This window comes from Serratia sp. DD3, assembly GCF_000496755.2.
The window spans coordinates 1-42,703 of the sequence record NZ_AYKS02000026.1; the positions used below are offsets into that span (position 1 = coordinate 1).

Annotated in this window: 34 protein-coding genes and 1 pseudogene; 20 read left to right on the forward strand and 15 right to left on the reverse strand. The window is 49.5% G+C overall.

Annotation, left to right across the window (positions count from 1 at the left end):
* Both IO95_RS03635 and IO95_RS03640 read right to left on the reverse strand, forming a co-directional pair.
* The coding region (locus tag IO95_RS03635) for a hypothetical protein (protein ID WP_037383910.1) at window positions 1-298 on the reverse strand (298 nt) is incomplete at its 3' end.
* 140 nt (window positions 299-438) lie between these two features.
* Window positions 439-951 carry a fimbrial protein gene (locus IO95_RS03640; RefSeq protein WP_023489300.1) on the reverse strand — a complete coding sequence of 171 codons (513 nt, stop codon included), beginning with the start codon at window positions 949-951 and terminating at the stop codon, window positions 439-441.
* Between the two features lie 401 nt (window positions 952-1,352).
* On the opposite strand from IO95_RS03640, the pseudogene IO95_RS03645 reads away from it, so the two are divergent.
* Window positions 1,353-1,986 (forward strand): annotated as a pseudogene (locus tag IO95_RS03645) (IS630 family transposase); the annotation flags it as partial.
* A gap of 157 nt (window positions 1,987-2,143) precedes the next feature.
* Here the strand turns inward: IO95_RS03645 and IO95_RS03650 are convergent.
* Window positions 2,144-4,159, reverse strand: coding sequence for a tRNA(Met) cytidine acetyltransferase TmcA (locus IO95_RS03650; protein ID WP_023489298.1), 2,016 nt, complete (start codon window positions 4,157-4,159; stop codon window positions 2,144-2,146).
* A 111-nt stretch (window positions 4,160-4,270) separates the two neighbouring features.
* Window positions 4,271-5,218 carry an NAD(P)H-binding protein gene (locus IO95_RS03655; RefSeq protein ID WP_023489297.1) on the reverse strand — a complete coding sequence of 316 codons (948 nt, stop codon included), beginning with the start codon at window positions 5,216-5,218 and terminating at the stop codon, window positions 4,271-4,273.
* A gap of 87 nt (window positions 5,219-5,305) precedes the next feature.
* Here IO95_RS03655 and IO95_RS03660 point away from each other — a divergent pair, with 87 nt between their 5' ends.
* Entirely contained in the window at window positions 5,306-6,214 is a 909-nt protein-coding gene (locus IO95_RS03660; protein ID WP_023489296.1) for a LysR family transcriptional regulator, read from the forward strand.
* 184 nt (window positions 6,215-6,398) lie between these two features.
* Here the strand turns inward: IO95_RS03660 and purC are convergent, their stop codons facing one another.
* From purC to dapA, 3 genes are all read right to left on the reverse strand, one after another.
* A complete protein-coding gene (gene purC / locus IO95_RS03665; protein ID WP_023489295.1) occupies window positions 6,399-7,112 on the reverse strand; it encodes a phosphoribosylaminoimidazolesuccinocarboxamide synthase in 714 nt (237 codons plus the stop codon).
* Window positions 7,113-7,329: 217 nt separating this feature from the next.
* Complete coding sequence (gene bamC / locus IO95_RS03670) at window positions 7,330-8,022, reverse strand: outer membrane protein assembly factor BamC (protein ID WP_023489294.1); 693 nt, start codon at window positions 8,020-8,022, stop codon at window positions 7,330-7,332.
* 17 nt (window positions 8,023-8,039) lie between these two features.
* Window positions 8,040-8,921, reverse strand: coding sequence for a 4-hydroxy-tetrahydrodipicolinate synthase (gene dapA / locus IO95_RS03675; RefSeq protein ID WP_023489293.1), 882 nt, complete (start codon window positions 8,919-8,921; stop codon window positions 8,040-8,042).
* Between the two features lie 109 nt (window positions 8,922-9,030).
* Between dapA and IO95_RS03680 the strand changes: the two genes are divergently transcribed.
* Together IO95_RS03680 and bcp are read left to right on the forward strand one after the other, a co-directional pair.
* Window positions 9,031-9,636 carry a glycine cleavage system transcriptional repressor gene (locus IO95_RS03680; protein WP_200874148.1) on the forward strand — a complete coding sequence of 202 codons (606 nt, stop codon included), beginning with the start codon at window positions 9,031-9,033 and terminating at the stop codon, window positions 9,634-9,636.
* A gap of 2 nt (window positions 9,637-9,638) precedes the next feature.
* Complete coding sequence (bcp, locus tag IO95_RS03685) at window positions 9,639-10,103, forward strand: thioredoxin-dependent thiol peroxidase (RefSeq protein ID WP_023489291.1); 465 nt, start codon at window positions 9,639-9,641, stop codon at window positions 10,101-10,103.
* A gap of 48 nt (window positions 10,104-10,151) precedes the next feature.
* On the opposite strand, the gene IO95_RS03690 is transcribed toward bcp, so the two are convergent.
* Window positions 10,152-11,228, reverse strand: a complete 1,077-nt coding sequence (locus IO95_RS03690) for an AI-2E family transporter (RefSeq protein ID WP_023489290.1) — start codon at window positions 11,226-11,228, stop codon at window positions 10,152-10,154.
* A 438-nt stretch (window positions 11,229-11,666) separates the two neighbouring features.
* Here IO95_RS03690 and IO95_RS03695 point away from each other — a divergent pair, with 438 nt between their 5' ends.
* Both IO95_RS03695 and arsC read left to right on the forward strand, forming a co-directional pair.
* A complete protein-coding gene (locus IO95_RS03695; protein WP_023489289.1) occupies window positions 11,667-13,136 on the forward strand; it encodes a M48 family metallopeptidase in 1,470 nt (489 codons plus the stop codon).
* A gap of 17 nt (window positions 13,137-13,153) precedes the next feature.
* The gene (gene arsC, locus IO95_RS03700) at window positions 13,154-13,507 is read left to right on the forward strand and encodes an arsenate reductase (glutaredoxin) (RefSeq protein ID WP_023489288.1); all 354 of its coding nucleotides are present in this window, start codon (window positions 13,154-13,156) and stop codon (window positions 13,505-13,507) included.
* Between the two features lie 51 nt (window positions 13,508-13,558).
* Here the strand turns inward: arsC and hda are convergent, their stop codons facing one another.
* Window positions 13,559-14,260 (reverse strand): DnaA inactivator Hda, encoded by a 702-nt coding sequence (hda, locus tag IO95_RS03705; RefSeq protein ID WP_037383915.1) that lies wholly within the window; start codon window positions 14,258-14,260, stop codon window positions 13,559-13,561.
* 482 nt (window positions 14,261-14,742) lie between these two features.
* On the opposite strand from hda, the gene IO95_RS03710 reads away from it, so the two are divergent.
* The 5 genes from IO95_RS03710 to IO95_RS03730 all read left to right on the forward strand — a co-directional run bounded on the left by IO95_RS03710 (window position 14,743) and on the right by IO95_RS03730 (window position 20,830).
* Window positions 14,743-15,264 carry a fimbrial protein gene (locus IO95_RS03710; protein ID WP_037383924.1) on the forward strand — a complete coding sequence of 174 codons (522 nt, stop codon included), beginning with the start codon at window positions 14,743-14,745 and terminating at the stop codon, window positions 15,262-15,264.
* A 9-nt stretch (window positions 15,265-15,273) separates the two neighbouring features.
* Window positions 15,274-16,062, forward strand: coding sequence for a molecular chaperone (locus IO95_RS03715; protein ID WP_235186731.1), 789 nt, complete (start codon window positions 15,274-15,276; stop codon window positions 16,060-16,062).
* Between the two features lie 114 nt (window positions 16,063-16,176).
* Window positions 16,177-18,732: a fimbria/pilus outer membrane usher protein gene (locus tag IO95_RS03720; protein ID WP_051791089.1), complete on the forward strand. Its 2,556-nt coding sequence runs from the start codon at window positions 16,177-16,179 to the stop codon at window positions 18,730-18,732.
* Window positions 18,717-20,102 (forward strand): fimbrial protein, encoded by a 1,386-nt coding sequence (locus IO95_RS03725; RefSeq protein ID WP_023489283.1) that lies wholly within the window; start codon window positions 18,717-18,719, stop codon window positions 20,100-20,102. The genes IO95_RS03720 and IO95_RS03725 overlap by 16 nt, the downstream gene beginning before the upstream one ends.
* Window positions 20,102-20,830 (forward strand): molecular chaperone, encoded by a 729-nt coding sequence (locus tag IO95_RS03730; RefSeq protein WP_023489282.1) that lies wholly within the window; start codon window positions 20,102-20,104, stop codon window positions 20,828-20,830. Before IO95_RS03725 ends, IO95_RS03730 begins: the two co-directional genes overlap by 1 nt.
* Before the next feature lie 119 nt (window positions 20,831-20,949).
* Here the strand turns inward: IO95_RS03730 and uraA are convergent, their stop codons facing one another.
* Window positions 20,950-22,239, reverse strand: a complete 1,290-nt coding sequence (gene uraA / locus IO95_RS03735) for a uracil permease (protein ID WP_023489281.1) — start codon at window positions 22,237-22,239, stop codon at window positions 20,950-20,952.
* A 154-nt stretch (window positions 22,240-22,393) separates the two neighbouring features.
* The gene (gene upp, locus IO95_RS03740) at window positions 22,394-23,020 is read right to left on the reverse strand and encodes a uracil phosphoribosyltransferase (protein WP_023489280.1); all 627 of its coding nucleotides are present in this window, start codon (window positions 23,018-23,020) and stop codon (window positions 22,394-22,396) included.
* Between the two features lie 304 nt (window positions 23,021-23,324).
* Here upp and purM point away from each other — a divergent pair, with 304 nt between their 5' ends.
* The 6 genes from purM (at window position 23,325) to ppx (ending at window position 30,454) form a co-directional block, all read left to right on the forward strand.
* Entirely contained in the window at window positions 23,325-24,362 is a 1,038-nt protein-coding gene (gene purM, locus IO95_RS03745; protein WP_023489279.1) for a phosphoribosylformylglycinamidine cyclo-ligase, read from the forward strand.
* Entirely contained in the window at window positions 24,362-25,000 is a 639-nt protein-coding gene (gene purN, locus IO95_RS03750) for a phosphoribosylglycinamide formyltransferase (protein WP_023489278.1), read from the forward strand. The genes purM and purN overlap by 1 nt, the downstream gene beginning before the upstream one ends.
* 124 nt (window positions 25,001-25,124) lie before the next feature.
* The gene (gene speG / locus IO95_RS03755; RefSeq protein WP_023489277.1) at window positions 25,125-25,661 is read left to right on the forward strand and encodes a spermidine N1-acetyltransferase; all 537 of its coding nucleotides are present in this window, start codon (window positions 25,125-25,127) and stop codon (window positions 25,659-25,661) included.
* 431 nt (window positions 25,662-26,092) lie between these two features.
* Window positions 26,093-26,656 carry a polymer-forming cytoskeletal protein gene (locus IO95_RS23415; RefSeq protein WP_023489276.1) on the forward strand — a complete coding sequence of 188 codons (564 nt, stop codon included), beginning with the start codon at window positions 26,093-26,095 and terminating at the stop codon, window positions 26,654-26,656.
* A 172-nt stretch (window positions 26,657-26,828) separates the two neighbouring features.
* Entirely contained in the window at window positions 26,829-28,910 is a 2,082-nt protein-coding gene (gene ppk1, locus IO95_RS03765; RefSeq protein WP_023489275.1) for a polyphosphate kinase 1, read from the forward strand.
* Window positions 28,901-30,454 (forward strand): exopolyphosphatase, encoded by a 1,554-nt coding sequence (gene ppx, locus IO95_RS03770; protein ID WP_023489274.1) that lies wholly within the window; start codon window positions 28,901-28,903, stop codon window positions 30,452-30,454. Before ppk1 ends, ppx begins: the two co-directional genes overlap by 10 nt.
* A gap of 101 nt (window positions 30,455-30,555) precedes the next feature.
* Here ppx and IO95_RS03775 read toward each other — a convergent pair whose 3' ends face one another.
* Entirely contained in the window at window positions 30,556-32,793 is a 2,238-nt protein-coding gene (locus IO95_RS03775) for an EAL domain-containing protein (RefSeq protein WP_023489273.1), read from the reverse strand.
* A gap of 302 nt (window positions 32,794-33,095) precedes the next feature.
* Here IO95_RS03775 and mgtE point away from each other — a divergent pair, with 302 nt between their 5' ends.
* Both mgtE and IO95_RS03785 read left to right on the forward strand, forming a co-directional pair.
* Window positions 33,096-34,529 (forward strand): magnesium transporter, encoded by a 1,434-nt coding sequence (mgtE, locus tag IO95_RS03780; protein WP_023489272.1) that lies wholly within the window; start codon window positions 33,096-33,098, stop codon window positions 34,527-34,529.
* A 338-nt stretch (window positions 34,530-34,867) separates the two neighbouring features.
* The gene (locus IO95_RS03785) at window positions 34,868-37,429 is read left to right on the forward strand and encodes a diguanylate cyclase domain-containing protein (RefSeq protein WP_023489271.1); all 2,562 of its coding nucleotides are present in this window, start codon (window positions 34,868-34,870) and stop codon (window positions 37,427-37,429) included.
* A gap of 2 nt (window positions 37,430-37,431) precedes the next feature.
* Here IO95_RS03785 and alkA read toward each other — a convergent pair whose 3' ends face one another.
* Entirely contained in the window at window positions 37,432-38,883 is a 1,452-nt protein-coding gene (gene alkA / locus IO95_RS03790) for a DNA-3-methyladenine glycosylase 2 (RefSeq protein ID WP_023489270.1), read from the reverse strand.
* A 215-nt stretch (window positions 38,884-39,098) separates the two neighbouring features.
* Here alkA and yegD point away from each other — a divergent pair, with 215 nt between their 5' ends.
* The gene (gene yegD, locus IO95_RS03795) at window positions 39,099-40,451 is read left to right on the forward strand and encodes a molecular chaperone (RefSeq protein ID WP_023489269.1); all 1,353 of its coding nucleotides are present in this window, start codon (window positions 39,099-39,101) and stop codon (window positions 40,449-40,451) included.
* Between the two features lie 324 nt (window positions 40,452-40,775).
* On the opposite strand, the gene IO95_RS03800 is transcribed toward yegD, so the two are convergent.
* On the reverse strand, window positions 40,776-42,047 hold the full coding sequence (locus IO95_RS03800) for a hypothetical protein (RefSeq protein ID WP_023489268.1): 1,272 nt from the start codon (window positions 42,045-42,047) through the stop codon (window positions 40,776-40,778).
* Window positions 42,044-42,703, reverse strand: a 660-nt coding sequence (locus IO95_RS03805) for a VasL domain-containing protein (RefSeq protein ID WP_037383921.1), incomplete at its 5' end; no start/stop codon positions are given. The genes IO95_RS03800 and IO95_RS03805, both read right to left, overlap by 4 nt.

Genomic DNA, 42,703 nt, shown 5'->3' on the forward strand with positions numbered 1-42,703 from the left:
CCACAGTACCCCCCCCAACCCCAATATCAGAAATAGCCAGCGAAACAGTATTTAAAGCTGGTTTATTAAGACATAAATAAAAGCCACCAGCCGTCCCTCTGGGTATTTCACGTCCTAGGACCTCCCTAGCAAGGGCGAAATCAAATTCAGCATTGACCAAGTAAATACCGACTTTTATTTGCTTATCCTCCTCGGTAACATCGGGATTAACTTCAAAACTGAGCAGAGGATAAATGGTCCTGTCATCTTTACTCCAAGAATGCATTCGTGGATTAGTGATAAACTCATTTGCGTTCATATTATTACTCCTATTGGTTGAAACTTTTATTTTAATGGGTAACGGTAGATATCTTTTATGCTTCAAGTTACTTGGGTATTGGCTCTCCCTGCCTGCACCTTTCACCTAAATACCTGCCTGAAACGGAAAATAGAACGGCATTAGGTGTTGCGATTTAACGCGGCTGTAGCAGGTTTCTTCGTCACGGTACCTTCGGTGCAATATCTCACCGCGAAGTCATGGCTTGCTGTTGTTGCGTCAGCAACCAGGATCGGACCTGCCGCGCCCTTTTGCCCTGTCAGACCGAGTGGAACGGCAGCGTTTACCGGAACAACCAACTCTAAAGAGACATTCTGTACGCTACCGGTATTAGTCAGTCGCTTAGCCGCATTCAGGTTGTTACCCACAAATACGGTATCGATGGTCTGTTCCGTGCCAGAGGCAGTACACCCCGTTAAACCAATGGTGAATGCTGTCTGTCCCGCCGTGCTGCCCACAGAACCGAGTGATGCAGATGATACGGTTGGCAACAGGATCAACGGTGCCGATGCATTGCCATTAATACTGACTGCACAGCTCTGGCCTGCAACCTCCCCTTGAAAGTTAATGGTGTTATTTGCCTGCGCTGCTGCGGATAAAAGCAGGCTGCTAGCAATCATGGTGAGTTTGTTCATTTTCAGCTTCGATAGTCCCTTTGAGTTAACTCATTGACGCACGGCTATTCACGTTGTAGCTCTCAGCAGTACAACACGATGTTTCCTATTGATTAATCTCTCCTTAGAGTACTTCCTGAGCATATTTAATCAACATAAAAACCTTAATAAAACTATAGTTTAAGAGTAATCCTATTAATTTAAGTTTATACACAGAATTTATATCTAAATTCTTCTGATTTAATGAAATGGTTGATTTATAAATCAATGACGGAGGCGAGATAATGTCTAAAACACCAACAGGAAGGGCGGTTCTAGCAGTAGGAACAAGGGGGGTTATCTACCCATCCCCCTTCAGGCAGCAGAGTAACATACGGGGAATTTGAGAATGCTGATACAGACCCAGCAACGGGCCTGTATGCCTGCATCAGACAACCGTTGACCACGATATCAGCGAGTTCCTGAATAAAGGAAAGCTTAAAACCTGAAAATGGTGGCTCAAACAACAAACTCAGTGCTGAACAAACAGCTCTGTTAATCGCTCAGTTATCCGATAATTTGTTTCACCATCTCCATGATATTATTGCGTTTATTGTCCGCGCGTGGAATGTGACTTTCAGCGTTCCAGCAATGAATAACTGGCTGCACCGTAACAGTTTCACTTACAAAAAGCTGTCAGGTATTCCTCATAAATTCAGCGAAGAGAAACAAAGACAATTCATTGAAGATTATGAAGAACTGAAAGAAAAATTAGGCAGTGAGCCAATTATTTTTATTGATGCAGTCCATCCGACTCAGGCCACTAAAATCAGTTATGGCTGGATACGCATGGGCCACAGGAAAGCGGTAAAAACGACGGCTAGCAGTACACGGCTGAACATCATGGGCACGCTGAATCTGCAGTCTCTGGCGACACCACTAATCTGCGAATATAAAACGATAAATGAATATAATTTATATCTTTTTTTCAATGAGATATGAAAAACTCATCCTAATTACGAGCAAAAATCCCATGTTATTCTAGATGGTGCGGGTTATCACCGTTCGCAGCCAGTCCTGTTATTAGGGAAAACGTGCTGAAGGGGTCGTAGCGGCGTGAACCGCCGGAGTGCCCCTCAGTGCGATTGTCCCGAGTATCTCGGACTTAACAAGGATTTCAAGCAACTTGAAGTATCACGGGTATAGTAATGTAAACGCGACAGAGCATGGGCCATCATCCCCTGGTTGATTGTGACCACTGTTGCCAGTCACGGCAGCGCTGTTTGTCCAGCTGTTCCAGAGCCTGCGCAGTCTCTTGCCGAAAACAGCGTAGTAGCGCTTTTTGTCCAGTCAGCCGCTGTTCGGCGATGCATTGCTCGGTGGTGTGCTGTTGTTGTAAGTGGCTGCGTAATGCAAAACAAGGGTGTTCTGAGGTCAACAATAAACGCTGCAATGCCGCCAAGCTGGCTTCCAATGGCCGATGCGCAAAAGCAAACCCCGCCAGTTCTCGCCAATCTGCCTCATTTAATAATGGTTCGCTATCATCATCGGCAATATCAAGTGGCAGCGGGTTGCGCTGCCGTAACCAGCGCCAATCCCGGGTGAGTTGCCTATGTGCCGCATCGCACAGGGCTTTCCCTTGCTCACTGATGGATAACAGCGCCATAGCGGTATGGCAGCCACTGCTGGCCTCCGCTTTATTGCCAATACGGACCAGAATAAAACCGCACGAGTGCCAAAAACGCCATAACGATTCGGTATAACCAAAACTGACAGAAAGAAAATCCAGCCCCTGTGTGCATTGCTGCTGTTGCTCAATCAACCAGGTGCCAATCCCTTGCTGACGTAGTTCAGGTAATATCGCAATACGGCTGATACGGCGTGAACGTAACATCGGTGCCCACCATTGCCCACTGTGTGCCGCCAAGGATTGCGCCACCAGGTTGCCCCGTGGCCTTCTCCGCCCCGCCCAAACATCATGGGCCAGTTCACTCTCCAGCCCCCCTTCATCCACCAGCCACAACCCGCCAACCACTTCATCTTGCAGAGTGGCAGCACTGAAATGCATCCCCGGTGCATCCATCAGACGTCGTAAATCCAACGGTGAGGTGCGGTAATGTGCGCTGCACAGTAATGCATAGAATCGCCGTAACCGAGCTGGTTCGGCACAGAGTTCTGTCTGTTCAATCGGTTCAATCACCGGCAGTTGCGGGGTTGCTTGCCAGAACGGCTCTTCATTAAACAGTAAGGCATGGTCGATGATTCGCTCTAGCCCATCCCCCATTGCCCAACGCATTGGTTGCTGCAAGCTTAATGGCTGCCATTGCGGTAATGCAGCACAGAACTTCAACAGGAACCCTCGGCCGGTCCCTTCATAGCCCTGTACCGTGGTGGTCAGTAATACACGAGGAAAATAACTGATCAATTGCTGCAACAACGGGCCCGGGATCGCCGCCGCTTCATCCACCAGCAGCCAACCGGCATCAATGGCTGGATTTTGACGGCAATGTTGCAGTAAAGCATCCGGGGACCAAAATTGAGCCCGCCCCTGAGCCCATTGACTGGCAACTTCGGTGGCGCCACGGCTTGGCCCGGTGACCCAGCAACTTAACGGACTCTGGGAGACTAGCATCCCTGCCAACGTGGACTTGCCCCGTCCACGGGCGGCAGTTAATACCCAGATACCGGACTCTGCCGCCAACAAGCGAGTGAGAATCGCCTGCTGTTCGGCGCTAGGGTGCCCTGGTGGTGGTTGCCAATCTTGGCGCGGTGGTAAAGGGGCCAAATGTAATGGCTCATCTTGACGCCAAATCGACACTTCACTGTCAGCCAATAGCTGTTGCTGTAAGTGATGGATAAAATTTGGGGTGGCTATAGGCTGTAAACAATCTGCCCAACGCAGGCTGTCACTATCTTGCTGTTGCGCCCAATGCTGCCAAGATGGCACCAATAATAGTAACCAACTACCGGCACATAAGGCTCCGCAAAGTTGCGCCAATGCTTCTACGTCCAGCCCTGCTGTTGCATCAAAAACGGCATGCCGTCGCTCTTGCCCCAACAAGGTTTTAACGGTGTTGCCAGTCAGTGCTTCAACACCCAACGGAGCATCATCACTCACCCACAGCACATCTCCCAGAAGCGATGTGGCAAGTTGTTGAGCCTGCTCCCGACACCAGAGTGGCTCGCCACTAATCACCAAGAGCCGCCGGATCCCTTGCCGCTGCATGCATTGTTGCATTGCCTGTAACATTCAAATTCAACCTGAAAATAGCGCTATCGTCGGAAGAGTGACGAATATTATATACCCAAGTGAAATTATGATGCAGTTAGGTAGCAAAAGAAGTAAGTATTCAAGTCTGCCCTACGATTCAGGAACCGGGAGACCAAGTGCAGTAAGTGCATCAGCCAAAGCCTGCAGCAACGGAGTTTGTGGCACTGACCCTAGGTATTCAAGTAATGCGTCGTCACATAACCTATGCGGTTTCTGCCACAGATAGCGCATCCGCACTGTGGCGCGTATCATCGGTGAAAACGGCGCTGCCAGATACAACAAATACCATGGGAAAGCCCGCTGGCGTAAAGGCCGCCCATAGACAATCTGCAGCGCCTGATACAACTCATCCCCCGTCACTGTGTTACCAGGAAAGTGGAAAACCTGTACCCCCAGCGAACGCTGCCTTTTTTCCGCCAGCTTAACAAAACAGGCTGCCAGATCGGGCAAATAGGCCCATGCATGGGGAATATCGTATCTACCTGGATAAACAAACTTTCCCTGCGGCAGATATTGGCTGATAGCCAGATCAAACCATGCCCCCCCTATCGGGCCACCGAAGAAATCACCAGCACGGACAATGATGCTATCGATACCATCCTCCGTGGCGGCGTGTAGCTGTTGTTCCATTGCTATGCGTATGCGCGCCTTGCTATGACTGCCGATCTGAGGTGTTTTCACATATAACTCAGAGGGCAAGTCATCGCCAAAGTTGTAGACATTACCCGGCATCATCAACAAAGCACCACTGGTTTTTGCCACCGTTAACGCACTGGTTGCCAGTGGTAATGCCAATTGCTGCCATTGTGTATATTGCGGGCTCAGAGCATTTACCACCACGTCAACGCCTTTTGCCGCTCGACAGAGAGCTGGCGTGTCCAGAGCATCAATAATAAGTGCCTTCGCAGTAGCAGGCAGGTATTTCGGCGGACGACGGCATTGTGCCAGCACGTGCCAACCAGCAGCAGAAAAAGCCTGACAAACTGCATGACCAAAACGCCCATTAGCCCCAAGAATAAGCACCGAAGAAGAATCCATGAACACCTCAAACTGATAACCGTGTTTTATTGTTGAACATTGTTATAAAGTGAACAATACGCATAATTAAATACGAACTATTCAAAAATGAATGACTCAACATCGACGATCGGAACGACATTGCCAGACTGGAATCTACTACGCGTATTCCTAGCCGTGGTTGATGCGGGTTCCCTCACTGGTGCCAGTCGTCTGCTTCACAGTAGCCAGCCAACACTGAGTCGGCAGATTGCCGAACTAGAATCGCTGCTCGGTATTACATTATTTGAAAGGGCTGCACGTGGCTTGCGCCTGACAGTGAGTGGTTTGTCGCTGGTTGCTCTAGCACGCAAAATGGAATCGGCTGCACAGGCTATTTCACTCAGTGCGTTGGGACAAAACCAGCAATTGGATGGCTGTGTTCGTCTAACTGCCAGCGAAATGACCTCCGCCTATATTCTGCCGCCAATTCTGCAACGCTTTCGGCAGAACTATCCGCAGATTCAGATTGAGCTATTAGCTTCAGATAATGTGGAAAACCTACTTGAGCGTCAGGCAGATATTGCCATCCGTCATGTCCGTCCACAGCAAGGGGGACTGGTGGCAAAAAAACTTGGTGACGTTAATGTCGGGGCATTCGCTCATTCAAGCTATCTTGAGCGCGTTGGGGGTATTGTTGATTGGCAGTACCCCGAGCGTTACGACTGGATTGGTCTGGATACTTCCGATAGATTATTGCGCGCATTTAATCAGTCCGGAGTCCCTGTCACCCGCGAGTTCTTTGCTTTTCGCTGTGATAATCACATTGTTTGTTGGCAGGCTGCACTGGCCGGGCTCGGCATCAGCTTTGCACCTTACTGTATTGCCTCACGCTGGCCGGAAATGCTCTCGGTCATGCCTGTAGACAAAAAATATACCATGCCATTGTGGCTAACAACACATCGTGAATTACGCCACAATACGCGTATTCGGCTGGTCTTTGATGCACTACAGGCTGGGCTGCAGATCATGCTCTGAATCCGTTATGCGCAGTTATAGACAGGATAAGTCAGGCAACCCACCAGCGGGTTGAGGCGCTTAATAGCTGATAAACACGATGTCGCTATGGCTTTTTAACTGCAACTTGATTGAGCACATACGGTATAACCATCGCCATTCAAGCTGCAGCGTTGTTACCTGGTGCTTGAATGGCGACAAGCCGTTAGTCTAATTTCACCCCAATACGCCGGGCAACATCTTCATAGGCTTCGATCAGCCCCCCCAAGCTCTGGCGGAAACGATCTTTATCCATTTTATCCAACGTTTTTTTGTCCCACAGGCGGCTACCGTCTGGTGAAAACTCATCCCCCAGCACCACTTCACCTTTGAACAAGCCAAACTCCAGCTTGAAATCCACCAGGATCAGCCCTGCATCATCAAACAGCTTACTCAACACTTCATTGGCCTTGTAGCTCAACTCACGCATCCGAGCCAGATGAGCTTTGCTCGCCCAACCAAACGTTTCGCAATAGGATTCATTAACCATAGGGTCGTGCATCGCATCATTTTTCAGGAACAGATCAAACAGTGGCGGATCCAGCAACAGCCCCTCTTCGATGCCCAGACGTTTCACCAATGAACCTGCGGCACGGTTGCGGATCACACACTCAACCGGGATCATGTCCAGTTTCTGCACCAATACCTCAGTATCGGAAAGCAGGCGCTCCATCTGGGTTGGAATACCGGCTTCTTCTAACTTACTCATGATGAAATGATTAAACTTGTTGTTAATCATTCCTTTGCGATCGAACTGCTCAATGCGCTGACCATCCAGTGCTGATGTATCATTGCGAAATTCCAGCACTAACAGATCCGGGTTTTCAGTGGCATAGACAGTTTTTGCCTTTCCGCGATACAACTCAGCTAGCTTTTGCATCTTAGTGACTCCAATAGGGTTATAGCTTCCAGCCTGTAAACCACAGAGATATAGCGCTGTAGGTGACAACTGGCTGAACATAAAATTGAACAGATAAATACCGTGGCTACCAATAGCCATACCGAGCTTGCTTTAACTGTGTATATTGTGCCAAATTCGTGACGCAAACGATACCGTAGCAACAAAACAAAAAGGGGCCGTAGCCCCTTAATGATGATTATTTGCTATTGGTTTGACTGAAAGCAGCCTGGAATGCCGCCACCAAGGCGTCATTTTGCGGCTGTGCCAACGGCTTACCTTTGGCATCAATAAACTGCAAGCTGGTACGGTTATCCAAATCACCCACCTGCAGCTTGTAATCCCCACCTGATAGCCCCGGGTCTGTTACGCCCAAGGCGCGCCAGTCACTGCTACTCAGGGGTTTATAAGTAACCTCTACAGCGCCTTTCGAACGGCTGCGATCATTCACTGTCATCCCCAATTTGGTCAATGCAGGCGGCAAGCGCTCCCACACGACAACATAAGGGGCGCGAACAATCACCACCGGCAAACCGGTATCATCGGTACCACTTTGCACATCCAGCGCACCAGTAGCAGTAGGAGCAACCACACTCGGTCTTTCTACTCCACCAGTCGTCGGAGCCACTCTCTGCGATGGTGGACGAATATCCAGTTGCTTACCAACATCACCTTTGCGGGTAATGACTGGCACGTCATAGGTACCGGTTTGCACCGGTAAAATCAAACCAGACGGTGCATTCAACGGACTGAGCGGGGCGGTGTTAAGATAGGACTCATCGCCACTGACCTGGCGATTATCACGCTGATCGGAAGAACAAGCCGCCAGTGTCATCATCAACGCCAACCCTACAACTGTTGCTACCGTCGACTTCTGTAATGAATAAGCCATCAAATATCCCTAATAGGTTACAGCAAACCGGCGCTTTTCAACGCACGCTCTACCACAGGACGAGCAGCATCAGTCAACGGAAGCATCGGCAGGCGCATAGTATCTGTTGAGATCAACCCCAATGCTTTACAGGCCCATTTCACCGGAGTCGGACTTGGCTCCACAAACAGGTCCTGATGTAATGGCATCAAGCGCTGGTTCAAGCGACGAGCCTCAGCAAAATTGCCCTGTTCCGCCAAATGACAAAGTTGTGCCATTTCCCGCGCAGCCACGTTGGCGGTCACGGAAATAACGCCTCTCCCCCCGAGTTGCATAAAGTCCAAAGAGCTGGAATCGTCGCCACTGAGCAGAATAAAGTCTTCATCATCAAGCAATACTTGGATCTGACTCACTCGACTTAAGTTCCCGGTTGCCTCTTTTACCGCCACAATATTTTTGATTTTGGCTAAACGCGCGATCGTCGGCGGCAGCATGTCACAGCCGGTACGTGAGGGCACGTTATAGAGGATTTGAGGTAAATCAGTACTTTCGGCTATCGCTTTAAAGTGCTGGTACAAACCTTCCTGACTCGGTTTGTTGTAATACGGCGTGACCGTCAGACACCCCACGATGCCAGTATTGCTCAAGCGTTGCGTTAACGAAATCGCCTCGCTGGTGGCATTGGCACCGGTTCCGGCAATCACCGGAATACGCCCTGCAGCCAGTTCCAGCGTCTGCAGCACCACCTCAATGTGCTCGTCATGAGCCAGTGTGGCAGACTCACCCGTTGTTCCTACGGAAACGATCGCCGCAGTCCCACTGGATACATGATAATCAATCAGTTTTTTTAGGCTCGCACGATCGACAGCACCTTTGTCGTTCATCGGCGTCACCAGTGCAACAATACTTCCCGTAAACATTGGCCGTCCCCTCTACAAACAAGTTCCCCATGGTACTTTTGACGACTATGTAAAAGCAAGCAAACAACGTGCGGTAAGCGCTTGGCAGGCAGTTTTTTTTATGTGTACCATGGTAACTCCATTGAACACGACAGGAAGCTGCATTTTGCCTAAGCCAGATGAACACTATCTTGTGATTACCGCACTGGGTGCTGACCGCCCCGGTATCGTCAACACCATCACCCGCCACGTCAGTAGCTGCGGGTGCAATATTGAAGATAGCCGTCTGGCCATGCTGGGTGAAGAATTCACCTTTATCATGCTGCTTTCAGGCAGTTGGAACGCAATCACCCTGATCGAGTCCACTTTGCCGCAAAAAGGCGCTGAACTGGATTTATTGATTGTGATGAAGCGCACAAACTCGCAAGAAAGGCCGCCGATGCCAACCACTGTGTGGGTACAGGTGGAAGTCAAAGACTCCCCGCACATTATTGAGCGCTTTACCGGCCTGTTCAGCGCCTGGCAGATGAACATCGCTGAGCTGGTATCACGCACGCAAGTCACCGAGGGGGGCCTCCCTGCCCAGCTCTATATTCAGATCACCGCTCACAGTACCGGTGTACAAGATGCATCAAATATTGAGCAAGTGTTTTATCGCCTATGTACAGAACTGAATGCACAAGGCAGTATTAGCATTGTGAATTATCCGCAGCATGATGAGAAAGAGGGAGATTAGTGATGAACCCATTGAAAGCCGGTGATATAGCGCCAAAATTTAGTTTAACCGACCAGGATGGGGAGGTTATTAATTTGGCCGACCTCCAGGGACAGCGAGTCCTTGTTTACTTTTACCCTAAAGCCATGACCCCAGGTTGTACCGTACAAGCCTGTGGTTTACGGGATAACATGGAGGAACTGAAAAAAGCCGGTGTCGAAATCTTCGGCATCAGCACTGATAAGCCAGAAAAGCTGTCACGTTTTGCTGAGAAAGAGTTACTTAATTTCACGCTGTTATCTGACGAGGACCACCAAGTCGCGCAACAGTTTGGCGTTTGGGGTGAGAAAACCTTTATGGGGAAAACCTATGATGGCATCCACCGTATCAGTTTCCTGATTGATGCCAACGGCAAAATTGAAAAAGTGTTTGATGATTTCAAGACCACCAATCATCACGACATTGTTTTAAACTATCTCAAGCAGTAACCCAACCCTGCGCAGCAGTTTAACGACTGCTGCGCTTGATTAACCGTTTTAATTAGCGTTTTCATCCATACCAGCCGCTGTATCGTCCGGCCAAGCGTTGATCACTGCCTTAATCAGCGTGGCCAATGGGATGGCGAAGAATACCCCCCAGAACCCCCACAAACCGCCAAAAATAATGATCGAAAGAATGATCACCAGTGGATGCAAATTCACCGCTTCCGAGAACAGAATAGGTACTAACACGTTGCCATCCAACCCCTGCACCACTAAATAAGCGATGATCAACGTCCAGAAGTCTGCACCGATACCCCACTGGAACAGCGCCACCAACACCACCGGAATGGTGACCAGCACGGCTCCAATATAAGGGACCAACACCGAAACCCCCACCAGCACAGCCAATAACAATGAATAACGCATATCCAAAGTAAAGAACACCAGATATGTCACTACCCCTACAATCACCATTTCCAGTACCTTGCCGCGAATATAATTGGTGATCTGCTGGTTCATCTCAATCCATACCTGCCCGGCCAGCCCACGGTTACGCGGTAACACCTGGCGTACCGCATTGAGCATCTGTTCTTTATCCTTCAACAAGAAAAACACAATCAGGGGAACCAGGATTAGGTAGATAGCCAGGGTCACCAACCCAACTAATGAAGCCAGCGAATATTTCACCACCGAATCGCCCATACCCGACAAGCGGCCACGTATATTGTCCGTCATCATATCGATGATGCCTACGTCCACCAAAGCTGGATAACGCTGTGGCAAGGTTACTCCATAGTTGTAAAACTGGTTGAGCATGTTCGGCAAATCCTTCACCAGATTGATGCCCTGCTGCCAAGCTGTGGGGGCCACAACAAACGCCATTAGCAGGGTGATACCACCAAACAGGAACAACACCATACTCGCCGCCCAAGTTCGCGATGCGCCCAAATGCTGTAAATGCGCCGTGGGCCACTCCAACAGGTAGGCCAGCGCGATGGCCACAAACAGTGGCGTCAAAATATCGTGCAGAAAGTAAAGGATGCAAAACCCGACTAGCAAGATAACCAATAACGCTATGGCTTGCGGATCAGTGAAGCGACGACGGTACCACTGTAGTAACATCTCCAACATCAGAGATTGCTCCTTAATTTCATTAATAATGGGGGAGCGTAACTTGTTACTCTACACCCCAGTAGATAGGACCATGGCTATACCCGTCACCAATGAAGCTGCAGTGGTGTTGGCTGCGTTTACTCACCCCAGTTACTTACTTGTGTAAGCTCCTGGGGCTTCGCTCAGTTGCCGCCTACCTGCAACTCCATTGAACTTGGGTATATAGCACTAGGTTACATCTTATAAACGTTTGATTGCTGATTGCGGCTGGCTATGGTGTGATGAACGACACGAGTCAAACTGTTCATCCGCAGAAAGGGCATTTTTGTGAGCCAACACAATTTCGGATTGATTGTACTGGAGAGTGTGGCCCGGAAAAAGAACTCTTATCTAAAGAACTCTTATCTAATGTAAGCGTCTTAGTTAATGACTTATGTTTTGAGGAAATTGCTGACAATGACCACTCGGTTTACCAAAACAGCATTAGCTGTATTGTTGCTCAGTTCACTTTTTACCGCTACACCAACGCCGGTAAAAGCTGAAACCCAAGACCAACTACCTGATATGGGTGTCGCCGCTGGGGGAACACTGACTATTGGTCAGGAACTGATCATGGGCGATTTTTATGTACGCCAATTGCGCGCCAGCGCGCCATTAATCAATGATCCCTTACTGACCCAATATATTAACCAACTGGGTAACCGACTGGTGGCCAATGCGTCTTCGGTGCTCACGCCGTTCCACTTTTTTTTGGTACGTAATGACTCAATAAACGCCTTCGCCTTCTTCGGTGGTAACGTGGTACTGCACTCTGCGCTGTTTCGTGAAACCGACAATGAGAATCAACTGGCTTCGGTGCTGGCGCATGAAATATCTCACGTCACGCAACGTCATCTGGCACGAGCCATGGAAGACCAACGGCGTAATGCACCACTCACCTGGGCAGGTGCATTAGGTTCGGTTTTACTGGCGATGGCCAACCCGGCCATGGGCATGGCGGCACTCAGCGGTACAATGGCGGGGACGCAGCAAGGAATTATCAGTTTTACACAATCAAATGAACAAGAAGCTGACCGCATCGGCATTCAGTTACTGCAGCGTTCTGGATTCGATCCGGAAGCAATGCCCGATTTTCTGCAAAAGCTGTCAGACCTCTCGCGTTATTCCTCCAAACCACCGGAAATGCTATTAACCCACCCGCTGCCGGACAGTCGCCTTGCTGATTCCCGTAACCGCGCCAACCAGATGCCGCGTATTGTGGTGCAATCCAGCCAGGACTATCTGTTGGCTAGAGTGCGAACCTTGGGTATGTACAGTGCAGAAGGCTATGGTTTGAACGAAAATATCCTGATGAGCTACAGTCAGGGCAATGTACGGGAACAGCTGGCGGCAAAATACGGCAGAGCTATTCTGTACTACCAAGCGAAAAAGTACGATGAAGCCCGCAATATCCTCCAGCCCCTGCTGGCTGCTGACCCGAAAAACCCCTGGCTGCTGGATCTGATCACCGATATCGATCTGGGTCAGAATAAAGCCCCTCAAGCCATCGCACGCCTGGAAGCCATCAATGCTGCCCAAAGTAAAAACCCGGTGTTATTACTGAACCTGGCTAATGCTTACGTTGAAGGCAAGCAACCGGCGAAGGCCTCACAAATTCTAAACCGCTATACCTTTACCCATCCAAATGACCAAAACGGTTGGGATCTGTTGGCTCAGGCCAGTGCGGCACAAGGGCTACGCGATGAAGAACTGGCTGCCCGGGCTGAGAGTCTGGCACTGGCAGGCCAGTTGGACCAGGCGATCAAGTTGCTCAGTGACGCCAGTGCATTGCAAAAACTCGGGAGTTTGAAACAGGCACGCTATGACGCACGTATCGACCAATTGCGCCAATTGCAGCAAACTTTCCGCCAGTTCCAGCGCTCTTGATTTAAGGAATCATTGAAATGAAAAACATCACTCTCTATCACAACCCGCGTTGTTCCAAGAGCCGAGAAACCTTGACACTGCTGCAACAACAGGGTGTTGAACCGGAAGTGATTCTCTACCTGGAAACGCCCCCTTCAGTGGCTGAGCTGAAAACCCTGTTGCAACAGCTCGGTTTTAGCTCTGCCCGTGAACTGATGCGCAAAAAAGAAGATACCTATCAGGAACTGAAACTCTCCGATGAAACGTTGAGTGAAGAGCAACTACTCGCCGCGATGGTGGCAAACCCTAAATTAATTGAACGCCCGATTGTGGTAAAAGGCAACCAGGCCCGCATCGGCCGCCCACCAGAGCAGGTGTTGGAAATTATTTAAACTCTGTACCACTCGGCAAGCTCGCTTGTGTTGGCGTGTTCAACCGCGCCATCACAAGCTAAAAATTTCTTTCACAAAAGGAATGGTCAGTTTACGTTGTGCGGTGATTGATGCCTGATCAAGCTGATCAAGGGTCATAAACAGCGCACGTATCTCACGATCAAGACGTTTGAGCAGAAAACGCCCCACATCCTCTGGCAGTTCAAAACCTCTCAGTTTGGCACGCAATTGCAGCGCCAGCAGTTTTTCCTCATCAGACAAAGGTTGTAGCTTATAAATTTGCCCCCAGTCGAGGCGAGAAGCCAGGTCCGGTAAACTCAGATTCAGTTGGCGTGGTGGGCGGTCCCCAGTAATCAATAGACGTGTACAGCCGGTTTCCAGAATACGATTATAAAGATTGAAAATCGCCATTTCCCACGCAGGGTCGCCAGCAATGCATTCAATGTTATCAATGCACACCAAGGCCAACTGTTCCATGCCATCAAGCACCTCTGGCACAAAGTAGGCCCGTTTATCCAGTGGCACATAGCCCACCGCCTGGCCACACTGAGAAAGTTGCGCGCAAGCCGCATGTAACAAATGGCTACGCCCACCACCTTCACGTGACCAGAAGTAGATATAGCTACCATGCTCCATATGGAGTGCAGACTGGATCGCCGCTAATAGAGACGAGTTCTCACCCGGATAAAAACTGGTAAAAGTTTCATCATCGGGAAGGAAAAGTGGCAGTGAAAGCTGTGCCGACGTATTCAGAAAAGCACCCCAACCAAGACTGGCAAGAAAACGCCCTCAGTCTAGCACAAAACCGTGACGCTGTTGAACTTCAGCACTGATTTTCAACTAGGGTGAAAATCACAGGCCGTTGGAGCAAATCGCATCAGGTTAATCAAGTCAAGCAGCTCTATTTGAAATTACGTCACCAATGAGTATTAAAATGATAACAAATAATATGATTACCTCTAACAAAATAACACTTAAAATAAAAATAAGTTAATAAAAAACATAAAATAAATAAAGAAAATTAAAACCATTATACAATATATTACCAATAGGACGATTATTATTAATGATTACTAAGATTATTCCTAAAATAATGGATTATTAAAATATATCGTTGTCTGAATTTAATTAAGTCGTAACCTAAGAATAATAAAAACACAACGTTGTAACCCCCGAAATGGTGACATTAAGACGTCACCGATAATTTGAACTAAAAGGAAATAGTAACTATGAAAATGAACAAACTTGCAATTATTGCTGCAGGCCTGGCTTTATCCGCATCTGCACTGGCCAACAACACGATTAATTTCCAAGGTGAAGTTGCCGACCAGACTTGTGCGATCAACATCAACGGTAATGCATCTACACCGCTCATCCTGCTGCCCACGGTGTCAGCCACAGACCTTGACAGCAGCGGAAAAACGGCTGGTCTAACTCCCTTCACCATCAGCCTGACGGGTTGCACCGCGTCTGGCAGCGTTACGGCAATCAAAACGGTGTTTGTCGGTAACAACCTGACAGCAGCTAACAATATGGGTAATACCGGCGATGCCAGTAACGTTGCCCTGCGACTGGTTGACCCAGTGACACCCACTGTTGCCCTGGACCTGACTGGGCAAACTGGGGCTCCTGGCCTGTCTCTGGCCAGCGGTGCCACTACAGCCAGCCATGATTTCGCCGTGCAATATTATGCTGAAGGTATCGCAGCACCGGGCTCAGTCTTCGGTAGCGTTCAGTACGCTGTCTCTTATCAGTAACTAACCAGTATGCTCCTTCCAGGTGAATGGAAGGGGCTTACCAAGAGGATAATTCCCGTGGCAATCAAATATCCACCAATGGTATTTAGTGCTTTATTGGCGCTGTCTGTGTTGCTCCCTACCCCTGTGAGTGCCAGCGTAGTGATGCTCAACACCAGGATCATTTACCCGGCTGATTCACAATCGCAAACTATACAGCTGACTAACAAAGACAACATTCCGTATGTGATGCAGATGTGGTCGGACATTAACAATCCGGCATCAACACCGGAGAACGCTGATGGGCCGTTTGTCGTGGTACCTGCACTTTTCCGTATTGAACCACAAACCGGTCAATCGGTGCGCTTGATATTTACCGGTAAAGATTTACCTCAAGACCGTGAATCGGTTTTTTACTTCAACAGTGTACAGATCCCTCCAAAAAATATGGCAAACCAGGCAGAAAATCAGATGCTGGTAGTACTACGCAACCGGGTAAAAATATTCTACCGTCCGAAAAACATTAGCGGAAGTTCAGATACCGTCGCTCAGCAGTTGCGTTTTTCGCTTAATCAAAAAGACAGCCAATGGATAATGACCGTACATAATGACTCTGGTTATTACGCCTCTTTTATTAAAGCAGTCGCCGTTATCGGCAATAAAGAAGTGCCCTTTAAAGTCGATATGGTCGCCCCTAAATCGCAAACAAGCTGGGTATTAGAAAAAGGTGCCCAATCCCCTGCCGGAGCACAGAAAGTGAAATTTACCTTAGTCAATGACTATGGCGGCCATACCAACCTTGAGAGCAGATTGAACTGATCAACCACCGTATTGAGTCATCATCAGGATCTTTGCGTTTAAGGAACCAAAGGAATGCACATAAAAATAACCAATTCCTCGCACTGCATCAATGTTCCTCTTAGGAGAGTCGCCTTGGGTCATTGTCGTGTCAATGCCCCCCGTATCAAGCCATTGGTCATTTTACTGGGGCTGTTGATACCACACGCCTTTGCCGCCACAGCGCATAAACAGTTTGAATTCGACGCCAGTATGCTGGTCGGCGAAACCACAGGGGAAAACAGTCTTGCTCAATTCACCGAGGCTAACCATGTGGAACCTGGTAGTTATCAGGTTGATATCTTCGTCAATGGCGTTTTTTTTGCCCGTAAGTCCCTGCTATTCAGCGCTGCTACGCCCGGGAAGACCTCTGCTTGTTTAACAGCAGAGATGCTACTTGATGCCGGTGTTTTACCTGCTGCCATACAAAAACAAACTGACCAGAGCCCCCACTGCCTTAGCCTGGAGCAGCAAGTTGATGGTGCCACTAGCCGTTTCGATTTTGCGCGGCTGCGTCTCGATCTTTCCGTGCCACAAATAATGATGCAGCGGGATGCCCGCGGTGCCGTGCCAGTCAACGATTTATCAGTTGGGGAAACTGCCGCATTTACCAGTTACGATACCAACTACTATCGCGCCAAAGCATCGGGTAATACGACGGATTCGGCCTTTTTAGGGTTAAATTCAGGTATCAACCTCGGCTTGTGGCAGTTCCGTCAACAATCCAGTTTTACCCGCTATACCAGTGACAATAGTCCAAGTAATACCCGTTGGAACTCCATACGCACTTACGTGCAACGACCATTACCTTCCCTCGGTAGCCAGTTAACCGTAGGAGACAGTTTCACCTCCGGTAACTTATTCAGCAGTGTGGGGTTCCGTGGAGTGATGCTCCAGACCGATGAGCGTATGTTGCCACAATCACAGCAAGGTTATGCGCCGAGTATTCGTGGTGTCGCCGCCACCACGGCCAAAGTCAGCGTGCGCCAATCCGGTGTACTGATTTATCAAACCACGGTGGCACCGGGTGCCTTCGTTATTGATGACTTGTATCCCACCAGCTTCCAGGGGGATCTGGCGGTAGAGATTCAAGAGGCCGATGGACGCGTTTCCTCATTTACCGTGCCATTTGCTGCCGTACCTGACTCGATGCGCCCCGGCCACGGAAACTTCAGCCTGGTGGCCGGACAGGTGCGCAATATCGCTGACAGCAAGGCCAAATTTGCTGATTTAACCTATCAGAGAGGGATAACCAACGCCATTACCGCCAATTCAGGGATTCGTGTTTCTGATGGCTACCAGTCACTACTCGGTGGTGCCGTCTTCACCAGTCGGTTTGGCGCATTAGGCTTTAACACCGCTTATTCACGGGCAGATATACGGGGGCAGACTGTTGATGGTTGGCGACTCGGCACCACTTACAGCCGTACCTTTACGCCCACTGCCACCACCCTCACACTGGCAGGCTATCACCATTCTACTCAAGGCTATCGTGACTTGGTTGATGTTCTGGGAACCCGTGATGCCGATAAAAGCGATAACGTTTGGTCATCCAGTACCTATCAACAGAGTAATCAATTCGTCACTAGCATCAGCCAAAGTTTAGGTGAGTACGGTCAGTTATACTTTTCTGGTTCAACCAGCACTTATCGCGGTGGTCGTGGCCGTGATACCCAGTATCAAATGGCCTATTCGAATCATTTCAATAATATCAGCTATAACTTGTCAATTGGTCGCCAAAAAACCGGCAGTACCCGCTATGGGATGCAATCAACCGATCAGGTTGCCAGCGGTACAGTGCAGAACATCGTTATGTTATCGGTTTCAATCCCGTTAGGTGCAAGTTCACATTCTCCAACCCTCTCTTCCAGCGTCAGTCATTCTTCTGGCGAGAACAGTAATACCAGTTATCAAACCTCATTAGCGGGAACGCTGGGTGAAGACCAAAGCCTCAGTTATGCGGTGAATGGTGCCTTTAATTCCAGCGGTACGGGAACCAGTATGGGCGGTAATCTGACCAAGCAGGCGTCTCTGGCCACATTAGGGGCCAACTTCTCGCAAGGCCAAAACTATACCCAGGGGGGAGCCAGTGTTCGCGGCGCTGCAGTATTGCACCGTGATGGTATCACTCTAGGACCTTATCTGGGTGATACCTTCGCGTTGGTTAAAGCAGAAGGGGTAAAAGGCGCTGACGTGATTAACGGGATGGGAGCAAAAATAAATAGTTTCGGTTATGCCATTGCCCCCTCGTTGATCCCTTACCGTTATAACGATATTGGTCTTGATGCCAAGGGGATTGAGAATGCCAATGCTGAACTGTCGGAAAACCAACAACGTGTCGCGCCCTATGCTGGCTCCGTGGTCAAAATCCACTTCAAAACCCGGGAAGGTTATCCATTACTGATCAAAGTACGTGGACCACAGGTTAACAATTTAATCCTGGGCAGCAATGTTTATGACAAACAAAATACCATCGTCGGCCTGGTGGGGCAGAGTAATCAAATTTATGCCCGTCCCGCAGATAAACAAGGTGTATTACGGGTGAGATTGGGCGATTCACCCAGTGAACAATGTACGCTGAATTATGATTTACGTGATCAAGAAATGAATCAGTCTCTCTATCGTCTGGAGTTATCATGCAACAACCACTAACAACAAAAAAAACCTGGCGTCAACGCTTCACTAGCCTGTTGCTGGTAACGGCGGGTTTGACCACAAGCATGCCAGGCTGGGCTGAATGTTACAGAATTGATGCTTTGAATTACACCAGCACCGATAAAAATTCACCCACTTATATCGAGCCAGGTAGGGGAACCGTCGGTTACTGGGCTGGTTCCGTTGATACAGCGGGATCCGCAGGGACTTTGCCAACCGTCATCAATATCAATAACTCGACTTTCCAGCCAGATGGCACTTTGATCGCCAGTGGGATAGTCAGTTTTTTACAATCCGGAGAGCAACCTTACACCTCTGACCAAGTGCTGTTCCGTTGTACCGCCAGTGAAGCAGGTAAACTGTATGAATACTATGCCACCAATGGTGACGACTACTACGGGGGTTCCTTGGAAATCGGCACACCTTATGGCCTACCGGAGACCTACCAGACTTGGATTACTGGCCTGGGGATACGCGCCACCAATCTGACAACCGGAGAATATTATTCCCGTTACTGGAAAGCACGTCTATTGACCAATCTGGATACCGACTCGCTAGGGTGGATACTGGTTAAAGCCAAAAACTTCAGTGATTCAAAAGTGGAGTTATTCAAATTAAGCAGTGCTGTTGCATGGTCAGAACCTGGCATTTATGGACGATATCAACCGGCTGCCTATATCGCTTTCAAGGGCGGAAGCCTCTCCCCAAACTTAAGCGTAGGAGCAGATTCCGCATCCTACTGGCTGGGTTTTCCTGGCCATTGGCCTGGCGCAATAAACCTGTATAACAACATTTATATCCGCCGTTCGGCCACTTGTTCAGTCACCAATGTCACCCCCACCGTCACCTTCCCGATAATTTCGGTGCCAGAATTAAAAGCCGGTGCTACACGTCAAATGCCGATTACCATTCAGTTTAGCTGCCAAACCGGGGCGCCGGCCAATAACAGTGTAGCAGCAATAGCCAGCGGTATTGCTGCTAACCAGACCGCCATGGGGATTCTGGTCAAGCCAGCCAATGCCGCGGCGGCCATCGATGCGGGTTTGGGAACCGCGGGTTCCGGGGTCAAATACCTGTTATCTGATGGTTATGGTAAGGACCCCAATGTAGCTACCGGGGTCGGCATTCAGATTTCACGCCCCAATGGTACTCCATTAAACCTGCTCAGTACCCTCAGTGGCGCGGTACTTGGCGGTAACAATGCAGGTTGGTACCCGGTATTGGATGATGCGACCCCAGGGGCTGTGGCCAATGGTGTCACCACCTATACCAAAACCCTGAATGCCACCTTGAAAGCGTTACCCGCTAAACCAGTCACTGCGGGTAGAGTGTCTGCCACAGCACAAGTCATTATTCAGGTGCAATAATGCGGAAATTAATCAAACTCTGTATGGCCGGTGGATTATTTATCAGCAGTTGGGTACAAGCCGGGGTGATTATTGAATCATCACGAGTGGTTTTCTCGGCCACCGATCGTGAACGCTCGCTGCTGTTGTCAAACGGAAACCCCTATCCGGTGATAGTACAAACCTGGATTGACGATGGGGCACCGGAAGGAACCCCAGAAACAGCGGGAGAGGTTCCCGTAATCCCCTTGCCAGGGCAGTTTCGCCTGGAGCAAGGGGAGAAAAAGAACCTTCGTCTATTGGCAACCCAGACTGAGCAACCACAGGATCGTGAGTCTTTGTACTGGCTCAATATTTACGAAATCCCACCTACCGATAGCCAATTACCCCCTGGTGTTCCTAGGGTGAAAGTGGCGATACGCCTGCAATTGAAGATGTTTTACCGGCCCAAAAACCTGCAACCCAGCGTTAATAAACTATTGGAACTGCAACAATTTAGTCTAATCCGCTTGCCGGGGACGCTAAAACTTAAGGTGGAAAATAGTTCACCTTATTATGCGACCTTCAATGCCGCCAAGATAATGGGGAAAACGCAATCATACCCGGTAGATATTGGCATGTTACCCCCTTTCTCCAGCAAAACGTTGGATATCAGTGGTGCGATAGCCTGGCAACCGGACAGTATCAGTTACAGTTTGATTAACGATGATGGCAATGCCATCGCCAACAAAAAAACCATCAATAAATAATGAGTTGCGACAGCTTTTGGCTGATAAGGGCGCACTGGTGCGCCCTTGGCCTGGAGGAGTGGTAACGACAACCTGAATAGTGTTCTTCAGGTTGTTACCTTTTATTGATCCTTGGACGGTTATTGATCCTTGGAAGGGACTTCCAGCACATCAATCACGTCTTCATCTTTGCGATACAGGCTGATCAGTTTGAATAACAGGCTTAGGCCAACACCCACCACCGTCGCCAGTGCCATCCCTTTCAATTCTGCCGCACCAATATGCACCTTGGCACCACTGACACCGATAATCAGGATCACCGAAGTCAGGATCAGGTTTTTCGCCTTGTTGTAGTCCACTTTGGATTCAATCAATACGCGAATACCGGAAGCTGCAATCACCCCGTAAAGTAACAGAGAAACACCGCCCATCACCGGTACTGGAATTGCCTGAATCGCCGCTGCCAATTTACCGATGCACGAAAGCAGAATGGCTAAAATTGCCGCACCACCGATAACCCAGGTGCTGTACACCTTGGTGATGGCCATGACACCAATATTTTCCCCGTAGGTGGTGTTCGGTGTTGAACCGAAGAAACCGGAGAACACGGTTGAAATCCCATTGGCAAACATCGAACGGTGTAAGCCCGGGTCACGCATCAAATCTTTTTTAACGATGTTCGCCGTCACCACCAGATGACCAACGTGTTCAGCAATCACCACCAGCGCTGCAGGCAGAATGGTAAAGATGGCAAACCACTCAAACCGTGGGGTATAAAAAGTGGGCAGAGCAAACCAGGGAGCTTCACTAATGGGGGTTAAATCGACCACACCCATAAAGAACGACAGTGCGTACCCTACCAACACCCCAATCAAGATGGGGATAATCGCCAGAAACCCACGGAACAGCACTGAACCTAACACCGTCACACCCAAGGTTACCACCGAGATAATGATGGTGGTGCTATTGGCGGGGCTACCTTCCGTCGGCAATAACCCGGCCATATTGGCTGCTACACCGGCCAATTCCAAACCGATGACCGCAACAATCGCCCCCATTGCTGCTGGCGGGAACATCACATCCAGCCAGCCGGTGCCGGCCTTTTTCACAATCAAGGCCACCAGGCAAAAGAGTAGGCCACACATGATAAAGCCACCCAGGGCCACTTCATATCCCAAGGGTAATAACAGCATGACCGGGGAGATAAAGGCAAAGCTGGAGCCCAGATAAGCGGGAATTTTGCCCTTACAGATAAACAGGTATAACAGCGTGCCGAGACCATTAAACAGCAGCACAGTAGCTGGGTTAATGTTGAACATGATCGGCACCACCACCGTGGCCCCAAACATCGCGAACAAATGTTGGAAACTCAGTGGGATGGTCTGTAATAGTGGTGGACGTTCATTAACGCCAATGGCGCGACGGGTCATGGGTGGCTTTCCTCTGTGTTAAATCAATAGTGTCTATTCTAGTAGCGATTTTATCTCTGCTCTGCTCATTGCTCGCCGACGTGTTAACAGCAACCACGTTGACGCCTGAAAGACAAGGAGCATTAAAAAGCCGACTCTCTGGTCGGCTCATCATTTATTTGGTACCGAATATCTTGTCGCCTGCATCCCCCAAGCCGGGCACGATATACCCCTTCTCGTTCAGACACTGGTCAATAGAAGCGGTATACACTTCAACATCCGGGTGGGCTTTTTCCAACGCCGCCAACCCTTCAGGGGCCGCCACCAGCACCAATACCTTGATGCTGCTACAACCGGCTTTTTTCAGCAGGTCGATGGTGGCAATCATCGAGCCGCCGGTAGCCAGCATTGGGTCGACCACCAAGGCCATACGCTCGGCGATATTAGAAACCAGCTTTTGAAAATAAGGCACTGGCTCCAGGGTTTCTTCGTCACGATAAACCCCTACCACGCTAATACGCGCGCTTGGCACATGTTCTAATACCCCTTCCATCATGCCAAGACCGGCACGCAAAATGGGCACGACGGTAATTTTTTTCCCTTTGATTCGTTCCACTTCTACTGACCCGCACCAACCTTCAATGGTGACGGTTTCTGTCGCCAGATCGGCCGTCGCCTCATAGGTCAGTAAACTACCCACTTCAGAAGCCAACTCACGAAAACGTTTGGTGCTGATATCATGTTCACGCATCAGTCCGAGCTTGTGTTTAACTAGCGGGTGTTTCACCTCAACGATCTTCATTGTTCTTCTCCTATTAAGGCGGTTTAAGGCGGTACGGCCAAAAAAATCGCCGGATTATACCGCCTTTTCCTGAGCACGCCACTACCCAGAGCCCGATCAAGATCAATAAAAGCGTAATAATCACCATAGGCTCTGATTGATGCAAATGATCACCGATAAGCTATAACTTATAGACGAAAATCCCAGTGCGTGTCACAAAGCCTCTCGCAAACGTTTGCTTACGCTGTTAGAATTGGCGCGCCTTGTTCCGGAATCAACACCGGCAGCACCATTTCAAACCGCAAACCGTCGTGGGGATCGCGCAGTGACCGATAAAACCTCTCTCAGCTATAAAGACGCAGGTGTCGATATTGATGCAGGTAATGCATTGGTGGACCGCATCAAAGGTGTAGTAAAACAGACCCGTCGCCCAGAGGTCATGGGTGGCTTAGGGGGGTTTGGTGCCCTATGCGCATTACCACAAAAATATCGTGAGCCGATACTGGTTTCCGGCACCGATGGTGTTGGCACCAAACTGCGCCTGGCTATGGATCTTAAACGCCATGACACCATTGGTATCGACCTGGTAGCGATGTGTGTTAACGATCTGGTGGTTCAGGGGGCAGAACCCCTCTTCTTCCTTGATTACTATGCCACCGGAAAATTGGATGTCGATACCGCTGCCAGTGTGATCAGCGGCATTGCCGAAGGCTGTAAACAATCGGGTTGCGCGCTGGTAGGCGGCGAAACCGCCGAAATGCCAGGTATGTACCACGGTGAAGATTACGATGTCGCCGGTTTTTGCGTCGGTGTGGTCGAGAAATCAGCAATCATCGACGGCAGTAAGGTACAGTCAGGGGATGTCTTGATCGCTCTGGGCGCTTCAGGCCCGCACTCCAATGGTTACTCGCTGGTACGCAAAATTCTGGAAGTCAGTCAGACCGACCCCACCACCACGTTACTGGCTGGCCAACCCCTGGCTGACCACCTACTCGCCCCAACCCGGATTTACGTAAAATCGGTCCTGGCGTTGATTGAGCAGGTCGATGTACATGCCATCGCTCACTTAACCGGTGGCGGCTTCTGGGAAAATATTCCACGGGTGTTACCCGCTGGTGTGCAAGCAGTGATTGATGAATCGAGTTGGCAATGGCCTGCTATCTTCAATTGGCTACAGCAAGCCGGTAATGTCAGCCGCCATGAAATGTACCGTACCTTTAACTGTGGTGTGGGTATGGTGATTGCATTGCCAGCAGAATCAGCAGAAAAAGCGCTCGCTTTACTCTCTGCGGCAGGTGAAAAAGCCTGGAAAATCGGTACACTGACGGCCTCTTCTGACCAACAACAAGTGGTTATTCAGTAATGAAAAAGATTGTGGTGTTGATTTCAGGCCAAGGAAGTAACCTCCAGGCACTGATCGATGCCTGCCAACAGGGCCGGATCACCGCCAATATCGTGGCGGTGATCAGCAATGTTCCCCAAGCCTATGGCCTGCAACGGGCCAAAGAAGCGGGTATTGCCACTGATGTGCTCGAGGCCAAAAACTTTGTTGACCGCGAAGCCTTTGATAGTGCACTGCAACAAACCATCGACCAATATCAACCGGATCTCATCGTGTTGGCGGGTTATATGCGCATCCTCAGTAACCCCTTGGTGCAACATTATGCTGGGCGTATGTTAAACATCCACCCTTCCCTGCTGCCCAAATACCCCGGGTTACATACTCACCGCCAGGCTATTGATAACGGTGATAGTGAACACGGTACCTCGGTACACTTTGTCACTGAGCAACTCGATGGTGGCCCGGTGATCCTGCAAGCTAAAGTGCCGATCTTCCCCGGTGATGAGGAAGATGAGGTGATTGAGCGGGTGCAGGCTCAGGAACATACCCTCTATCCGCTGGTGGTGAACTGGTTTATCGAAGGGCGACTGGAGATGCGTGATAACGCCGCCTGGCTGGATGGGCAACGTTTATCCGAGCAAGGATACGCAGCAGACTAATATCTACCCCTGAAATAACGCTGACGAGATGGCCTGGATACGCACTATCCAGGCTCTATTTTTTTAATCAGGCTCAGGGGTTATACCTTATACTCTCCACAGATGAAAACTGTGAGGAGAAAATATGCCGAGCACCACCAACGTTAAACTGCGTCCATTAGAGCGAGACGATCTGGTTTTTGTTCATCAGATGGATAACAACGCCAGTGTGATGCGTTACTGGTTCGAAGAACCCTATGAAGCCTTTGTCGAGCTTGCCGATCTCTACGATAAACATATTCACGACCAAAGTGAGCGGCGTTTTATCATCGAGCATCAAGGAGCCAAGGTTGGCGTGGTAGAGCTGGTGGAGATCGACCATATCCATCGTCGGGCCGAATTTCAGATAATTATCGACCCCACCCATCAAGGTCAAGGCTATGCCAGCACCGCCGCCAAGTTAGCCATGGATTACGGTTTCTCGGTACTTAACCTCTATAAATTGTATCTGATCGTCGACAAAGAGAATCCTAAAGCGATCCATATCTACCGTAAACTGGGTTTTGAAGTTGAGGGGGAGCTGATTGACGAGTTCTTTGTTAATGGTGAATACCGTACGGTGTTGCGTATGTGCATATTCCAGCCCCAATATCTGGCGATGTTCAAAAAGCCACAAGCATAATGGCAATAAATTGGGGGGGACTCACCTCCCCGGTAACAGATGAATAAATCAGCTAAACAAAGGGTTCTGCCAGCATCCATAAAAAATGAATATGGCAAGTCTCTACCAGATAACTTGAACCACAATTGAAGTATTGAGTATTATCCCCCACACCAAAGCGGATAACGCTCACAGGAACAGTGATCTTACTGTGGGCAGGTTGTGCCGGACACACCACGCTCCGTTGCAAAATGAACGTTAACTGACCTAAAAATATGCGTAATTACAACTTGTTATGGTGTATCTGGGCATTATGGGTTCTATTTATCATACTCTGGCTAACAGGGTTCAGCCTTGCAGGTGTCTACTTTAAACGTGGGCTACTGACCGTTTTGATATTGGCGTCATTAGCGACACTGGTTTTTATCTGCAAAATAACAAAGGTGAATAAAATGCTGTCATTCAACAAACAAAAAAAAACCAACAACACCCCAACCCCCGATGAGCTGCCCGAACAGCCTTCACCGCCCACTGAATCAGCCATGATGGCCGACGCCATCGATGCCATCAAGCCTGTCCGGGCTAAAAAAGATACCTTTATCTCCACAGGTACCCAGTTTACCGGCATGTTCGAAGCGGAAGGGAGTATCATCGTTGAAGGGAGAATCGAGGGTAATATTACCTGTACACAAAGCGTTCGTATTGAACACAGTGGTCAAGTGAAAGGTGAGGTCCGTGCCCAGCAGATCATGATCAATGGGTCAGTCGAAGGGCGTTGCTATGCGGACTCACTGTCAATTCTGACCAAAGGGAGTATGCAGGGTGATATTTATGCCGATGAAATTTCCATTGAGAAAGGTGGCTTGTTTATTGGTCAATCTCATCTGATGCAAAAAACGCCTCCGCAGATACAACCAGGGAAAGAAAAGGCCGCTCCGCTGAAAATAGGCAGCAACTCGGCCAAGTCAGAAAAGGATGAACAGGCCAACATATTCGACCAGGTCAGTAAAACCTAAGCCCCCTTGGTCAGTAATCTCTCCTTCATGCTTCGGGAAATATTGCTGACATAGCATAACGGCGGGGGCAACCCCGCAGATAAGTTGGGCATTCCTGTCAATCTCTCGCAATAATAATGTAGGACACTCAGCAGTATCGCAGATCCATTTATCACATTGAATTGGAGTAGTAATGAGTCAGGAAAAGCTCTACATCGATAAAGAATTAAGCTGGTTATCCTTTAATGGACGTGTACTACAGGAAGCAGCAGATAAGAGCAATCCCTTGATTGAGCGTATGCGCTTTCTGGGCATTTACTCCAACAATCTTGATGAATTCTATAAAGTCCGTTTTGCCGATCTGAAACGGCGCCTGTTAATCAGTGAAGAGCAAGGTTCAGCAGGCACGTCCCGTAATTTACTGAAAAAAATTCAGGCCAAGGTGTTAAAAACAGACCAAGAATTTGACTCCTTGTACAACGAATTATTGTTGGAAATGGCACGTAACCAAATCTTCTTGATTAACGAACGCCAAGTATCAGAAAACCAGCAAATCTGGCTACGCCAGTATTTTAAGCACAACCTACGCCAACATATCACACCGATACTGCTCAACCGCGATACCAATCTGGTGGAATTCCTAAAAGACGATTACACCTACTTGGCGGTGGAGATTATTCGTGGCACACATATCGAGTATGCGTTACTGGAAATCCCTGCTGATAAGGTTCCCCGCTTCGTTAATCTGCCACCTGAAGCACCAAGACGTCGCAAGCCGATGATCCTGTTGGATAATATTCTACGCTACTGCCTGGATGATATCTTCAAGGGGTTCTTTGATTATGACGTACTCAATGCCTATTCAATGAAGATGACCCGTGATGCAGAATACGACTTGGTGACCGAAATGGAATCCAGCCTGTTGGAATTAATGTCATCCAGCCTCAAACAGCGCCTGACTGCAGAACCGGTACGCTTTGTTTATCAGCGTGATATGCCAAGTGAAATGGTAGAAATGTTACGTGGCAAGCTGGGGATTTCGAATTATGATTCGATTATTGCCAGTGGCCGCTATCACAATTTCAAAGATTTCATCAGCTTTCCAAATGTCGGTAAGGCCAATCTGGTCAACCCGCCGCTGCCACGCCTGCGCCATATCTGGTTTGATAAATTCCGCAACGGCTTTGATGCCATCCGCGAAAAAGACGTGCTGCTGTACTACCCCTACCATACCTTTGAACATGTGTTAGAACTGTTGCGTCAAGCATCGTTCGACCCGAGCGTCTTAGCGATCAAAATCAATATCTACCGGGTAGCCAAAAATTCGCGCATTATCGAATCAATGATCCACGCCGCACATAACGGCAAGAAAGTGACGGTGGTGGTGGAGTTGCAAGCGCGTTTTGATGAAGAAGCCAATATTCACTGGGCCAAGCGGCTAACAGAAGCGGGAGTGCATGTCATTTTCTCTGCACCTGGCTTGAAGATCCACGCCAAACTATTCTTGATTTCACGCCGTGAAGGCGATGACATTGTGCGCTATGCTCATATTGGTACTGGCAACTTTAATGAGAAAACAGCGCGTATTTACACCGACTACTCATTACTGACGGCTGATGCTCGCATCACCAATGAAGTACGCAGAGTATTCAATTTCATTGAACATCCTTACCGGCCAGTGACCTTCGATAACTTGATGGTTTCACCACAGAACTCGCGCCGGATGTTATATGACCTGATCGACCATGAAATTGCCAATGCATTGGCCGGGGAAGACGCTGGCATTATGCTAAAAATAAATAATCTGGTGGATAAAGGGCTGGTTGATCGTTTATATACGGCTTCCGCCGCTGGCGTGAAGATCCGCCTGCTGGTTCGCGGTATGTGCTCGTTGATCCCCAACCTGGCGAAAATCAGTGAAAATATTCAGGTAATCAGTATAGTAGACCGTTTTCTTGAACATGATAGGGTCTATGTTTTTGAAAATAAAGGTGATAAACGGGTTTATCTCTCATCTGCCGACTGGATGACACGCAACATCGATTACCGTATTGAAGTCGCGGTATCGGTACTGGATCCCACACTGAAACAACGTGTTCTGGATATTCTGGAGCTCCTGTTCAGCGATACCGTTAAAGCCCGTTATCTTGATAAAGAATTGAGCAACCAGTACGTCCCTCGTGGTAATCGCCGTAAAGTACGTGCCCAGATGGCGATTTATGAGTACTTAAAAGCTCTGGAACAACCGGAAAATCAGGTCAGCCTATGCCAATAACCACCAGCTCTACGACCAATAAACCGCAAGAGATCGCGGCTATCGATCTAGGATCGAACAGCTTTCATATGGTCATTGCCCGCGTCGTCAATGGTGCCTTACAGATATTAGGCCGTTTAAAACAACGAGTGCACCTCGCTGATGGCTTGGACAGCAATAATGTGCTCAGCGAGGAAGCCATAGAAAGAGGGCTGGCCTGTCTGGCACTGTTTGCTGAACGGTTGCAGGGTTTCCCCGCTGACAACGTGACAATTGTCGGCACTCATACTTTGCGCGAGGCGGTCAACGCCGAAGTTTTCTTGAAACGTGCTGCTAAAGTGATCCCTTATCCCATCGAAATTATCTCGGGCCAGGAAGAAGCGCGTCTTATCTTTATGGGGGTAGAACATACCCAACCAGAAAAAGGCCGTAAGCTGGTGATTGATATTGGCGGTGGCTCCACTGAGCTGGTGATTGGTGAAGGCTTCGAACCCTTGTTGGCAGAGAGTCGCCGTATGGGGTGTGTGAGCTTTGCTCACCAATTTTTCCCCGCCGGTGAGATAAGCAAAACCAACTTCAAGCGGGCCCGACTGGCCGCCGCACAGAAGCTGGAAACGCTGGCCTGGCAATACCGTATTCAAGGCTGGCAATATGCCTTGGGGGCCTCAGGCACCATTAAGGCGGCTTATGAGGTGTTGGTTGCCATCGGCGAAAAAGAGGGCCTGATTACCCCTGAAAGGCTCGAAATGCTGGTGGAACAAGTCTTGCAGTTTAAAGACTTCAGCACCCTGAACTTACCAGGGCTGTCGGAAGACCGTCAATTTGTGTTTGTTCCCGGCTTAGCCATCCTTTGTGGCGTCTTTGATGCGCTGGCGGTGCGCGAACTCCGTCTTTCCGACGGTGCACTGCGCGAGGGCGTGCTCTATGAAATGGAAGGTCGTTTCCGCCATCAAGATATTCGCAGCCGTACTGCAGCCAGCCTGGCTGAACACTACAATATCGACCGAGAACAAGCCAAGCGAGTGCTAGAAACCACAGAACTGCTGTACGCCCAATGGATGGCTCAAAATACCAAGCTAGTACAACCGCAGCTCGAAGCGTTGTTAAGATGGGCCGCCATGCTGCATGAGGTCGGATTGAGTATCAACCACAGTGGCATGCACCGCCATTCTGCCTATATTCTGCAAAACACCAATCTGCCCGGCTTCAATCAAGAGCAGCAACTGCTGCTGGCAGCATTGGTACGTTTTCAACGTAAGGCAATCAAGCTTGACGAATTACCCCGGCTAAATCTGTTCAAGAAAAAATATTACCTGCCATTAATACAGCTATTACGTCTGAGCACCCTGCTCAACAACCAGCGTCAATCCACCACCACGCCAGAAACACTCCGCCTGACAACCGATGATAACCACTGGACGCTACGTTTTCCCGCTGGCTATCTCACTCAGAATAACCTGGTCCAGTTGGACTTTGAGCGGGAACAGACCTACTGGAATGATGTGGTTGGCTGGAGGTTGATTATTGAAGAAGAGGGTGAGGCAGACAAAATTCAGTCAGACTAATATCGTCGTCGAGGATCATTGGTTGGTGGTTATTGGTAACCCCTCCGCCTCTATAACTCCGCCTCTATAACAAAGAGAGGCGGAGAATCAAACACGCTGGTTTACTCCTGGTTTGCCTTTGGCGGCTTTACCAGCAAGGATTTCAACGGCTGAGGCCGGCCAATAAAGAACCCTTGCATGTAATCTACCCCCAAACCTCGCAGGGCATCCCGCTGTTCTGCCGACTCCACATACTCCGCCACAATGGATAACCTGCGCATCAGTGCCACTTTACAAATAGAGGAGACAATCTGGTAATCCACCCTGTTGGTCAACATATTCTGCACAAAACTCCCATCGATCTTCACCGTATCCACATCCAGTGCTTTAAGACGGTTGTAAGTGGCATAGCCAGTACCAAAATCGTCCAGAGCAATGCGACAACCTAATTTGCGCAATTCTCTTAACGAATTTTGTGCATATTTAATATCCCCCATCAAATGGGACTCGGTGATCTCCAGAATAAGCTGATAAGGCTCAATGTTATATTGCCGCAACGCGTGCCGTACATCCTGCCCCAAACCGGGTCGGCACAGCGAAAAGGGTGACAAATTTACCGACAACCGTACACTGGGTAGCGTATCGCGGTTGCTATCCATAAATTTCAGCGTTTGGTTTAACACCCACATATCCAATTTATAGGCCAGGCCGAACTCATGGACCACCGGTAGAAATTGATCAGGTAGCAGGCAGTTGCCCTGATCATCGAGCATACGCAATAGAATTTCATGGTAAACATCACCACGGATACCGACGATGGGTTGAGCCATCAAAATAAAACTGTCGTTATCCAATGAGCTTTGCACCGAATGTAACAAAGAGACTTTACGCTTGATCTCATTTTGTACGATATGCTGAGTACCTTGCATATTTTCCGGCTGACCCGTGGTCAAAGATAACTCCGCCAATGAGCTCATTTCCCCCAGCAGCATATGCAAATGCTCAACCTCTGAATAGACGGTGCAATAGCTCATGCCTAATGGCGGATGAATTAACAGACCGTTCCACACCAAACGGAACTTATCCAGTACCTCTTGGATATTAACCAACCGGGCTTCTGCATCGAAACTATTTAGACGAATCAACAGTTCATAACCCGGCATATGGTAAACTTCTTCCCCCTCTTCCAACACCTTGGTGCGCAATTCCGTCGCCAACGCCTGTTTAAAGTGAATACGCAGTTGCATACCATAGTTACGGCTGAGCAGATCCAGCTCGGAGATACGCAAAAAACAGAGTGTTGAACGTGACGCTTTAGCCAGATCGAGTTTTAACGCACGCAGGTTGGGCAAACCAATGACTGGATCCTTCAATGAAGCATTCTGCGCCTTGGCATGATCAATCCGTTGCCGGGTGTGCACCGCAGAGGTCAATAAAATACTGAGGGTGAAGGCCAGCATCATTGCAGAGATCATGGTCAGGTTATGCAACAAATTATTCCACTGCACATAGCCCTGATAGTTGAAAAACAGTACCAGCAGGCTTGCCGCCCAGACAATACCGTTAAACTGGTAACCATAGCGCATGGCACTATACAGCATCACCGGTAATAACAGCGTTAGCGTATAATCAGGAACCTGCAAAAAGCCAATTTCGGCGGTGTGATAAGACAGGACTAGCAAGAGAATAGCCAGTACCGCAAACCACAACTGTAACTCGCTATTTTTTACTGAGGGTGCCATCTCCCGGCGAATTCGCCCCAACAGAACGCCAGCAAATCTAGGGGTTTTAAGCACCCGTAGCACGCAATAGAACAGTTGCATGGAAGAGAGGCAACCAAGCACCATCGCCTGGAGGTTAATGAGTGCATACAGATTATTGTCTTTATTAGACAGCATACCCAATTCGTCAGGCAGCAGACCCAAATTGATAATTATCTGTAATGTGAAAATCATGGCTATCGGTGGCAACACCACCAGCCAGATTAGCCGATGTTTACCCAGCTTCAGCTCAGTAAACCCCAAACACCATTGGCGCTGGGTCTGACAACGATATCCCCACCAGCACGCGCTCAAGCAGCCAACGTAGACCAACATCATGATCAGGTCAATTTGCCAGCTTCCACGGTTGGAATAACGTATAAGTATCGCCAGCGCGATGCCTGGCAGCGCACGCCAGTTATACACCATCAGCAAAGAAAGGCAGGCGGCTAGTGGCAAATAAACCAGGTAAATTTTACCACCGGGCAACATCAAGCGCGGTGAAAGCCAGCCAGCAATAGGTAACAATAGCAGGCTCAACACGAACGGTTGCCCCCACCAATGGTCACGTAATTTATCCCAAAACTTTAAAATAACCATCAAGATACTGTATCCGCCAAGACATGATTCACTTTGGTACTTAAGGGTATTTAAACCGTAGATAAGGCAGGGTCCTATCCAGCCGCCAGTCCATTCGAAGAGTTGACTAATACATTCGGCTCACATCAAGAACGGCTGTAAATTCTACTCATAGGCATAGCTTAACATTGAGTCATAATCAATTATATAGAGCAAAAACCAATAAAAAACCCTAGAATATTCCTTATCTATAGTCCCAATACTCTCGTAGCTATTCAAGCTGCGGGTATATTGACTGCACTTTGAATAGACTAGGGCATAGCATGTCCAATACTACACATAACGTTAAGAAAGTCGCCGAACATCGTCAACGCATTCTCGGGCTGCTATTAAACAACAAACCCTTGGTCGATGATATACTTGGCCGCCCCACAGTAGGAAAACAGTTTCGCAAAAGGAGCCTGCTGAGCGATACTGCCGAAATCACTCATCTGCTGGATGAGATGCACGCTGCCGACCTGGCAGACCTACTGGAAGCCTTGCCACAGGATGAGCGTCTTGCACTATGGCGTCTGGTGGACAATACCAAACGTGGTCAAACACTGGTGGAAGTCGCAGAACCGGTCTGGGATAGCCTGATCGAAACCATGAGCGATAAAGACCTGCTCAAAGCGATCAAAACATTGGATGTCGATGAGCAAGCCTATCTGGCGCAGTATCTACCGCGAAATCTGATGGGGCGCCTGCTGACATCACTGCAACCCGATAAACGTGCCCAAGTCCGTGAAGTGATTCAATACGGTAAGGATACGGTGGGTTGGATGATGGACTTTGAATTGATTGCTGTACGTCCAGAAGTCTCTCTCGGCACCGTGCACCGTTTCTTGCGCCAACGTAAAACCATCCCCCAAGCTACCGATAAACTGTTTGTGACCGACCGTAAAAATACCCTGCTCGGTGAACTGCCTTTAACCGCTATCTTACTTAATGATCCGCAAACGCCAGTATCACAAGTGATGGATAATGACCCGACGACCTTTCAACCTGAAGACAAAGCGGAAGCGGCAGCCAGTGCCTTCGAGCGCTATGACCTGATCAGCGCCCCCGTCGTCGATGGCAAAGGCAAACTTATGGGCCGTCTCAGTATTGAGGAAGTGGTGGATGCCGTTACCGAAGAGAGTGATAGCACACTGCGCCGCATGGGGGGATTAAGTCCGGAAGAAGATGTGTTTGCGCCGGTCTATAAAGCAGTAAAAAACCGTTGGACCTGGTTAGCTATCAACCTGTGCACCGCGTTTATCGCTTCACGGGTTATTGGGCTGTTTGAAAACACCATTTCACAGTTAGTGGCGTTAGCGGCCTTAATGCCTATTGTTGCCGGGATCGGTGGAAATACCGGTAACCAAACCATTACCATGATTGTACGCGCATTGGCATTACACCAGATCGAAGCCGGTAATATCCCCCGGCTGTTACTCCGGGAACTTGGGGTGGCCATGATTAACGGCATCGTTTGGGGGGGCATTATGGGGCTGGTCACCTATTTGCTGTATGACGACCCAGCAATGGGGAGCGTGATGGCACTGGCGATGCTTCTCAACCTATTGGTCGCCGCCTTGATGGGCGTTGTCATACCGATGACCATGCTTAAACTGGGCCGTGATCCTGCGGTGGGTTCCAGCGTACTGATTACCGCGCTGACCGATACCGGTGGTTTCTTTATTTTCCTCGGTTTGGCGACTATTTTCCTATTGTAAATAGAATAAATATGTTTATTTCAATACCAATTAGAAACAATATAATTACATAATCGTTTGTGACCTTATTATACTATAGGGGTTAGCTTTCAAGTTGCTTGCTAACGAGAAAATTGAGGAAAATCAGTCAGAAATTGATTTGCATGCCGTAACCTAAAAATATTAAGAAAAATAACCTGAAGAAAAATCGCCGGAATGCGACTTCTTATCCTGTTGTACAGTTGTTCGCAACCCCTCCGAAAGGGGAAAAGCCATGGAAAGGCGCAATAATAACCTGCCCCAATAGCCAGAAGAGCCATGGGGATAGTGCAGTAGCCGACAGAACAGTAAGGTTCTCCATGGATATCAGTACCGTTACCCCGCCAAGCAAAAAACAAGGTTCTGTCTTCACTCACGCCTTGCTAACAGCAATTATTGTTTTCCTGTTGGCCTATATTTGCCTGACGCTTTCCTTTGAAGCCAAGGCATTTACCCCACTCTGGTTCCCCACGGCAGCCATCATTATGCAGCTCTACCGCCGCCCAAGGCATAGCTGGGGGTTATCATTACTCTTCAGTGGCACCGCTATCTGTGCTGCCAATTTCCTGTTGTTCGGTCTAGGCTGGTTACCCGTCAAATTGATGTTGATTAACCTGCTGGGGGCTTCCCTCAGCACCATGCTGTTACAGCAGATACTGCCAGCAAACGATCCCCTTAACAGTCTGGTCAATTGGCTGAAGTTTGTCGGTTGTGCCGTCATTTTTACCCCTTTGATCACCGCCCTGCTGGCAGCAACCGTGGTAGCCAAACCCGAAGTCTCATTTTGGCGCCCCGTCGGTACCTGGTTTATTTCGGAGGCCATCGGGGTATTGGCTCTGGCACCGATCGGGCTGGTCTATCGCCGCTCAATGTTAAAGATAGATAATCTGTTCAAGTTGTTATTGGTATTGGTGGGCACCTTGGTGCTGACCTATCTGGCCCTGCTCAATCTGCCCTTTCCCTTTACTTTTATTATTCCTCCACTGCTGTTGGCCGCACTCAGCCTCCCCCGGCTGGAAACCTTTATCACCGGCTTTGCGGCCACCTTAATGATTACCATTATGACCTCCCTCGGGGTACTAGATCTTCAGGGTCGGCTGCCCTTTTTGAGTGATTTAGAGGTCTATATGCCACTGTTGCTGATTTTGATCCCAGCGCATGCCATGGCGATGGTCATGCATACCCTGCGGGTAGAAAAGCGGCATATTGTAGAAAGTGAGACCCGTTTCCGTAATGCATTGGAGTATTCAGCCATCGGTATGGCGTTAGTGTCACCGGAAGGAAAATGGCTACAGGTTAATCAGGCTTTATGCAAACTGCTGAACTCCCCTGCTGAGGCACTACACCACCTGACATACCAAGAACTCACCCACCCAAGCGACTTGGAGAGTGACCTGGCACAACGGCAAGATCTGCTGGCGAACCGTATCAGTAGCTACACCATGGAAAAACGCTACCTTCGTCAGGGAGGGGATAGCATCTGGACCTTACAAGCGGTATCACTGGTGCGTAATGCGAAAAACCACCCTCTCTATTTTATCTTCCAGGTGGAAGATATCAGCGAACTGAAACGTACCGAGGCAGAGAATCGCCGTTTGGTGGAGCGTATTACCTTGGCCAATCAGGCAGGTGGGATTGGTATTTGGGAATGGGTGCCCAGTGAGAAGAAACTCAATTGGGATAAACGGATGTTCGAACTGTATGGTTTGGCGGCAGACCAGACCCCAACACTCAAACTTTGGCAATCAATGCTGCTACAGGAAGACCGAGAACGTATTAAACAGCAAATGATGGCGATAACCGAGCATGCCCAAGCCTTTGTCATGGAATTTCGTATCAAAAAACCTTCAGGCGAGATCCGCCATATGCGCAGCCAAGGTAACGTGATTCTGGATAAACAGGGTAATCAACAGCGGATCATCGGCACGCATATCGATATGACGGAAGTAAAGTCACTGACCGAGGCTCTGCACCAAGAAAAAGAGCGTTTACACATTACCCTGGACGCCATCGGTGAAGGGGTTATTTCTACTGATAGCGAAATGTGTATCACCTTTATGAACCCAGTGGCTGAGCAGATGTGTGGCTGGCCGTTAGCCCAGGCACTGGGCATGCCCATCAACAACATCGTACACTTGACTGATGGTATCGATGGCCCCAAGGTGGAAAACCCGCTGCTATACACTCTGCAGGCAGGTAAAGCGCTACCCTCAGATAATTCACTGGTGCTCCATAACCGACATGGTCATTGTTTTGATGTACAAGAGTCAATATCACCGTTGAAAACCATTGATGGCGACGTGGTAGGTACAGTAATCGTACTGCAAGACGTGAGTGCCGCACGGGAATTGATGAATAAACTCAGCTACAACGCCTCACACGATGCCCTGACCAATTTGAAAAACCGCACCAGCTTCGAACAACAGCTGAAATATGCTATTGCCAATGCCAGAGATAACCACCAACGCCATGTCTTGGTCTTCCTCGATCTTGATAAATTCAAGGCGGTTAATGACAGTGCTGGGCATGCGGCAGGTGATGCTCTGTTGAAAGAGATTAGCCAGTTGATGCTACGCCAACTGCGTAATAACGACTGTCTGGCGCGACTGGGCGGTGACGAATTTGGCATGATCTTATTTGGTTGTACGCTAGAAAATGCCCAGACTCTGATGCAACAGATGATTACCCAGATAAAAGAGTATCCATTCTATTGGGAAGGCAAAATACACCATGTCGGTGCCTGCGCCGGCATCACCGCCATTGATGCCCAGAGTGGCACCAGTGAAGCGTTGCTCGCCGAGGCCGATGCTGCGTGCTACAAAGCCAAAAATGGCGGGCGTGGGCAGGTTTACCGCTATCAAACCGATGAAAGCAGCGACTAAACTCAATTAACGTATAACACGTCATTATGCCAGAGATGTAACGTGGCATAAGAGCGCCAAGGCCGCCAACGTTCGGCATAGCGTTCAATCTGGCGCGGTGTCATGCCGGGGAAACGCTGTTTAATCAGATAGTCCCCTGCCAGAAAAACATCCGGCCACGACCAGGCACGCATGGCGATATAACTGGCCGTCCAACTGCCAATTCCCGGTAATGCTGTCAACGCCTTGATGCCCTGCTCAATATCCAGCACATTATCCAGTTGCAGCCGCCCTTCGCTCACCGCACGCGCAACACCGATCAACGCCGCAGCGCGTTTCAATTGAACCCCTAATGGACGCAGTTCTTCCGGTTGCAACTGCGCTATCCGTATCGCATCGGGAAACAGATGGGTGATCTCGCCATAAGGTTGTGGCAAGGGTTCCCCCCACTGTTTTGCCATCCTGCTGGCAAAGGTGGCCGCCATTTTGACACTCACCAGTTGCCCCAATATCGCCCGCGTTGCCTGTTCAAAACTATTAACACAACCGGGTAAGCGCATCCCTGGCTTATCCATCGCCAGTTCCCCCAAGACATCAACAATAGAGTCTGGTGAGGCATCCAAATCAAACAGTTGCCGGATCCGCTGCAAAACCTCTGTGGTCACACGACTGAGTGAAGGGGCAATTTCCACTCGTACCCGGTGACGAGACGTTTCCGGGCTGACACTCACCCAACCAGAATAATCAGCTCCCCCTTGGCGGATAGTGATTGAACGCAGATAGTGTCTTCCGACCACACTCTCTACCCCACTGACGGCACGCGCCTGCAGAAAATCCAGCATACGTTGCCAATCATAGGGGGGACGATAACCCAGATGAAACACCAACCCCGCCTGGGTGGTCTGCCGATGCTGACCAGCATTACTGCGCAATTGCGAAGGAATCAACCGATAACGGCTTTTAAACAGCTCATTGAAACGCCGTAAGCTACCAAACCCAGCGGCAAACGCCACCTCACCCAGCGGTAAGTCGGTGTCCATCAGTAGTCGTTTAGCCTGTAATAAACGAAATGACTGCGCATAGTCAATCGGCGATACACCAAACTGTTCGGCAAAAATACGCCGCAGGTGGCGATCAGAAATACCCAATCGAGCCGCCAGTTGTTGGCAACTATGTTCCACCAAATAGCCTTGTTCAATCAATTGCACCGCTACCTGCGCATAACGATTGCCCAAATCGATCAGTGCCAATCCTGGTGCCAGCTCCGGGCGACATTTCAGGCAAGGACGGAACCCCGCCAACTCAGCAGCGGCAGCACTCGGGTAAAAGGTACAGTTTTCGATTTTTGGCGTGCGAGCACTGCACACTGGGCGGCAATAGATACCGGTGGAAGAGACGCCGACAAAAAAACGGCCATCAAATTTAGGATCTCGTGCACTTAATGCACGATACAGCGCGTGTTGTTGGTTTTTCATGGCATCACTTCAATCGACTTTTCTGGATTATGAAACTTAAACCCAGCATTGACGTGCGGGAACCGGACATCAACCTGATCAAGATAAACAGGTGGACGCGACCTTGGCTAAATATTTATTCATTGACGGTATGCATATTGCCCAGCGTAACACTCTCCTGTAAAGTCGCCCCCCTTCATTGGCATGGGGAAAGAAAATGGGCATGGGGAAAGAAAATGTTTATTGGTTTTGACTATGGCACCGCTAACTGTTCTGTTGCCATCATGCACAATAATCACCCGGAATTATTGTCGCTAGAAAACAACAGCCCTTATTTACCTTCTATGCTGTGTGCGCCAACACGCGAGGCGGTCAGTGAGTGGCTGTATCGTTATGCTCAGGTACCTACCGGCAGTGATGATAATCAGCAACTGTTGCAACGTGCCATCACCTTTAATCGCCACGAAGATATCCTGGTCAGCAGTGACTGCGTGTCGTTTGGTCAGCAGGCACTGGCACACTATTTTGCTGAGCCGGAAGAGACCTACTTTGTCCGCTCACCGAAATCCTTCCTGGGTGCCAATGGGTTGAAACCGCAGCAAATTGCCCTGTTTGAGGATCTGGTGTGCGCCATGATGTGGCACATTAAGCGCCAGGCAGAAAGCGTTTTGCAACAGAATATTGAGCAAACGGTGATCGGCCGCCCCATCAACTTCCAGGGAAGTGGCGGTGAAGAGGCTAATCGTCAGGCGGTAGGCATTTTACTACGTGCCGCCGAGCGAGTGGGCTTCAAGCAGATTGAATTCCAATTCGAACCGGTGGCTGCCGGGCTGGATTTTGAAGCCACACTGAGCGAAGAGAAAACCGTACTGGTGGTCGATATCGGTGGGGGAACAACGGACTGCTCAATGCTATTGATGGGCCCGCAATGGCGAAATCGCGTGGAGCGTCAGCAGAGTCTGCTCGGGCATAGCGGTTGCCGTGTAGGGGGTAATGACCTCGATATCATGCTGGCCTTTAAGCAGTTGATGCCACTGTTTGGCTTGGGTGGCAAAACCGAAAAAGGTATCGCCCTACCCGCGTTGCCTTACTGGAACGCCGTAGCAACTAACGATGTTCCGGCACAAATGGATTTTTACAGTACCACCACCGGTCGCCTGCTACGTGATTTAATCCGTGATGCCGCTGAGCCAGAGAAAGTGAAATACCTGTTAAAAATACACCAGCAACATTTAAGCTACCGGCTGGTAAGAAGTGCGGAGGAGAGCAAAATCGCCCTGTCTGAGCAGAAGAGCAACTGTACTCAGTTGGCGTTTGTGCACTCGGGACTGGAGAAAACCATCACTCAGGAGCAACTGGCCAGCGCGATTGAGCAACCTTTGGAACGCATTCTGGAGCAAGTGAGAGCGACACTGGCCACCAGTCAGTGTAACCCACAAGTGATTTATCTGACCGGGGGCAGTGCCCGTTCGCCATTACTGCGTAGCGCACTGCAACAGCAATTACCCGGTATTCCCATCATCAGTGGTAACGATTTTGGTTCGGTCACTGCAGGTTTAGCTCGCTGGGCACAAACCCTGTTTAGTTAATGGCTGGTTACGGTTAACTCATATTGACAGGTTTCCTGGTAAGGCGTTGGTCAGGTGGTGATGTACTGAGTGGGATGTTGGAGGAGTTCTGGTGCAGGCGCTGAGTCAGTTGTGCATGCCATTGAAGCCACGCCTTGCGTAGGGTTCCGATATTTACCCTCTCAGTAGCGCCAGTCCTTAGTGTGGAACTGGCGAAACGACAGTCTGCACTCCCGATCAACAAGGTGCCCCCTGCAGCGGCAGCAACGCCCTACAGACGTGTTTCCGGCCAACCTGTAGACGCCGCAGAATACCCGTCAGCCAGGTTCGCGGTTTCCAGCAGGCTCATGATTTTTGCTGCATGTTGCTCCTTGCGCGCTCTTTGAACCATTCCCGCAACATAAACTCATGACCACATTCCTCACAGATTATTTTCGGGTCATCCAATGGCGACACCGTGCGCCCCTCCGTCGTTAAATTCAACGAATGGCAATGCAAACATCTTACCCCCTGTTCCCCTGGTGTAAAACCCAGCAACCAGCGGGGCCGTGGGGTGAGCGGCCTTCCCTTCAGTTCTTCAAATAACGGTTGAAGCCGTTTTTCATAGATTCGAAATTGATTAACCGAAGATGATCGGCATATCGGCAGCGCTTTTGTCAGGTACCACTGCCCCCACAGTAACACCAACACACGATAGAGCCCCCAATAACGGTCTTTGGGCATTCTATAAAAAACTGTTCCTGTCGCAGCGACAAAGGTTGCACCACAGGCGGGGCAGGCATAGCTTTCCGAGCCGCTTGCCGGCTGGATAATACGGTGATTATGGCAATATGGGCATTCCTGTACGCGATTCAGATCCGGGTTCTGCTCATCCAGACGATCCACCAATTCACGCAGTACCGGTTCCCGGTGCCAGACTGTTACCAGGTGTTCATACTCAGCATTTGACGTATGATCAAACTCCTTTTCAAACCAGTCAGGCACCTCTGGTTGAGTACCATCACGCAGCATCCCCCTGGGCATATTCGGATGCATCACAAAGTGGTGCTGACAGACTTGGCAGGATAAATCCGGGTTAGCCGCAGGCATCAGGTCTTTATACCTCACCTGGTGAGAGTGGCAAGACGGGCAGGTCATCCCCTGCTGCTCGGGTGTGAACCCATGCAGATAGCGAGGAAAAGGGGTAACAGGTGCCGGTAACGCAGCCAATATCGGCTCAAGCCGGCTGGCATACTCTTTCCAGTAGATTTTGTTATGGCACCCTGAAAGCCAGACCACATCTTCGATATAGTCATTAACCCAGTGTGTCATCAGCACGGCATACAAAATATAATATTTCCGACGGTGCAAGCCTGCAAAGGGGGTTTCGGTAGCAGGGGAACTCTGTTTAAGACAGTCCAGACAACGGTATTCCCATTCGCGGGAATTAGGCACATAGTGATCACTGCCACAATGAGGACAGTATTTGTGGGGATGCAATGCGGGGTTATCTTTATCCAGGCGTACCACTGCTGCTCGCAGCACGGGCTCCGCTCCCCATAACTGTTTCAATGCATCGATATCTTGTTTTGCCAGATGTTCAAAGGCATCAAAGAACCAGACGGGGAGTGGTATCATGGCGCTTTTACCTGTTGTTTTATCAGCACATAACGGTTAAGCAATTGCGCCAGTCGCTGCTCTGCCTGAGACTGCGCATTGGCCGATAAGCTGTTATCTGTTGAGACCGCCGCCAGTTGGCGCAGTTGCTCTTCCATCGGCACTGTTTTGCCAAATTCCTGGGTAATGGCAAACACCATGGTTTTCAGTTCACTTCCCGTCAGGTATTTACCCTTGCGTTCATCCAGCGCATTCAGGCTGTCAGTCAATTGCTGGAGTTTCACCATCCCCTGATGCCAGTTGTCCAGTGCCGTCAACGGCAAGGCATTGGCTTCCAGCTGTTGTTGCCAGGCTGTATGCATCTGTTCTGCCTCCGGGTTACCCGGCCACAGGGTCTGAGACTGCGTAATCAGTTGCTGTCCATACTGCTGCGACCAACCCGGGGGCAGTGCCATCAACCAGTTAAGCTGCGCCCCCTGTTGCTGTACCAGACTCTCCGCCTGCCGCTGGGCCAGTGAACCGGGCTCACGCAATTCATTGAGTTGACCCGCCTGACGCGGGAGTTCCGGCAACGGCGTTATTGATGCCACCAGTTGTTGCTCCACCGCCGGGGGCGAATACTGGTGCTGCCAACCCCAGAGCAGCAGCCCCCCCACCAGTAAGGCACTACTGGCCCC

Excerpts from the sequence above, each read along its gene's own strand:
- IO95_RS03640 (WP_023489300.1), bottom strand. The coding sequence starts at position 951 with ATGAACAAACTCACCATGATTGCTAGCAGCCTGCTTTTATCCGCAGCA.
- IO95_RS03650 (WP_023489298.1), bottom strand. The coding sequence starts at position 4,159 with ATGTTACAGGCAATGCAACAATGCATGCAGCGGCAAGGGATCCGGCGG.
- IO95_RS03655 (WP_023489297.1), bottom strand. The coding sequence starts at position 5,218 with ATGGATTCTTCTTCGGTGCTTATTCTTGGGGCTAATGGGCGTTTTGGT.
- IO95_RS03660 (WP_023489296.1), top strand. The coding sequence starts at position 5,306 with ATGAATGACTCAACATCGACGATCGGAACGACATTGCCAGACTGGAAT.
- purC (WP_023489295.1), bottom strand. The coding sequence starts at position 7,112 with ATGCAAAAGCTAGCTGAGTTGTATCGCGGAAAGGCAAAAACTGTCTAT.
- bamC (WP_023489294.1), bottom strand. The coding sequence starts at position 8,022 with ATGGCTTATTCATTACAGAAGTCGACGGTAGCAACAGTTGTAGGGTTG.
- dapA (WP_023489293.1), bottom strand. The coding sequence starts at position 8,921 with ATGTTTACGGGAAGTATTGTTGCACTGGTGACGCCGATGAACGACAAA.
- IO95_RS03680 (WP_200874148.1), top strand. The coding sequence starts at position 9,031 with ATGGTAACTCCATTGAACACGACAGGAAGCTGCATTTTGCCTAAGCCA.
- bcp (WP_023489291.1), top strand. The coding sequence starts at position 9,639 with ATGAACCCATTGAAAGCCGGTGATATAGCGCCAAAATTTAGTTTAACC.
- IO95_RS03690 (WP_023489290.1), bottom strand. The coding sequence starts at position 11,228 with ATGTTGGAGATGTTACTACAGTGGTACCGTCGTCGCTTCACTGATCCG.
- IO95_RS03695 (WP_023489289.1), top strand. The coding sequence starts at position 11,667 with ATGACCACTCGGTTTACCAAAACAGCATTAGCTGTATTGTTGCTCAGT.
- arsC (WP_023489288.1), top strand. The coding sequence starts at position 13,154 with ATGAAAAACATCACTCTCTATCACAACCCGCGTTGTTCCAAGAGCCGA.
- IO95_RS03710 (WP_037383924.1), top strand. The coding sequence starts at position 14,743 with ATGAACAAACTTGCAATTATTGCTGCAGGCCTGGCTTTATCCGCATCT.
- IO95_RS03715 (WP_235186731.1), top strand. The coding sequence starts at position 15,274 with ATGCTCCTTCCAGGTGAATGGAAGGGGCTTACCAAGAGGATAATTCCC.
- IO95_RS03725 (WP_023489283.1), top strand. The coding sequence starts at position 18,717 with ATGCAACAACCACTAACAACAAAAAAAACCTGGCGTCAACGCTTCACT.
- IO95_RS03730 (WP_023489282.1), top strand. The coding sequence starts at position 20,102 with ATGCGGAAATTAATCAAACTCTGTATGGCCGGTGGATTATTTATCAGC.
- uraA (WP_023489281.1), bottom strand. The coding sequence starts at position 22,239 with ATGACCCGTCGCGCCATTGGCGTTAATGAACGTCCACCACTATTACAG.
- upp (WP_023489280.1), bottom strand. The coding sequence starts at position 23,020 with ATGAAGATCGTTGAGGTGAAACACCCGCTAGTTAAACACAAGCTCGGA.
- purN (WP_023489278.1), top strand. The coding sequence starts at position 24,362 with ATGAAAAAGATTGTGGTGTTGATTTCAGGCCAAGGAAGTAACCTCCAG.
- speG (WP_023489277.1), top strand. The coding sequence starts at position 25,125 with ATGCCGAGCACCACCAACGTTAAACTGCGTCCATTAGAGCGAGACGAT.
- IO95_RS23415 (WP_023489276.1), top strand. The coding sequence starts at position 26,093 with ATGCTGTCATTCAACAAACAAAAAAAAACCAACAACACCCCAACCCCC.
- ppk1 (WP_023489275.1), top strand. The coding sequence starts at position 26,829 with ATGAGTCAGGAAAAGCTCTACATCGATAAAGAATTAAGCTGGTTATCC.
- ppx (WP_023489274.1), top strand. The coding sequence starts at position 28,901 with ATGCCAATAACCACCAGCTCTACGACCAATAAACCGCAAGAGATCGCG.
- IO95_RS03775 (WP_023489273.1), bottom strand. The coding sequence starts at position 32,793 with ATGGTTATTTTAAAGTTTTGGGATAAATTACGTGACCATTGGTGGGGG.
- mgtE (WP_023489272.1), top strand. The coding sequence starts at position 33,096 with ATGTCCAATACTACACATAACGTTAAGAAAGTCGCCGAACATCGTCAA.
- IO95_RS03785 (WP_023489271.1), top strand. The coding sequence starts at position 34,868 with ATGGATATCAGTACCGTTACCCCGCCAAGCAAAAAACAAGGTTCTGTC.
- alkA (WP_023489270.1), bottom strand. The coding sequence starts at position 38,883 with ATGAAAAACCAACAACACGCGCTGTATCGTGCATTAAGTGCACGAGAT.
- yegD (WP_023489269.1), top strand. The coding sequence starts at position 39,099 with ATGTTTATTGGTTTTGACTATGGCACCGCTAACTGTTCTGTTGCCATC.
- IO95_RS03800 (WP_023489268.1), bottom strand. The coding sequence starts at position 42,047 with ATGATACCACTCCCCGTCTGGTTCTTTGATGCCTTTGAACATCTGGCA.